The 54,190-nt window shown below is 63.4% G+C and carries 65 protein-coding genes (2 of these 65 running past the window's edge); 16 read left to right on the top strand and 49 right to left on the bottom strand.

The genetic code is table 11. The annotated features are described in order from the left end of the window. The 11 genes from KK137_RS03335 to KK137_RS03285 form a co-directional block, all read left to right on the top strand. Positions 1–344, top strand: the 3' portion of a protein-coding gene (locus tag KK137_RS03335) for a putative bifunctional diguanylate cyclase/phosphodiesterase (protein WP_338027957.1). It extends 1,552 nt beyond the left edge of the window; the window shows 344 of its 1,896 coding nt (coding positions 1,553–1,896); its start codon lies beyond the left edge, outside the window; it ends in the stop codon at positions 342–344. 395 nt (positions 345–739) lie between these two features. Next, a complete protein-coding gene (gene mdh, locus KK137_RS03330; RefSeq protein WP_214534618.1) occupies positions 740–1,702 on the top strand; it encodes a malate dehydrogenase in 963 nt (320 codons plus the stop codon). A 200-nt stretch (positions 1,703–1,902) separates the two neighbouring features. Next, entirely contained in the window at positions 1,903–2,793 is an 891-nt protein-coding gene (sucD, locus tag KK137_RS03325) for a succinate--CoA ligase subunit alpha (RefSeq protein WP_214534617.1), read from the top strand. A 32-nt stretch (positions 2,794–2,825) separates the two neighbouring features. Beyond that, entirely contained in the window at positions 2,826–5,615 is a 2,790-nt protein-coding gene (locus KK137_RS03320) for a 2-oxoglutarate dehydrogenase E1 component (RefSeq protein WP_214534616.1), read from the top strand. Between the two features lie 72 nt (positions 5,616–5,687). Then, complete coding sequence (gene odhB, locus KK137_RS03315; RefSeq protein ID WP_214534615.1) at positions 5,688–6,929, top strand: 2-oxoglutarate dehydrogenase complex dihydrolipoyllysine-residue succinyltransferase; 1,242 nt, start codon at positions 5,688–5,690, stop codon at positions 6,927–6,929. Between the two features lie 114 nt (positions 6,930–7,043). Continuing rightward, positions 7,044–8,444 carry a dihydrolipoyl dehydrogenase gene (gene lpdA / locus KK137_RS03310; RefSeq protein ID WP_214534614.1) on the top strand — a complete coding sequence of 467 codons (1,401 nt, stop codon included), beginning with the start codon at positions 7,044–7,046 and terminating at the stop codon, positions 8,442–8,444. Positions 8,445–8,460: 16 nt separating this feature from the next. Next, positions 8,461–9,822 (top strand): amidohydrolase, encoded by a 1,362-nt coding sequence (locus KK137_RS03305; protein ID WP_214534613.1) that lies wholly within the window; start codon positions 8,461–8,463, stop codon positions 9,820–9,822. After that, positions 9,819–10,238 carry a VOC family protein gene (locus KK137_RS03300; RefSeq protein ID WP_214534612.1) on the top strand — a complete coding sequence of 140 codons (420 nt, stop codon included), beginning with the start codon at positions 9,819–9,821 and terminating at the stop codon, positions 10,236–10,238. Before KK137_RS03305 ends, KK137_RS03300 begins: the two co-directional genes overlap by 4 nt. A 196-nt stretch (positions 10,239–10,434) precedes the next feature. Continuing rightward, a complete protein-coding gene (locus tag KK137_RS03295) occupies positions 10,435–10,914 on the top strand; it encodes a hypothetical protein (protein WP_214534611.1) in 480 nt (159 codons plus the stop codon). Positions 10,915–10,923: 9 nt separating this feature from the next. Further along, a complete protein-coding gene (locus KK137_RS03290) occupies positions 10,924–11,610 on the top strand; it encodes a PepSY-associated TM helix domain-containing protein (protein ID WP_214534610.1) in 687 nt (228 codons plus the stop codon). Further along, positions 11,607–12,224 carry a trimeric intracellular cation channel family protein gene (locus KK137_RS03285; RefSeq protein WP_214534609.1) on the top strand — a complete coding sequence of 206 codons (618 nt, stop codon included), beginning with the start codon at positions 11,607–11,609 and terminating at the stop codon, positions 12,222–12,224. The genes KK137_RS03290 and KK137_RS03285 overlap by 4 nt, the downstream gene beginning before the upstream one ends. Positions 12,225–12,294: 70 nt before the next feature. Here the strand turns inward: KK137_RS03285 and KK137_RS03280 are convergent, their stop codons facing one another. The 39 genes from KK137_RS03280 to KK137_RS03090 form a co-directional block, all read right to left on the bottom strand. After that, positions 12,295–12,885, bottom strand: a complete 591-nt coding sequence (locus KK137_RS03280; protein ID WP_214534608.1) for a hypothetical protein — start codon at positions 12,883–12,885, stop codon at positions 12,295–12,297. 130 nt (positions 12,886–13,015) lie between these two features. Further along, a complete protein-coding gene (locus KK137_RS03275; RefSeq protein ID WP_214534607.1) occupies positions 13,016–15,145 on the bottom strand; it encodes a prolyl oligopeptidase family serine peptidase in 2,130 nt (709 codons plus the stop codon). An 82-nt stretch (positions 15,146–15,227) separates the two neighbouring features. Then, positions 15,228–15,644 (bottom strand): 50S ribosomal protein L17, encoded by a 417-nt coding sequence (gene rplQ / locus KK137_RS03270; RefSeq protein WP_214534606.1) that lies wholly within the window; start codon positions 15,642–15,644, stop codon positions 15,228–15,230. A 115-nt stretch (positions 15,645–15,759) separates the two neighbouring features. Continuing rightward, positions 15,760–16,815, bottom strand: a complete 1,056-nt coding sequence (locus tag KK137_RS03265) for a DNA-directed RNA polymerase subunit alpha (protein WP_214534605.1) — start codon at positions 16,813–16,815, stop codon at positions 15,760–15,762. 104 nt (positions 16,816–16,919) lie between these two features. Next, positions 16,920–17,309 (bottom strand): 30S ribosomal protein S11, encoded by a 390-nt coding sequence (gene rpsK, locus KK137_RS03260; RefSeq protein WP_214534604.1) that lies wholly within the window; start codon positions 17,307–17,309, stop codon positions 16,920–16,922. 54 nt (positions 17,310–17,363) lie between these two features. Continuing rightward, entirely contained in the window at positions 17,364–17,732 is a 369-nt protein-coding gene (rpsM, locus tag KK137_RS03255; protein ID WP_214534603.1) for a 30S ribosomal protein S13, read from the bottom strand. Positions 17,733–18,026: 294 nt separating this feature from the next. After that, on the bottom strand, positions 18,027–18,569 hold the full coding sequence (locus KK137_RS03250; RefSeq protein ID WP_214534602.1) for an SRPBCC family protein: 543 nt from the start codon (positions 18,567–18,569) through the stop codon (positions 18,027–18,029). A 43-nt stretch (positions 18,570–18,612) separates the two neighbouring features. Then, positions 18,613–19,263, bottom strand: a complete 651-nt coding sequence (locus KK137_RS03245; protein WP_214534601.1) for an adenylate kinase — start codon at positions 19,261–19,263, stop codon at positions 18,613–18,615. Between the two features lie 52 nt (positions 19,264–19,315). Then, a complete protein-coding gene (gene secY, locus KK137_RS03240) occupies positions 19,316–20,680 on the bottom strand; it encodes a preprotein translocase subunit SecY (protein WP_214534600.1) in 1,365 nt (454 codons plus the stop codon). Between the two features lie 116 nt (positions 20,681–20,796). Then, positions 20,797–21,318, bottom strand: coding sequence for a 50S ribosomal protein L15 (gene rplO, locus KK137_RS03235; RefSeq protein WP_214534599.1), 522 nt, complete (start codon positions 21,316–21,318; stop codon positions 20,797–20,799). Between the two features lie 184 nt (positions 21,319–21,502). Beyond that, positions 21,503–21,679: a 50S ribosomal protein L30 gene (gene rpmD / locus KK137_RS03230; RefSeq protein WP_055918055.1), complete on the bottom strand. Its 177-nt coding sequence runs from the start codon at positions 21,677–21,679 to the stop codon at positions 21,503–21,505. Between the two features lie 5 nt (positions 21,680–21,684). Beyond that, positions 21,685–22,410, bottom strand: coding sequence for a 30S ribosomal protein S5 (gene rpsE / locus KK137_RS03225; RefSeq protein WP_250893561.1), 726 nt, complete (start codon positions 22,408–22,410; stop codon positions 21,685–21,687). Positions 22,411–22,412: 2 nt separating this feature from the next. Then, the gene (gene rplR, locus KK137_RS03220; protein WP_214534598.1) at positions 22,413–22,757 is read right to left on the bottom strand and encodes a 50S ribosomal protein L18; all 345 of its coding nucleotides are present in this window, start codon (positions 22,755–22,757) and stop codon (positions 22,413–22,415) included. Position 22,758: 1 nt separating this feature from the next. Further along, positions 22,759–23,292, bottom strand: coding sequence for a 50S ribosomal protein L6 (gene rplF / locus KK137_RS03215; RefSeq protein ID WP_214534597.1), 534 nt, complete (start codon positions 23,290–23,292; stop codon positions 22,759–22,761). Then, positions 23,292–23,687: a 30S ribosomal protein S8 gene (gene rpsH, locus KK137_RS03210; RefSeq protein WP_214534596.1), complete on the bottom strand. Its 396-nt coding sequence runs from the start codon at positions 23,685–23,687 to the stop codon at positions 23,292–23,294. The genes rplF and rpsH overlap by 1 nt, the downstream gene beginning before the upstream one ends. A 12-nt stretch (positions 23,688–23,699) precedes the next feature. After that, positions 23,700–24,005 carry a 30S ribosomal protein S14 gene (gene rpsN, locus KK137_RS03205; RefSeq protein ID WP_214534595.1) on the bottom strand — a complete coding sequence of 102 codons (306 nt, stop codon included), beginning with the start codon at positions 24,003–24,005 and terminating at the stop codon, positions 23,700–23,702. A gap of 24 nt (positions 24,006–24,029) precedes the next feature. Further along, a complete protein-coding gene (gene rplE / locus KK137_RS03200; RefSeq protein WP_214534594.1) occupies positions 24,030–24,611 on the bottom strand; it encodes a 50S ribosomal protein L5 in 582 nt (193 codons plus the stop codon). Continuing rightward, the gene (gene rplX / locus KK137_RS03195) at positions 24,604–24,924 is read right to left on the bottom strand and encodes a 50S ribosomal protein L24 (RefSeq protein WP_214534593.1); all 321 of its coding nucleotides are present in this window, start codon (positions 24,922–24,924) and stop codon (positions 24,604–24,606) included. Before rplX ends, rplE begins: the two co-directional genes overlap by 8 nt. Then, positions 24,924–25,292, bottom strand: a complete 369-nt coding sequence (gene rplN / locus KK137_RS03190) for a 50S ribosomal protein L14 (protein WP_214534592.1) — start codon at positions 25,290–25,292, stop codon at positions 24,924–24,926. Before rplN ends, rplX begins: the two co-directional genes overlap by 1 nt. Positions 25,293–25,371: 79 nt before the next feature. Beyond that, the gene (rpsQ, locus tag KK137_RS03185) at positions 25,372–25,662 is read right to left on the bottom strand and encodes a 30S ribosomal protein S17 (RefSeq protein WP_214534591.1); all 291 of its coding nucleotides are present in this window, start codon (positions 25,660–25,662) and stop codon (positions 25,372–25,374) included. An 11-nt stretch (positions 25,663–25,673) separates the two neighbouring features. Further along, the gene (gene rpmC / locus KK137_RS03180) at positions 25,674–25,886 is read right to left on the bottom strand and encodes a 50S ribosomal protein L29 (protein WP_420829310.1); all 213 of its coding nucleotides are present in this window, start codon (positions 25,884–25,886) and stop codon (positions 25,674–25,676) included. Next, positions 25,886–26,320 (bottom strand): 50S ribosomal protein L16, encoded by a 435-nt coding sequence (gene rplP / locus KK137_RS03175; RefSeq protein WP_214534589.1) that lies wholly within the window; start codon positions 26,318–26,320, stop codon positions 25,886–25,888. Before rplP ends, rpmC begins: the two co-directional genes overlap by 1 nt. Positions 26,321–26,335: 15 nt before the next feature. Next, on the bottom strand, positions 26,336–27,031 hold the full coding sequence (gene rpsC, locus KK137_RS03170; protein WP_214534588.1) for a 30S ribosomal protein S3: 696 nt from the start codon (positions 27,029–27,031) through the stop codon (positions 26,336–26,338). A 1-nt stretch (position 27,032) separates the two neighbouring features. After that, on the bottom strand, positions 27,033–27,413 hold the full coding sequence (gene rplV, locus KK137_RS03165; RefSeq protein WP_214534587.1) for a 50S ribosomal protein L22: 381 nt from the start codon (positions 27,411–27,413) through the stop codon (positions 27,033–27,035). Beyond that, complete coding sequence (rpsS, locus tag KK137_RS03160) at positions 27,413–27,688, bottom strand: 30S ribosomal protein S19 (RefSeq protein WP_055918013.1); 276 nt, start codon at positions 27,686–27,688, stop codon at positions 27,413–27,415. The genes rplV and rpsS overlap by 1 nt, the downstream gene beginning before the upstream one ends. 5 nt (positions 27,689–27,693) lie before the next feature. Further along, positions 27,694–28,530 carry a 50S ribosomal protein L2 gene (gene rplB, locus KK137_RS03155; RefSeq protein WP_214534586.1) on the bottom strand — a complete coding sequence of 279 codons (837 nt, stop codon included), beginning with the start codon at positions 28,528–28,530 and terminating at the stop codon, positions 27,694–27,696. A 12-nt stretch (positions 28,531–28,542) separates the two neighbouring features. Then, positions 28,543–28,854, bottom strand: a complete 312-nt coding sequence (locus KK137_RS03150) for a 50S ribosomal protein L23 (RefSeq protein WP_055918007.1) — start codon at positions 28,852–28,854, stop codon at positions 28,543–28,545. Continuing rightward, the gene (rplD, locus tag KK137_RS03145; RefSeq protein ID WP_214534585.1) at positions 28,847–29,470 is read right to left on the bottom strand and encodes a 50S ribosomal protein L4; all 624 of its coding nucleotides are present in this window, start codon (positions 29,468–29,470) and stop codon (positions 28,847–28,849) included. Before rplD ends, KK137_RS03150 begins: the two co-directional genes overlap by 8 nt. A gap of 3 nt (positions 29,471–29,473) precedes the next feature. Next, positions 29,474–30,364: a 50S ribosomal protein L3 gene (gene rplC / locus KK137_RS03140; RefSeq protein ID WP_214534584.1), complete on the bottom strand. Its 891-nt coding sequence runs from the start codon at positions 30,362–30,364 to the stop codon at positions 29,474–29,476. A gap of 216 nt (positions 30,365–30,580) precedes the next feature. Further along, positions 30,581–30,892, bottom strand: coding sequence for a 30S ribosomal protein S10 (rpsJ, locus tag KK137_RS03135; protein WP_017665146.1), 312 nt, complete (start codon positions 30,890–30,892; stop codon positions 30,581–30,583). Positions 30,893–31,057: 165 nt separating this feature from the next. Next, complete coding sequence (tuf, locus tag KK137_RS03130; RefSeq protein WP_214534583.1) at positions 31,058–32,233, bottom strand: elongation factor Tu; 1,176 nt, start codon at positions 32,231–32,233, stop codon at positions 31,058–31,060. A 95-nt stretch (positions 32,234–32,328) separates the two neighbouring features. Continuing rightward, positions 32,329–34,422, bottom strand: a complete 2,094-nt coding sequence (gene fusA / locus KK137_RS03125) for an elongation factor G (protein ID WP_214534582.1) — start codon at positions 34,420–34,422, stop codon at positions 32,329–32,331. 62 nt (positions 34,423–34,484) lie between these two features. Beyond that, positions 34,485–34,955, bottom strand: a complete 471-nt coding sequence (rpsG, locus tag KK137_RS03120) for a 30S ribosomal protein S7 (protein WP_214534581.1) — start codon at positions 34,953–34,955, stop codon at positions 34,485–34,487. A gap of 74 nt (positions 34,956–35,029) precedes the next feature. Beyond that, positions 35,030–35,401, bottom strand: a complete 372-nt coding sequence (gene rpsL, locus KK137_RS03115) for a 30S ribosomal protein S12 (protein WP_055917986.1) — start codon at positions 35,399–35,401, stop codon at positions 35,030–35,032. Positions 35,402–36,457: 1,056 nt separating this feature from the next. Then, positions 36,458–36,694: a hypothetical protein gene (locus KK137_RS03110; protein WP_214534580.1), complete on the bottom strand. Its 237-nt coding sequence runs from the start codon at positions 36,692–36,694 to the stop codon at positions 36,458–36,460. Between the two features lie 81 nt (positions 36,695–36,775). After that, the gene (locus KK137_RS03105; RefSeq protein ID WP_214534579.1) at positions 36,776–37,576 is read right to left on the bottom strand and encodes a class I SAM-dependent methyltransferase; all 801 of its coding nucleotides are present in this window, start codon (positions 37,574–37,576) and stop codon (positions 36,776–36,778) included. Between the two features lie 476 nt (positions 37,577–38,052). Then, complete coding sequence (locus tag KK137_RS03100) at positions 38,053–38,850, bottom strand: LysR substrate-binding domain-containing protein (protein ID WP_214534578.1); 798 nt, start codon at positions 38,848–38,850, stop codon at positions 38,053–38,055. A 39-nt stretch (positions 38,851–38,889) separates the two neighbouring features. Further along, positions 38,890–40,686, bottom strand: coding sequence for a hypothetical protein (locus KK137_RS03095; RefSeq protein ID WP_214534577.1), 1,797 nt, complete (start codon positions 40,684–40,686; stop codon positions 38,890–38,892). Between the two features lie 156 nt (positions 40,687–40,842). Beyond that, positions 40,843–41,331 carry a hypothetical protein gene (locus KK137_RS03090; protein ID WP_214534576.1) on the bottom strand — a complete coding sequence of 163 codons (489 nt, stop codon included), beginning with the start codon at positions 41,329–41,331 and terminating at the stop codon, positions 40,843–40,845. Positions 41,332–41,540: 209 nt separating this feature from the next. On the opposite strand from KK137_RS03090, the gene KK137_RS03085 reads away from it, so the two are divergent. Continuing rightward, positions 41,541–42,551: an AraC family transcriptional regulator gene (locus KK137_RS03085; protein WP_214534575.1), complete on the top strand. Its 1,011-nt coding sequence runs from the start codon at positions 41,541–41,543 to the stop codon at positions 42,549–42,551. Positions 42,552–42,571: 20 nt separating this feature from the next. On the opposite strand, the gene apaG is transcribed toward KK137_RS03085, so the two are convergent. Beyond that, the gene (apaG, locus tag KK137_RS03080) at positions 42,572–42,979 is read right to left on the bottom strand and encodes a Co2+/Mg2+ efflux protein ApaG (protein ID WP_214534574.1); all 408 of its coding nucleotides are present in this window, start codon (positions 42,977–42,979) and stop codon (positions 42,572–42,574) included. A 213-nt stretch (positions 42,980–43,192) separates the two neighbouring features. Here apaG and KK137_RS16805 point away from each other — a divergent pair, with 213 nt between their 5' ends. Beyond that, on the top strand, positions 43,193–43,618 hold the full coding sequence (locus KK137_RS16805) for a DUF6628 family protein (RefSeq protein WP_338027953.1): 426 nt from the start codon (positions 43,193–43,195) through the stop codon (positions 43,616–43,618). Here the strand turns inward: KK137_RS16805 and KK137_RS03070 are convergent. From KK137_RS03070 to KK137_RS03060, 3 genes are all read right to left on the bottom strand, one after another. After that, positions 43,615–44,823 carry a trans-sulfuration enzyme family protein gene (locus KK137_RS03070; RefSeq protein WP_214534572.1) on the bottom strand — a complete coding sequence of 403 codons (1,209 nt, stop codon included), beginning with the start codon at positions 44,821–44,823 and terminating at the stop codon, positions 43,615–43,617. The two genes, KK137_RS16805 and KK137_RS03070, sit on opposite strands and share 4 nt — an antisense overlap. A 199-nt stretch (positions 44,824–45,022) precedes the next feature. Next, positions 45,023–45,244 (bottom strand): hypothetical protein, encoded by a 222-nt coding sequence (locus tag KK137_RS03065; RefSeq protein ID WP_214534571.1) that lies wholly within the window; start codon positions 45,242–45,244, stop codon positions 45,023–45,025. A gap of 154 nt (positions 45,245–45,398) precedes the next feature. Next, on the bottom strand, positions 45,399–45,617 hold the full coding sequence (locus KK137_RS03060) for a hypothetical protein (protein WP_214534570.1): 219 nt from the start codon (positions 45,615–45,617) through the stop codon (positions 45,399–45,401). Between the two features lie 258 nt (positions 45,618–45,875). Between KK137_RS03060 and KK137_RS03055 the strand changes: the two genes are divergently transcribed. Beyond that, the gene (locus KK137_RS03055) at positions 45,876–47,162 is read left to right on the top strand and encodes a glycosyltransferase family 39 protein (RefSeq protein WP_214534569.1); all 1,287 of its coding nucleotides are present in this window, start codon (positions 45,876–45,878) and stop codon (positions 47,160–47,162) included. Between the two features lie 31 nt (positions 47,163–47,193). Here the strand turns inward: KK137_RS03055 and KK137_RS03050 are convergent, their stop codons facing one another. The 6 genes from KK137_RS03050 to KK137_RS03025 form a co-directional block, all read right to left on the bottom strand. Beyond that, positions 47,194–48,252: a glycosyltransferase gene (locus KK137_RS03050; protein WP_250893687.1), complete on the bottom strand. Its 1,059-nt coding sequence runs from the start codon at positions 48,250–48,252 to the stop codon at positions 47,194–47,196. 73 nt (positions 48,253–48,325) lie between these two features. Next, positions 48,326–49,384 carry a 3-isopropylmalate dehydrogenase gene (gene leuB, locus KK137_RS03045; protein ID WP_214534568.1) on the bottom strand — a complete coding sequence of 353 codons (1,059 nt, stop codon included), beginning with the start codon at positions 49,382–49,384 and terminating at the stop codon, positions 48,326–48,328. A gap of 3 nt (positions 49,385–49,387) precedes the next feature. Then, entirely contained in the window at positions 49,388–49,987 is a 600-nt protein-coding gene (recO, locus tag KK137_RS03040; protein ID WP_214534567.1) for a DNA repair protein RecO, read from the bottom strand. 39 nt (positions 49,988–50,026) lie between these two features. Then, a complete protein-coding gene (locus tag KK137_RS03035; RefSeq protein ID WP_214534566.1) occupies positions 50,027–50,275 on the bottom strand; it encodes an accessory factor UbiK family protein in 249 nt (82 codons plus the stop codon). 56 nt (positions 50,276–50,331) lie between these two features. After that, on the bottom strand, positions 50,332–50,886 hold the full coding sequence (locus KK137_RS03030; RefSeq protein WP_214534565.1) for a TspO/MBR family protein: 555 nt from the start codon (positions 50,884–50,886) through the stop codon (positions 50,332–50,334). 55 nt (positions 50,887–50,941) lie between these two features. Continuing rightward, entirely contained in the window at positions 50,942–51,679 is a 738-nt protein-coding gene (locus tag KK137_RS03025; RefSeq protein WP_214534564.1) for a TlyA family RNA methyltransferase, read from the bottom strand. Positions 51,680–51,930: 251 nt separating this feature from the next. Here KK137_RS03025 and KK137_RS03020 point away from each other — a divergent pair, with 251 nt between their 5' ends. After that, entirely contained in the window at positions 51,931–52,290 is a 360-nt protein-coding gene (locus tag KK137_RS03020) for a hypothetical protein (protein ID WP_250893560.1), read from the top strand. A gap of 889 nt (positions 52,291–53,179) precedes the next feature. Next, on the top strand, positions 53,180–54,190 hold the 5' portion of the coding sequence (locus tag KK137_RS03015) for a branched-chain amino acid aminotransferase (protein WP_214534563.1). Its footprint extends 93 nt past the window's final position; the window shows 1,011 of its 1,104 coding nt (coding positions 1–1,011); the start codon lies at positions 53,180–53,182; the stop codon falls past the right edge of the window.

Here is a 54,190-nt window from a genome sequence, read left to right as displayed (position 1 = left end):
TCGCGCTCGACGACTTCGGCACCGGCTATTCCTCGCTCGGCTACATCAACAAGTTCCCGTTCAAGAAGATCAAGGTCGACCGCAGCTTCGTTTCGGGACCCAACATCGGCAAGAAGAGCGACGCCATCATTCGCGCCGTGGCCGAAATGGGCGCCACGCTCGGCATGGACATCGTCGCCGAGGGGCTCGAGACGATCGAGCAAGTACAAGTCGTGCGTGACGCCGGTTGCACGCTCGGCCAGGGCTACTATTTCAGCCGCGCCGTGCCTGACTACCTGGCCGCGATGCTTTTGTCTCAGGAGCAGGACCGCGACAAGGACAGCGCCACCCGCCTGGCGGGATGACGTCTAAAAGCCGCTCCTCGCGGAAGGACTCCCCGTCATCCGGGCGCGAGCCGCGCCCAGCGTCGAACTGCGTCGCGAAGTGACAGTCTATTGAAGCGCTGGACACTCGCCTGCGCATGTTGGCGAAGTCGCCGGGAGCGGACCCTAAAACCTCGGATGAAGCCTTGATCCAATTACCAAATCTCTACCAAAGCATAACCATTCCCTGTATTATCGCTATTGCGAACTGATATCATAAAAACATGATGAATCAGGGTTTTTCGCAGTTGCAAACGCCGGCGAGCAGGCCTAGGTCGAGCGCCGAATATCGGGCGCCCTCCCCCTGCGGACGCGGGCTGGCGCCAGACCCGAAAGCCTGAAGCGCCCGCGCAGCTTGAAGGACAAGTCCAGAACCCATGGCTCGCAAGAAGATCGCGCTCGTCGGCGCCGGCATGATCGGCGGAACCCTTGCCCACCTCGCAGCGAAGAAGGAACTGGGCGACATCGTCCTGTTCGACATCGCCGAGGGCATCCCCCAGGGCAAGGCGCTCGACCTCAGCCAGTGCGGCCCGGTCGAAGGGTTCGACGCCAGGATCACTGGCACCAATGACTACGCGGACATCGCGGGCGCCGACGTGGTGATCGTCACCGCCGGCATCCCGCGCAAGCCGGGGATGAGCCGCGACGACTTGCTCGGCATCAACCTCAGCGTGATGAAGGCGGTCGGCGAAGGCATTAAGACCCACGCACCCGACGCGTTCGTGATCTGCATCACCAACCCGCTCGATGCGATGGTCTGGGCCCTGCGCGAATTCTCCGGCCTGCCGCACAACAAGGTCGTCGGCATGGCCGGTGTGCTCGACAGCGCGCGCTTCGCCACCTTCCTGGCCTGGGAGTTCGGCGTTTCGGTCAAGGACGTGAACGCCTTCGTGCTCGGCGGCCACGGCGACACCATGGTGCCGGTCACCAGCTACACCACCGTTTCGGGCATCCCGGTCGACGACCTCGTCAAGATGGGCAAGTCGAGCAAGGCGAGCATTGACGCCATCGTCCAGCGCACCCGCAGCGGCGGCGGCGAGATTGTCGGCCTGCTCAAGACCGGTAGCGCCTACTATGCTCCGGCCACCAGCGCGATCGCGATGGCCGAAGCCTACCTCGGCGACCAGAAGCGCATCTTGCCCTGTGCGGTCTACGTTGACGGCAAGTACGGCCTCGACGGGCTCTACGTCGGCGTCCCGGCCGTGATCGGCGCGAACGGCGTTGAAGAGGTGGTCGAGATCGCGCTCGATGCCGAAGCTAAGGTCAACCTTCAGACCTCGGTCGATGCGGTCAAGGAACTGCTGGTCGCGTGCAAGGGTATCGATAACTCGCTGGCCTGATCCTCCCGCCGTCGTCCCGGCGAAGGCCGGGACCCAGCGAAAGGGAAAGGGGCTGCGAAGCGACCTTATTGTTAAAGCGCGCCTGGAAACTGCGCGTGATCGAAGAAATGAACCCCGACTGGGACGAGCTGTTCGAGTCGATCTGTAGCTAAGCTGGATCTCGGCCTTCGCCGGGATGACGATGAACGGACGAAGACGCCATGAGTATCCTGGTCAACAAGAACACCAAGGTCATCACCCAGGGGATGACCGGTGACACCGGCACCTTCCACACCCAGCAGGCGCTCGACTACGGCACCCAGATGGTTGCCGGTGTCACGCCGGGCAAAGGCGGCCAGACCCACATCGGCCTGCCGGTGTTCAACTCGGTGGCGGAGGCCAAGCACGCCACCGGCGCCACCGCCAGCGTGATCTACGTGCCGCCGCCGTTCGCCGCGGACTCGATCCTCGAGGCGATCGATGCCGAGATCGAGCTGATCGTCGCCATCACCGAAGGCATTCCGGTGCTCGACATGGTCAGCGTGAAGCGCGCGCTGTCGGGTTCCAAGTCGCGCCTCATCGGCCCGAACTGCCCTGGTGTCCTGACCCCGGAAGAGTGCAAGATCGGCATCATGCCGGGCTCGATCTTCAAGAAGGGTTCGGTCGGGGTTGTTTCCCGCTCGGGCACCCTCACTTACGAAGCGGTGTTCCAGACCAGCCAGATCGGCCTTGGCCAGACGACCGCCGTCGGCATCGGCGGCGACCCGGTCAACGGCACCAACTTCATCGACGTGCTCGAGCTATTCCTGGCGGACGACGACACCAAGTCGATCATCATGATCGGCGAGATCGGCGGCACTGCCGAAGAAGAAGCCGCGCAGTTCCTCAAGGACGAGGCCAAGCGCGGACGCCGCAAGCCGATGGTCGGCTTCATTGCCGGCCGCACCGCCCCTCCGGGCCGCCGCATGGGCCATGCCGGGGCCATCGTTTCGGGAGGCCAGGGCGGCGCCGAAGACAAGATCGCGGCGATGGAAGAGGCGGGCGTGCGCGTCGCCGCCTCGCCCAGCGAACTCGGCACCACGCTCGACGCGCTGTTGAAGGAACTCGCCTGACCCTTTCGGATTAGGTTTCAAGGAACGCCCCAATGGGTAACGAAGCGCAGAATTTCCTCCCCGAGCTTGCCGCTCAGGATGGCCCCCAGCCCGGGCCGAGCTGGGCCAACAAGCGCTGGCCGCTCGATGATGGCGGCGACCTGATCCAGGCGATGGACCCGACCGCGATGAAGCTCGCGGTCAAGGAAGCCGCAGCCAAGGCAGGCAAGCCGGCGGACGATGGGGCGATCGAGCGCGCTGCGGACGATTCCATCCGGGCGATGATGCTCGTGCGCACTTACCGGGTGCGCGGCCACCTTGCTGCCGATCTCGATCCGCTTGGCCTGACCAAGCACGAACTGCCGGAAGACCTGACGCCGGAGTATCACGGCTTCAGTGGCGAGGCGCTCGACCGACCGGTCTATCTCGGCGGCACGCTAGGATTCCAGTGGGGCACGGTGCGCCAGCTGGTCGAGACCCTGCGCAAGAACTACTGCGGCCACGTCGGCCTCGAATACATGCACATCGCCGATGTCGACGAACGCCGCTTCCTGCAGGAGCGTATCGAAGGCAAGGACAAGGTCATCACCTTCACGCCCGAGGGCAAGAAGGCGATCCTGGGCGCGGTCATCCGCGGCGAGGAGTACGAAAAGTTCCTCGGCAAGAAATACGTCGGCACCAAGCGCTTCGGCCTCGACGGCGGCGAGTCCATGATCCCGGCGCTCGAAGCCGTCATCAAGTACGGCGGCCAGCTCGGCGTGCGCGAGATCATCTACGGCATGGCCCACCGCGGCCGGTTGAACGTGCTCGCCAACGTGATGGCCAAGCCTTATCGCGTGATCTTCCACGAGTTTTCGGGCGGTACGGCCAACCCCGAAGACGTCGGCGGATCGGGCGACGTGAAGTATCACCTCGGCACGAGCACGGACCGCGAGTTCGACGGCGTGAAGGTTCATATGAGCCTGGTCCCGAATCCGAGCCACCTCGAAACGGTCGATCCGGTCGTACTCGGCAAGACCCGCGCGCAGCAGGCGATCCGCGACGATCTGACTCAGCATGAGCAGGTCCTGCCGGTGCTCATCCATGGCGATGCCGCCTTCGCCGGCCAGGGCATCGTGTGGGAGTGCCTCGGTTTCTCGGGCGTGCGCGGCTACAATACCGGCGGCTGTCTGCACTTCGTGATCAACAACCAGATCGGTTTCACCACGAGCCCGCAGTTCGCGCGTTCCAGCCCCTACCCCTCGGATGTCGCCAAGGGCGTTCAGGCGCCGATCCTGCACGTCAACGGCGACGATCCCGAAGCGGTGACTTTCGCCTGCAAGCTCGCGATCGAATATCGGCAGACGTTCCGCCGCGACATCGTGATCGACATGTGGTGCTATCGCCGCTTCGGGCACAACGAGGGCGACGAGCCGAGCTTCACTCAGCCGCTGATGTACGACCGCATCCGCAAGCATCAGCGCGTCAGCGAAATCTACGCCGATCGCCTGATCGCCGAAGGTGTGATCGACGGCCAGACCGCGCCGCACATGCGCTACGAGTTCGAAGGCCTGCTCAACGGCGAATTCGACGCGGGCAAGAGCTACAAGCCGAACGAGGCCGACTGGTTCGGCGGACGCTGGAGCGGGCTGCACAAGCCCGCCGACCCGGAAACCGCGCGCCGCAACGTCGAAACCGCGATCGACCGCAAGCTGTTCGACAGCCTCGGCCGCACGCTGACCACGGTTCCGGACGACCTGCAGATCCACAAGACGCTGGGCCGGGTGATCGAAGCCAAGCGGCTGATGTTCGAGACGGGCGAAGGCTTTGATTGGTCCACGGCCGAAGCGCTCGCCTTCGGCAGCCTGGTGACCGAAGGCTTCGGCGTTCGTTTGTCCGGCCAGGATTCGGGGCGCGGCACCTTTAGCCAGCGTCATGCGATCTGGGTCGACCAGCAGACCGAACGCAAGTTCATCCCGCTGTGCCAGTTGCCGCACGGCAAGTTCGAGGTCTACGACAGCCCGTTGAGCGAATACGGCGTGCTCGGCTTCGAATATGGCTTCGCTTCCGCCGATCCGAAGACGCTGGTGCTGTGGGAGGCTCAATTCGGCGACTTCGCCAACGGCGCCCAGATCATCATCGATCAGTATATTGCCGCGAGCGAGGCCAAGTGGCTGCGCGCCAACGGCCTGGTGCTGCTGTTGCCGCATGGTTTCGAAGGCCAGGGACCGGAACACTCGTCGGCCCGGCTGGAGCGCTTCCTGCAGCTTTGCGCCAACGACAATATCCAGGTGTGCAACATCACCAGCCCGGCCAATTACTTCCACGTGCTACGCCGGCAGATGTTGCGCTCGTTCCGCAAGCCGCTGGTGATCATGACGCCGAAGTCGCTTCTGCGCCACCCGATGGCCAAGAGCAGCGCCGACGAGTTCGTCGCCATGAGCCACTTCAAGCGCATCCTGTCAGACCGCAAGGACATCGCCGACGACAAGGTGCGGCGTCTGGTGTTGTGCAGCGGCAAGGTCGCCTACGACCTGATGGAAACGCGCGAGAAGGAACAGCTCGAGGACGTCTCCATCGTCCGTCTTGAGCAGCTCTATCCGTTCCCGGGCGAGCCGCTCGCCGCGCGGCTGGGGCGCATGAAGAACCTCAAGGAAGTCGTCTGGTGCCAGGAAGAGCCGAAGAACAACGGCGCCTGGTTCTTTGTGGACGGCCAGATCGAAGACGCGCTGACCGAGGCGGGGCACAAGGGCATGCGCCCAAGCTACGCCGGCCGCGACGCCTCGGCCTCGCCCGCCACGGGCTTGGCCAGCCGGCACAAGGAACAGCAGGACGCGCTCGTCGCCGAGGCGTTGGGCCTGTGACTGGAGCTGTGATTGGGATCAATTCTCGTCCGTTCGTGTCGAACGGACATTCGGACTTTGGGATGGTGCACGATGGCCGTTGAAGTGAAGGTCCCCACGCTCGGGGAATCGGTGACCGAAGCGACGATCGGGGAGTGGCTCAAGAAGCCCGGCGACCCGGTGAAGCTGGACGAGCCGATCGCGAGCCTCGAAACCGACAAGGTCGCGGTCGAAGTGCCCGCGCCCGTCGCGGGCGTGATGGGCGCCTACAAGGTCGAAGTCGGCGCTACCGTCGAGGTCGGCGCGGTGATCGCCACCATCGAAGACGCCCAGTCCGCCGGTGAGACGGTCCAGGTCGCCGAACGCGAGCAGCCGCAACCCGCCGACCAGGTCCCGCCCGCCCCGGCGGTGGCCCCCGCTCCCGCTACCGACGATCACGCCGATGGCGGCACCACCCTGTCTCCTGCGGTCCGTCGCGCGGTGCTTGAGCACGGCGTCGATCCGAGCGCGATCAAGGGCACGGGCAAGGACGGCCGCCTGACCAAGGAAGACGTGCTCGCGGCCGCCAAGGCCAAGAAGGACGAGCCCGCGCCATCGGTTTCCCAGGCCGCGCCCGCTCCAACCGCTACGGGTGAGCGCCGCGAAGAGCGGGTCAAGATGACCCGTCTGCGCCAGACCATCGCCCGCCGCCTCAAGGGCGCGCAGGAAGAAGCGGCGCTGCTGACGACCTTCAACGACTGCGACATGACCGCGGTGATCGAGGCGCGCGAGGCCTACAAGGACCTGTTCGCCAAGAAGCACGGGATCAAGCTCGGCTTCATGAGCTTCTTTGCCAAGGCCTCGTGCCTGGCGCTGAAGGACGTGCCTGCGGTCAATGCCAAGATCGAAGGCGACGAGATCGTCTACCACGACTACGTCGACATCTCGGTTGCGGTCAGCGCCCCGAACGGCCTGGTCGTGCCGGTGGTGCGCAACGTCGATGCTTTGAGCTTCGCCGAAGTCGAGCAAGCGATCGCGAGCTACGGCCAGAAGGCCAAGGACGGCACCCTGACCATGGCCGACATGAGCGGCGGCACCTTCACCATCTCCAACGGCGGCGTGTTCGGCAGTCTCATGTCGACTCCGATCATCAACCCGCCGCAGAGCGCCGTGCTCGGCCTCCACCGTATCGAAGACCGCCCGGTCGCCCGCAATGGCCAGGTCGTCATCCGCCCGATGATGTACCTCGCGCTGAGCTACGACCACCGCATCATCGACGGCCGGGAGGCGGTGACAGCGCTCAAGATCATCAAGGAAGCGATCGAGGATCCGATGCGCTTGCTGATCGACCTCTAAGGTTGTGCGGCGTTCGTGGTTCGACAGGCTCACCACGAACGGCAAGTATTACGGCAAACCCCATGCCGTTCGTCCTGAGCCTGTTGAAGGGCGAACCCGCGCCACGGAGGCCTCATGGCTGAATACGACTACGACGTGCTTGTCATCGGTTCCGGACCCGGCGGGTATGTCGCCGCGATCCGCGCGGCGCAGCTCGGGCTGAAGACCGCCTGCGCCGAAAGCCGCGAAACGCTTGGCGGCACTTGCCTCAACGTCGGGTGCATCCCGTCGAAGGCCATGCTCCACGCCTCGGAATACTTCGAGGCGGCAGCGGGCGGCGCGATGGCCAAGCTGGGTGTCGAAGTTACGCCCAAGCTCAATCTCGGCGCCATGCACGGCCAGCGGCTCGATGCGGTCAAGCAACTGACGGGCGGCATCGAGTACTTGTTCAAGAAGAACAAGGTCACCTGGGTGAAAGGCCTGGCGAAGTTCCAGAACGCCCACACGGTGGACGTCGGCGGACAGACTGTCACCGCGAAGAACGTGGTCATCGCCACCGGATCTTCGGTGACCCCGCTTCCGGGCGTGGAAGTTGACAATTCGAAAGGCGTGGTGGTGGATTCCACCGGGGCGCTCGAATTGGCTTCGGTCCCCAAGAAAATGGTGGTCATCGGCGGCGGCGTGATCGGTCTCGAGCTCGGCAGCGTGTGGCGCCGGCTTGGCTCAGAAGTTACCGTTGTCGAATTTTTGGACCAGCTTCTTCCCGGCATGGACGGCGAAGTCCGCAAGGAAGCGGCCAAGCTTTTCAAGAAGCAGGGCATGGACCTGCGGCTCTCGACCAAGGTCACCGGCGTGACCGTAAAGGGCAAGAAGGCTACTCTCACGCTCGAGCCCTCGGCAGGTGGCGCCAGCGAAACGCTCGAAGCCGACTGCGTGCTCGTCTCGATCGGCCGCCGGCCCAACACCGAAGGCCTGGGTCTCGAAGCCATCGGCCTCGAACTCAACAAACGCGGCCAGATCGAAACCGACCCTGACTTCCGCACCAAGGTGGACGGCGTCTGGGCCATCGGCGACGTAATCCCCGGCCCCATGCTCGCCCACAAGGCCGAGGACGAAGGCATCGCCGTGGCGGAGAACATCGCCGGGCAGACCGGCATCGTGAATCACGCGGTCATCCCGAGCGTGGTCTACACCATGCCTGAGATCGCCGGCGTGGGCCTGACCGAAGAGCAGGCCAAGGAAGCCGGGCACGAGGTCAAGATCGGCAAGTTCCCGATGCTCGCCAACAGCCGCGCGAAGACCAACCACGAGCCTGACGGCTTCGTTAAGGTCGTCGCCGATGCGAAGACCGACCGGGTTCTTGGTGTGTGGATCATCGCTTCGGTCGCCGGCACCATGATCGCACAGGCGGCGCAGGCGATGGAGTTTGGCGCCACCAGCGAAGATATTGCTTACACCTGCCACGCCCACCCGACGCATTCGGAAGCACTGAAGGAAGCGGCGATGGCGGTACAGGGCAAACCAATCCATATTTGAGGGACCGGCACGCGCAATGAGAAAGGCCGGCCTCTGGATTATACTTGGCATGGCGAGCGCGCTGACCGCCGCTCCCTCTGCGCAGGCCCAGCCGGCCGACCTTGCGGCTGCTCGGGTCCAGCTCGACGCGCTGCTCGACCGTTCCTATCTTGAGCTCGAGGCGCTCTACCAGGATATCCACGCGCATCCCGAACTGGCGATGCACGAAACCCGCACCGCGGCACTGCTCGCCAACCAGTTACGGTCTGCGGGCTTCGAAGTGACCGAAGGGGTCGGTGGCACCGGCGTCGTCGGTGTGTTCCGCAACGGCGAAGGCCCGACAATTCTGGTCCGCACCGAGTTGGACGGTCTGCCAATGGAGGAAAAGACCGGCCTCCCCTACGCCAGCCGCACGAAGCAGAGCTTCGAAGGTGTCGAAACCTTTACCGCTCATAGTTGCGGGCATGACATCCACATGGCCTGGTGGGTCGGCGCCGCGAAGGCGCTGGTGGCGATGAAGGACAGTTGGAGGGGAACCCTGCTGTTCATCGGCCAACCCGCCGAGGAGAGCCTGGGCGGCGCTCGCGCCATGCTTGCCGATGGGTTGTTCGAACGATTTCCTAAACCGAACTTCGCCTTCGCTGCCCATGTCAGCAATGAGCCCGCCGGAACGATCTACTTGCGCTCCGGACCGGCGGGTGCCGCCTCGGACAGCTACGAAATCACCTTCCACGGCCGCGGCGGCCATGGCTCGATGCCGAGCGCGACAATCGATCCGATCACGATGGGCGCGCACTTCGTGAACGATGTGCAGACCGTCATCAGCCGCGAAAAGGATGCCGCTGCTTTCGGCGTGCTGACGATCGGCGCGTTCCAGTCGGGTACGGTTGCCAACATCATCCCGGACGATGCAGTGCTCAAGGTCAACATGCGTTCGCACTCGCCCGAAGTGCGTTCATTGCTGACCGAGGGAATGACGCGCACCGCCAAGGCCGTGGCAACAATGGCCCGGGCCGAAGAGCCGACCATCAATTATCTCGGCGGGACCGCAGCGCTGATCAACGATGCCGGCATGGTGCGACAGGCAGAGGCGGTGCTGAAACCGCTTTACGGCGACCAGGTGCAACTTGTGTCCCCGACCGCTCCCCCTGTCTCCGCTAGCGAGGACTTTTCGGAGTTCGTCTCCGCAGGCGTGCCGTCGCTGTTCTTTGGCATAGGCGGCTATGACCCGGAACTGATCGCGCAGGCTCGTGCCGACGGCAAGCCCCTGCCGGTCAACCACTCGCCCTTCTTTGCGCCGCGTCCCGATCCCACCATTCGCTCGGGTGTTAGCGCCATCGTCATGGCTATCGTCGGCGGCGTGGGCCGCGAGACTGCTGTCCCTGGAAACACTCAATGACCCTGCGCCCGTTCCACCTCGCGTTCCCGGTCCACGATCTGGAAGCCGCCCGCGCCTTCTGGGGCGGGGTGATCGGGTGTCCCGAGGGACGAAGCAGCAACGAGTGGATCGACTTCGACTTCTACGGCCACCAGATCGTCGCGCATTTGTCCGGAGTCACGGGCGACGCTGCCTCCAATCCCGTCGATGGCCACGATGTGCCCGTACCGCACTTCGGCATCGTGTTGACGCTGGACGATTGGCAGGCGCTCGCCGACCGCCTCACCGCCGCCGGTACGGAGTTTGTGATCGCACCGCACATCCGCTTCAAAGGTCAGCCGGGCGAGCAGGCGACGATGTTCTTCCGCGATCCTAGCGGCAACGCGATCGAGATGAAGGCTTTCGCCGATCTGGGACAGCTTTTCGCCAAGGATTGACCCACAGCCCGGGCTTGCTAAGCCCCTGGCGTGAGCAAGCTCATCTTCTGCACTCAAGCCGCGGGCCGCCAACAGGCGGTATCGCGGGTGTGCGTGCGGACGGTCCGCGGGTAAAATCCCGCCCCTCCCAGCCTCACCCGGCCCCACCTGGCCGGACAGCAAACCGGTCGGACCTTCCCGAACAGGAACGACCCCAATGACTTCCCTATACTCCGAATCCGATATCGAGCGCATCGCCGCAGGCGTGCTCGATCGGACGCACCCTTATGCCGAGTGGACCCACGCCGCGCATTTCGCCGCCGCCCTCTGGCTGCTGCGCCATCCCGACGTGCTTCTGAAGCATGGCGGCATGGGTCCGATTATCCGCGGCTATAACGAGGCCGTAGGCGTGTCCAACACGCAGACGCGCGGCTATCACGCGACGATCACCATCGCCTCACTGCGCGCGACGGCGAATTACCTGGCCGAAGCGGGCTCCGATGCCGCGCTGGCGCCTATCCTCGAGCGCCTGCTCGCCAGTCCGCTGGGAGAATCCCGGTGGCTCGTCCCCTATTGGAGCGAGGCGAGGTTGATGAGCCGTCTCGCCCGACGCGAATGGGTCGAGCCCGATCGGCTGCCGCTGCCCTTTCCGCCGATCGCGCCCGAGTTGCTGGCGGATCGCGCCATCCCGGAGTAACTCCTCGCAATGGCACGGCAACGCATCATGCAGCGCTTCGCACGCTGGCACATCTGGCTCGGCTGGCTCGTCGGCATTCCGATCCTGATGTGGACCGTGACCGGGCTCTACATGGCCGCCCGGCCGATCGAGGACGTCCGCGGGGATCAGCTGCGCGCCGAGCAGGCCTCGATTAACCCGGCGACGGTCAGCTTTCCTTCGAAGCTGGGCGAACCGATCCGCGCAGCGCGCCTCGTCTCTCTGCCGAGTGGGCCCGCCTGGGTCATCACGTCCGCCGAAGGAAGCGTTTGGCGGTATTCAGCAGACGGGAGCGCGGCCCTGTCCCCGGTGGTCAAGGACGAAGCCGGCAGGATCGCCGATACGGCCTACGCCGGGAAAGCGGCTCGGCAGGCCGTAACCTATTTCCCGCCAGGCGAGGCCCCGAACGATGCGCGTTCCAAGGCGGCGGTGTGGCAAGCGACTTATGCCGACGGAACGCGTGTCTATATCGACGATACCACCGGCGAGGTGCTTGCGCTGCGCACGCCGCAATGGCGTCTCTATGACGTGATGTGGGGCCTGCACATCATGGACCTTCAGACCCGCGAGAATGCGCATCATCCGATCCTGATTGTGTTCGCCGCGCTTTCCGTCATGGGAGCGGCGCTCGGCTGCACACTATTGTTCCGGCGACGCAAGGCCCGGGTCAAGGCATGACACCGCCCCCTGCCCTGCCCCCGCTGCTCGATCTCACCGGCATAGCGGTCTTCGCCCTCAGCGGCGCTTTGCTTGCCGCCAAGATGCGGCAGACGATTGTCTCGGTGGTGTTCTTCGCGCTGGTGACAGGTGTTGGCGGGGGCTCGGTGCGCGACCTCCTGATCGACGCGCCGGTGTTCTGGGTGCGCGATCCGTGGGTGGCGCCGGTTATCCTGATGATCGCGTTCATCACCTGGTTCACACCGAGCCGCTGGTGGGAGGGCAAGATGCTCGACTGGGCCGATGCGGTCGGCCTGGCGGTCTATTCGGTTTTGGGGACGGCCAAGGCTCTGGCCTATGGCGTGGCGCCGGTGCCGGCGATCCTGATGGGCGTAATTACCGGTTGTGTCGGCGGCATCATTCGCGACGTACTGGCGGGCCGGCCCTCGATCCTCATGCGGCCCGAACTCTACGTCACCGCCGCGGCGCTATCGGCCACGATGTGCGCCTTGGGTACTCTCGCCGGGCTGCCATTGTTCACCGTGTGGGCCATTGCCGCCGTGGCCGGCTTCTGCCTGCGTGGCGCGGCTCTGATCTGGAATATCGAACTACCCGCCTACTCGCGCGATCCCTAGGCGTGTCCCACAACGCAAACGGCCCGGGCTCATCGCCCGGGCCGCCTGTCGCGGTCCTTTGGGGAGGGGATTACCCGAGGCCGCGGATGCCGTTGTAGTCGAGGTCGACGACTTGGCCGTAGCGTACCTTGCAGGTGAAGCTGCCGGCGTCATAACCGCGGTAGTTGTTGTTCCACCCGCGGTAATCACCGTTCCAGCCGCGACCGTAGACCGCATCGCCGCGGCGCCAGTCACGTCCCGCGGTGTTCACCGCAATGCGACCCTTGACCGTGTAGCCGTCCCGCTTGCGATCGATATTGCGGATATCGGTCACCTGCGAGTTGCCACGATAAGAGCGGTTGGCGCCACGCTCCGCGGCATTGACGCACTGCTCGACGGCCTGGCGCGGATTTCCGGCGCGGGCGTAGCGGTTGTCGTAACCACGATCGTAGCGGCCATAGTCGCCGCCGTCGTAGCGATTGTAGCGATCGTTGTCGCGACCCACCGCACTCGCCACCGCGGCAATGCCGCCAATGATCAGCGCACCAGCGATGATATCTCCGGCATCGATGCCGTCATTATCGCGATGGTTGCGCGACTGCGCTTGTGCAGGAACAGTCGCGGTCACCGCCATCGCGCCAGCCGCGATAGTTCCGACCAAGGCTTTGGAAATGGACGTCATGGTCTGCTCCTCTCAACTCTCGAAGGGACTCGATGTCCCTTGCCGAGTCAGGAGCTATCACTGGCGCGATATGCGATGCCTGAATGTCGCTGACAGATATTGTTCAGCTTTCAACTTTGTTTTCTGAACATCACTGCGGAGCTGTAAGCCCGGCCCACTTGCCGAGGAACGCCAGAATGTCGGAAGCTTCCTCGATCGCCTTGTCCGTCGGCTTGCCCGAACCGTGGCCCGCGCGGGTTTCGATCCGGATGAGGTGCGGCTTGTCGCCGAGATCGGCAGCCTGGAGCGCAGCGGTGTACTTGAAGCTATGCCCCGGCACCACACGGTCGTCGGTGTCGGCCGTCGTGACGATGACCGCCGGGTATTCCGTGCCCGAACGGATGTTGTGGTAGGGCGAATAGGTGCGCAGGACTTTGAAGTCCGCTTCCCGGTCCGGGTAGCCATAGTCGTCTACCCAGTAGCGTCCGGCAGTCCAGCGGTCGAAACGCAGCATGTCCATCACCCCGACCTGCGCATTTCCTGCCGCGAATAGGTCCGGCCGCTGATTGACCACTGCGCCCACCAGGAGACCGCCGTTAGAACCGCCCTGCACGGCGACCTGGCTGGCCACGTTCTCAGCCTTGAGGAATTCGGCCGCGGCGATGAAGTCGTCGAACACGTTCTGCTTGTTGTTCAGACGGCCGCCGTCATGCCAGGCCTTGCCGTATTCACCACCGCCCCGAATGTTGGCGAGCGCGAACACCCCGCCCGCCTCGATCCAGGCAAGGCGCGAAGGTGCAAAGGATGGTGTCAGCGAGACATCGAACCCGCCGTAGCCGTAGAGCAACGTGGGCGCCGGGCCAGTCACGTCCTTGCGGCGGACTATGAACACCGGCACGCGAGTGCCGTCCCTAGAGGCGTAGAACCGCTGTTCGACCACAATGCTCTCGGGATCGAACTTGAGTTCCGGCTGCGCGAAGACCGAGCTTTCGCCAGTTGCGACGTTGAGACGGTAGATCGTCGCCGGTCGGTTGAAGCTGGAAAAGCTGTAGAAGGTCTCCGGATCCCCTGGCTTGCCGGTAAACCCTGAAACCGAACCGAGCCCCGTCAGCTCAACCGGAGCCAGTTCCTTGCCGCTGAGGTCGAAGGTGCGTGCAAGAGCTGTCGCGTCCTTGAGGTAAGACAGCACCAGGCGGTCGCCGACGATCGACGCACCATCAATCGGCTGCTCCTTCTCGGGGACGATCTCGGCCCAGTCGCTTGCCGGATTGTCGAGGTCGACCGAAACGACGCGATAACGCGGCGCGCCTTTGTTCGTGGAGAACCACAGTCGCCCGCCGACGCCGTCGACAAGGTTCCAGGCGTTGTCGAAGCCGGTCACCAGCTCGCGCGCAGCCCAGCCCTGGGTATCGCGCGCCGCGAGATCGATAGCGCGCACCTCGTAGCGGGCGTCCGTGCCGACCGAGGTCGTGATGATGGCCCAGCGCCCATCGCTCGTAACGGTGGCGCTGTGGTTGTAGTCGCGGTTGGCCGGCGTCGAGTACACCAGTTGGTCCTCGCTCTGCGGCGTGCCGAGGCGGTGGAAGTAGACCGCCTGGTCATAGTTCAGCGCCTGAAAGTCCTGCCCTTGCTCGGGCTCCGGAAAGCGCGAGTATAGGAAACCTTCTTCGCCGACCCAGGCCAGGTCGGTGAACTTGGCCCAGCGGACCTCTTCGTTCAGCTGCTGGCCGGTGGCCACGTCGAGCACCCGGATGATACGCCAGTCGCTGCCGCCGTCCTGCACGCTGTAGAGAACCTTCGAACCATTCGGCGAGGCGCGCCAGGCGTCGAGAGCGGTCGCGCCGTCGTTCGCCCAGGTGTTGGGATCGATCAGCAGCCGCGGCTCCGCCTCCAATCCTTCCCGCACATACAGCGGGGACTGGTTCTGCAGACCCGAATTGCGGGTGTAAAAGTAGCGGTTACCGCGCTTCACCGGCGTCGAGAAACGCTCAAAGTCATAGAGCTGACCGATCCGCTGCTTGAACCAATCGCGCATCGGCAGCTTGGCCAGATAAGTGCCGGTTAGCGCATTCTGTCGCTCCACCCAGTCGGCTACCTCGGCATCATTGCGCACATCGTTTTCGAGCCAGCGGTAGGGGTCAGCGATCTGTTCGCCGAAGAGGGTCTCCACCACGTCATCGCGGCGGGTTTCAGGGTATTGTGGAGCGGTCATGTCCTGGGCCTGCAAGGGAACGGAAAGAACAACGGCGGCGAATGCCGTGACGACAACAGGAAGACGCATCAAGGGGCTCCAGAAATGCAAAAGGCGGCTGCGATCGTAACAATCGCAACCGCCTTTGCAAATTACGGGATGAACCGGAGCCTTACGCTTCTTCCAGTTCCTCGTTCAACACCGGACCGCTGTCCTGGCCCTTGGCGTCGACGTCGCGGTCAACGAGCTCGATGATCGCGATCGGGGCGGCGTCGCTGGCGCGGATGCCCGCCTTGATGATGCGGGTGTAGCCGCCTTCACGGTCGGCGTAGCGAGCCGCGAGAACCTCGAACAGCTTCTTCTCTTGCGCTTCGTCGAGAATGCGCGCGTGCGCCAGACGACGGTTCGAAAGGCCGCCATGCTTGGCCAGCGTGATCAGCTTCTCGACGTAGGGACGCAGTTCCTTCGCCTTCGGCGTGGTGGTCTGGATCTGCTCGTGCTTGATAAGGGCCGCTGCCATGTTGCGCAGAAGGGCGGCGCGATGGCCGGACTTGCGCTGCAGCTTGCGGCCGCCGTGACCGTGACGCATTTCTTGTACTCCGTTCGTAGGGGGCCCGTGTCAGGTAGCCCGATCCAGGCGGCAGTCAGGGTCGCCGCCCAATAACCCGTAAACCCTCCCCGAGCGAACCCGGGGAGGTCCATTCTTAACCCAGCAGCTCTTGTTCGAGCTTCTTGGCCATCTCTTCGATGTTCTCAGGCGGCCAGCCCGGGATGTCCATGCCGAGGCGCAGGCCCATGCTGGACAGCACTTCCTTGATCTCGTTGAGCGACTTGCGGCCGAAGTTCGGCGTGCGCAGCATCTCGGCTTCGGTCTTCTGGACCAGGTCGCCGATGTAGATGATGTTGTCGTTCTTGAGGCAGTTGGCCGAACGGACCGACAGCTCGAGTTCGTCGACCTTCTTGAGAAGGTAACGGTTGAGCTGATTGGCGTCGCTCTCTTCCGGCTGCGCGGCCACACCGATCATCGGGCTGGACGGCTGCGGAATGCCTTCTTCGAAGTGGACGAACAGCGTCAGCTGGTCCTGGAGTATGCGCGCGGCATAGGCCACGGCGTCTTCCGGGGTGACGGTGCCGTCGGTCTCGACCGTGATCGACAGCTTGTCATAGTCGAGTTCCTGCCCGACGCGGGCGTTGTCGACCTTGTAGCTGACCTGGCGGATCGGCGAGTAGAGCGAGTCGATCGGGATCAGGCCGATCGGCGCGTCGACCGGACGGTTCGACACAGCGGGGACATAACCCTTACCGGTGTCGGCGGTCAGCTCCATGTTGAGCGTCGCGCCTTCGTCGAGGTGGCAAATCACGAGGTCCTTGTTGAGGACTTCGATGTCGCCCGAAACGGCGATGTCACCGGCAGTGACTTCGGCCGGGCCGGTGGCGGAAAGCTGAAGCCGCTTCGGGCCTTCGCCTTCCATCCTGAGGGCGATCTGCTTCACGTTGAGGACGATGTCGGTCACGTCCTCGCGCACGCCGGCGAGCGACGAGAACTCGTGCAGCACGTTCTCGATGCGGATCGAGGTGATTGCCGCGCCCTGAAGGCTCGACAAGAGCACGCGCCGCAGCGCGTTACCGAGCGTCAAGCCAAAACCGCGCTCGAGCGGCTCGGCCACGAAAGTCGCCTTGCGCTTCGCGTCGCCGCCGCTCTTGATGTCGAGGCTGTTGGGTTTCTTGAGTTCCTGCCAGTTCTTGGTGTTGACGGACATGGACTTCCCCTAAAGGTGTTTCGGGTGGAACGGCCTTGGAGCGCTGGGAGCTCCGCGGCCGATCCGAATTCAAATGACGGCCCTAAGGCCGCCAGCAGGTTCGATCAGACGCGGCGACGCTTGGACGGCCGGACCCCGTTGTGCGGGATCGGGGTCACATCGCGGATGGATGTGATGGTGAAGCCGACTGCCTGCAAGGCCCGGAGCGCGCTTTCGCGACCCGAACCCGGCCCCTTGATCTCCACTTCCAGCGTACGGACGCCGTGCTCGGCGGCCTTCTTGCCGGCATCGTCCGCGGCGACCTGGGCGGCATAGGGAGTCGACTTGCGGCTGCCCTTGAAGCCCATCATGCCGGCGCTGGACCAGCTGATCGCATTGCCCTGCGCGTCGGTGATGGTGATCATGGTGTTATTGAAGCTGGCGTTCACGTGAGCGACGCCGCTGGTGATATTCTTGCGCTCCCGCCTTTTGATGCGCTGGGGTTCGCGTGCCATGGTTCGTGTCCTGTCCTAATCCTGAGAGAGTAAGCTGCTGCCTTAAGGGCGCGCTTACTTCTTCTTGCCGGCGATCGGCTTGGCCTTGCCCTTGCGGGTACGGGCGTTGGTATGCGTGCGCTGTCCGCGAACGGGCAGGCCCTTGCGATGACGCAGGCCGCGGTAGCAGGCCAGGTCCATCAGGCGCTTGATGTTCATCGCGGTGTCGCGACGCAGGTCGCCTTCCACGGTGTAGTCAGCGTCGATGGTTTCGCGGATCTGCAGCACTTCGGCATCCGAAAGATCCTGGACGCGGCGGCTATGATCGATGCCCAGCTTGTCGGCGATCTTCTTCGCCGTGGTCGGGCCAATACCATGGATGTAGGTCAGCGCGACGATCACGCGCTTGTTGGTGGGGAGGTTTACCCCGGCAATACGAGCCACTTAATTCTCCATGCTCCACAGAGGGCCGGAGCCCCCTATCTCATCGCTTTTGCTCATCTACACTGGCTGGGTATTGCTCCAATGGCAATAAGTCCGGTTGGACAAGCACCTGGCCCGCCTGCCGAACTGCCCCTGCAAGTGTCGAATGAGCGGCGCGCTTACGGCGAATCGCTCTCGCCGTCAACAGCGAAACGCGCGCAGGACCGGATCGGCCGCATAACGCAGGCCTCCAGCCCGATTTCACGCTCTCGCCTACAACAAAACGGCGGTCCCGTCAAAAATTAGCCGTTCGCGTCAGCCGGTTTTTCCGAGGCGCTCGCCGAGCCGCTGGAGCTGTTCGCCGACCACCCCGTCGGCCACCGGCGCCATCTCGGTCATTGAGGGACGCATATAGCCCCCCACGGCATAGTCGAATGCAATCCGCGTTCCCTGTCCCTCGGGCTTGAGAGTGACCGTCAGCACGCCGGACACGGCCTCTGACTGTAGCGGGCCAAGCCCCCCGCTCAGGCGCAAGGCAGAATAGGGGGAAATATACACGACCCGCATGTGCTCGATCTCGCCATCGGGTGCGCCCTTTCCCGGCACTCGCTCGCAAAAGCACCCGCCGGCCGCAGCGTTCATCGTCATGTTCGCGGCGTCGCCGGAATAAGTGTGCGAGCTGTTCCACCATTGCGAAGGACGGATCAGCACCGCCCAAGCCTGTTCCGGCGAGACCGGGACCAGCACTTCGTTGTGCGAAACGAAGCCGGCTTCACTCGACGCGGCCACCTCCGCCACAACCGACCCGGGGGTCGCCAGGCTCAACGACGCCGGCAAGAGAAATAGGAAAAGGCGCATGGGTCACCTCCTTGCCGGAGGATGACCCAGACAGTGCCGCGGTTCAATCCGCGTCGAGAATAGCCCCAATAGCGCCGGAAACTTCGTCGATCGGAGCCATCCCGTTGACGCGCGTCACAAGGCCGCGGGCTTCGTAATAGGGCAGGATCGGTGCGGTCTTGGCGCGGTACTCGCCCATGCGGGTGCGGACGGTCTCTTCGTTGTCGTCGGCGCGGCGCTTGAACTCATGCCCGCCGCACTTATCGCAAGTACCTTCGACTTTCGGACGCTCGAACCTGTCGTGATAGCCCTTGCCGCAGGTGGCGCAGGTGTAGCGGCCGACGATGCGTTCGACCAAGGCGTCCTCATCCACTCCCAACTCGATCACGCGGTCGAGCTTTCGACCGCGACCGGCGAGAATGGCATCGAGCGTTTCGGCCTGAGCCGCGGTGCGAGGATAGCCGTCAAAGATGACTCCGGTCGCTGGATCGAGGCTAGCGAGCTTCTCGTCGATCATCGCCGTTACGATCTCATCGGAAACAAGCGCCCCCGAATCCATGACCTCTGCGACCTGACGGCCGAGCGGTGTGTCCGCCTTGCGGGTTTCGCGAAGCATGTCGCCAGTCGAAAGCTGAACCATGCCGCGGCCTTCGACCAGGCGCTGGGCTTGTGTACCCTTGCCTGCCCCCGGCGGGCCAAGAAGAATGATGTTCACTACGCTCCCCCGTTTGCACCGTCCTGGCCAGGACGGAAGCTCCGCGCCCCTTTTAGCGCAAGCGGCCCTTCAGCTTGGCCTTCTTGATAAGGTCACCGTACTGGTGCGCAAGCAGGTGCGACTGGATCTGGCTGATCGTGTCGACCGTGACGTTGACCACGATCAGCAGGCTGGTGCCGCCGAGGAACAGCGGAATGCCCGTCTGCGCGATCATGTACTCCGGCAGCACACAGACCACCGTCAGGTAGATCGCACCGATCACGGTGATGCGCGTCAGCACATAATCGAGATATTCCGCGGTACGCTTGCCGGGACGGATGCCGGGGATGAACCCGCCATTCTTCTTGAGGTTCTCGGCCGTCTCTTCCGGATTGAAGACGACTGCCGTGTAGAAGAAACAGAAGAAGATGATGCCCGTGGCGTAGAGCGCCAGATACAGGGGCTGCCCGTGTTGCAGGTACTGGTTCAGAGTCTGGATCACGCCGTAGAACGCGCTGCTGGTGCTGACCGAGTTTCCGGCGAACTGGCTGATGGTCAGCGGCAGCAACAACAGCGAGCTGGCAAAGATCGGCGGAATGACGCCAGCGGTGTTGAGTTTGAGCGGCAGATGGCTGCGATCGGCCTGCATCATCCCGCGCGCGCTCGCTCGCTTCGGATACTGCACCAATAATCGCCGCTGCGCCCGCTCCATAAAGCAGATCCCCAGCACCAGAGCGATGATCATCACGAACAGGGCCACGATCACGAACACGTTGATCGAACCCGTACGCCCACCTTCGAACAGGTTGGCGATGAATGTCGGGAACTGGGCGACGATGCCCGCCATGATGATCAGCGAAACGCCATTGCCGATGCCGCGGCTGGTGATTTGCTCACCGAGCCAGAGCAGGAACATGGTCCCGCCGACGAGGTTGATGACAGCAACGACGCGGAACATCAGGCCAGGATTGACCACAGCCTGCAGGCCGCTCTGCGCACCGTAGGCCTCGAGCCCCGCGGCCAGGAACCAGCCCTGGATCGCGCAGAGGAACACCGCGCCATAGCGGGTGTACTGGTTGAGCTTCTTGCGCCCTGCCTCGCCCTCTTTCTTGAGGGCGACCAGCGAGGGATGCAGGGCTGCCGCCAGCTGCACCACGATGGACGCGGTAATGTAAGGCATGACGCCGAGCGCGATGAGACTCATGCGCTCCAGGCTGCCGCCCGAGAATGTGTTGAACAGATCGAGGATGCCGCCGCGAGTCTGGTCGTAGAGCGACTCCAGGATCAGCGGGTTCACACCCGGAAGCGGGACGAAGCTCAGGAACCGGAACACGATCAGCGCGCCGATCGTAAACCAGATTCGCTGCTTGAGCTCGGTCGCCTTGGAGAAATTGGCGAGACTGAGATTGCTCGCGATATTGTCCGCGCGTGATGCCATGAGTCGTAAAATGCCTTGCCTGGCTGGGCGAAAGTTGCCCGGGCCCCCTCTTCAGGTCAGCCCATATAGGTGCCGGATGGGGATGCAAGAACCCCCACCCGGCAATTCCTACTGGATTATTTGGCGGACGCCTTCTTCGCGGTGCCCTTCTTGGCCGCCGCGAGGGCTGCCGGGTCCTTGGCGACGATCACTTCGACCGAGCCGCCGGCCTTCTCGACCGCGGCCAGAGCGCCCTTCGACGCGCCGTTGACCTTGAACTGGACCTTGGTGCTGAGCTCACCCTTACCGAGCAGACGCACACCGTCCTTACCGCCGCGGGCGACACCGGCCGCCTTCAGCGCTTCGTGGTCGACGAGTTTCTTGGCATCGAGCTTGCCTTCTTCGATCAGCTTCTGGACCTGGCCGATGTTGACCTCAGCATAGTCCTTGCCGAACGGGTTGTTGAAGCCGCGCTTCGGCAAGCGCATGTGCAGCGGCATCTGGCCGCCTTCGAAGCCCTTGATCGAGACGCCCGAACGGCTCTTCTGGCCCTTCTGGCCACGGCCGCCGGTCTTGCCCTTGCCCGAGCCGATGCCACGACCGACGCGGATGCGCTCCTTGCGGGCACCGGGATTGTCGCGGATGTCGTTAAGTTTCATGTCGTTTGCACTCGCTTTCGCTTGATTCGCGCTGATGGGAAGCGGCGCCCGTAGCCGAGGCCACCCGGTTTGTCACCCCTCTGAGGTCATCCGCATACGACGCGAGCAACCCGAAGTGATCCTTTCATACAAAAAGGCCCCGGCATTGATGCCAGGGCCTTCATGTTGTTAGTTGGCGACCGGCTTAGCCGATCACTTCGACCATGTGCGGCAGCTTCGCGATCGCGCCGCGGACCTCGGGGGTATCCTCGAGCTCCACCACGCGGTGCATCTTGCCCAGACCCAGACCGATAAGGGTCTGCTTCTGCGACTCCGGCCGACGGATCGGCGAACCGATCTGCTTGATCTTGATCTTCGCCATCGTTCTTACTCCGCGATCGCTGCGGCTTCGGCTTCCGCCTCAGCCTCGCTCGCGCCGCCGCGACCCAGCAGGTCGGCGACCTTCTTGCCACGACGCTGGGCAACCGACTTCGGCGAAGTCTGGGTGGCCAGCGCGTCGAAGGTGGCGCGGATCATGTTGTAGGGGTTGGAAGTGCCGATCGACTTGGTGACGACGTCGGCGACGCCCAGGCTCTCGAAGACGGCGCGCATCGGGCCGCCAGCGATGATGCCGGTACCGGCCGGAGCCGAACGCACGTTCACGTGACCGGCGCCGAACTTGCCCAGGCCGTCGTGATGCAGCGTGCGGCCTTCCTTGAGCGGAACGCGGATCATCTTCTTCTTGGCAGCAGCCGTCGCCTTGGTGATAGCCTCGGGAACTTCACGAGCCTTGCCGTGACCGAAGCCCACGCGGCCCTTGCCGTCGCCGACCACGACCAGCGCGGCGAAACCGAAGCGCTTGCCGCCCTTCACGGTCTTCGACACGCGGTTGATGTGGACCAGCTTCTCGATCAGCTCGTCGCCTTCCTCCTCGCGACGGTCATCACGACGGCCACGACCGCGGCCGCGGCCGCCATCACGGTCACCGCCCCGATCACGACCGCCGCGGCCGCCACGGCCCCGACCTTCGCGCTGCTCGGGAGCACTGGTGGTGGCCTCTACGGCCTCGACGGTTTCCACCGCCGTGTTTTCCTGGTTGGTCTCGTCAGCCATCATCAGAACTCCAGCCCGCCTTCGCGGGCGGCATCGGCCAGCGCCTTGACGCGGCCATGGAACAGGTAGCCGCCGCGATCGAACACGACAGCGGTCACGCCCGCCTTCTTGGCAGCGGCGGCGATGTCCTTGCCAACCTGAACAGCGGCATCGACATTGGCCCCGGCGGTCTTCGCGCCCAGCGTCGAGGCGGCAGCCACGGTGCGGCCCTCCGCATCGTCGATGATCTGCGCGTAGATGTGCCGGCCGGTACGGTGGACCGAGAGCCGCGGACGGAGGCCCGAGCGCTTACGAAGCGCAGTACGGACCCGGCGACGGCGGCGTGCGAACAGGGATAGCTTTGCCATCTTACTTCTTCTTCCCTTCCTTGCGGAAGATGTACTCGCCGCGATACTTGATGCCCTTGCCCTTGTACGGCTCGGGCTTCCGCCAGCGGCGGATCTCGGCGGCGAACTGGCCAACGGCCTGCTTGTCGATGCCGCTGATCTCTACGGTCGTCTGGTCCGGGGTCTTCACCTCCAGACCTTCCGGCACGTCCAGCTCAACGTCGTGGCTATAGCCGAGCTGGAGCTTGAGCTTGTTGCCCTGCGCCGCAGCACGGTAGCCGACACCGGTGATTTCGAGCACCTTCGAAAAACCTCCGGTGACGCCCTCGACCAGGTTCGACACGAGCGTGCGCTGCATGCCCCAGTGGCTGCGAGCAGCCTTGCTGTCGTTGGCCGGATGGACCGAAATCGAACCGTCCTCGAGCTTGTAGCTGACGAGGTCAGACAGTCCCAGGGTCAGGGTTCCCTTCGGACCCTTAACGCTGAGCGCGCCATTCTCGATAGCGGCAGTGACCCCGCTCGGGATCGCTACCGGCTTTTTGCCGATGCGGCTCATCAGAACACCTCCGCCAGCACTTCGCCACCGACGTTCTGGGCGCGAGCCTCGGCATCCGAGAGCACGCCGCGCGGCGTCGAGACGATGGTGATGCCAAGGCCATTGCGCACCGTGGGGAGCTCCTTGCTGCCCGAATAGATGCGGCGGCCCGGCTTCGAAACGCGAGCGACGTGCTTGATCGCCGGTTCGCCTTCGAAGTACTTCAGTTCAATCCGCAGCGCCGGGTGCTTGCCGGTGGTGTCCTCGGAGTAGCCGCGGATGTAACCTTCGCGCTGGAGCACTTCCAGAACGTTGGCACGCAGCTTGGACGCCGGCGAAAGGACGGTGTCCTTCTTCGCCTGCTGGCCGTTACGGATACGGGTGAGCATATCACCCAGGGGATCGGTCAATGCCATCTCGTCAGATCCTCACCAGCTCGACTTGGTCAGACCGGGAATCAGGCCCTTGTTGCCCAGATTCCGGATCTCGATCCTGTTGAGGCCGAACTTGCGATAAACGCCGCGGGGGCGGCCAGTGGTGGCGCAGCGGTTGCGCACACGGGTCGGGTTGCCGTTACGCGGAATCTCCGCGAGCTTGAGGCGTGCGATCAGACGTTCGCCGTCATCCAGCGCCTCGTCGTCGGCAATAGCCTTCAGCTTCGCGTACTTGGCCGCGTACTTCTTGACGAGCTTCTTACGACGCTCGTTCTTGTTGATCGAACTCAGTTTCGCCATGGACTTAAGCTCTCCTGAGGCGGCTTATGCCGCCTCCTTCTCTTCAGCCTGCTCGGCCGGGAACGGGAAACCGAAAAGACGAAGCAGCTCGCGCGCTTCCTCATCGGTCTTAGCGGTGGTGGTGACGATGATGTCCATGCCACGCACCTTCTCAATCTTGTCGTAGCTGATCTCGGGGAACACGATCTGTTCCTTGAGACCCATCGCATAGTTGCCACGACCATCGAACGACTTCGGGTTCAGACCACGGAAGTCGCGGATGCGGGGCATGGCGATGGTCACGAGCCGGTCGACGAATTCGAACATGCGATCGCTGCGCAGGGTCACCTTGCAACCGATCGGCATGCCTTCACGCAGCTTGAACTGCGCGATCGACTTCTTCGCCTTCGTGATGACCGGCTTCTGACCGGCAATCAGCTCCATTTCTTCGGCCGCAACCTGGACCTTCTTCTTGTCCTGGCTGGCTTCGCCAACGCCCATGTTGAGCGTGACCTTCTCCAGCTTCGGAACCTGAAGCGGGTTGGTGTAGCCGAACTTCTCAGTCATCGCCTTGGCGATGCGCTCGTCATAGGCCTTCTTGAGGCGCGGGACGTACTTGTCAGCCATCGATCTTTTCCCCGGATTTGACGGCCACGCGCACCTTCTTGCCGTCACGCTCTTCAAAGCGGACGCGGGTGGGCTTGCCGTCCTTGGGATCGGCAATGGCGACCTTGCTGATCGCCATCGGAGCGGGCGAGCGGTCGATGCCGCCCTGCGGATTCGCCTGGCTCGGCTTGCGGTGACGGACGGCGACATTCACGCCATCGACCACGACCTTGCCGTCCTTCGGCAGAACCTGGCTAACGGTACCGGTACGGCCCTTGTCCTTGCCGGACAGGACCACGACCTGGTCACCCTTCTTGATCTTCGCGGCGGCCATTACAGCACCTCCGGAGCAAGCGAGATGATCTTCATGAAGCCCTTCGAGCGCAGCTCGCGCACGACCGGGCCGAAGATACGGGTGCCGATCGGCTCCTCGTTCTTGTTCACGAGAACCGCGGCGTTGGTGTCGAAGCGGATCACGCTGCCGTCGGGGCGGCGCACATCCTTGCGGGTACGAACGATCACCGCACGGTGAACGTCACCCTTCTTCACGCGAGCGCGCGGCTGCGCCTCCTTGACGGAGACGACGATCACGTCGCCGACGCCCGCGGTACGACGCTTCGACCCGCCCAGCACCTTAATGCACTGAACGCGCTTAGCGCCGCTGTTGTCCGCGACGTCGAGATTGGACTGCATCTGGATCATCGATCCGGTTCCTTCTCACTGGCTTGCCGGAACGAGTCCGGCAGTTCCAAATCCTGTCCCCGCCGAAACGGGGCCCAACTCAGTTGCCCGCTGCTTCGACCTCGAGGTCAGCCTCGATCGCCACGCCCTTGCCGGCCTGGACACGATCGAGAACGCGCCACGTCTTGGTCTTGGAGATCGGACGCGTCTCCTCGATCCGGACGGTGTCGCCGGGCTTGTACTCATTCGCTTCGTCGTGAGCGTGATACTTCTTCGAGCGGCGGATGATCTTCCCGTAAAGCGGGTGCTTTTCCTTGCGCTCGACCTTCACGGTCACGGTCTTGTCGGTCTTGTCGGAGACGACGGTCCCGACCAGGATGCGTTTCGGCATCGTCTAGCTCCTTACGCCTTCACAGCCGAGCTAGAACGCTCGGTCTGCAAGGTCTTGATCTGCGCGATCGCACGGCGGACTTCCTTGATCCGCGCGGGACGCTCGAGCTGGTTGGTCGCGGCCTGGAAACGCAGGTTGAACTGCTCGCGCTTCAGTTCGACGAGCTGGTCGGCCAGCTGATCGTCGGTCTTGGTGCGCAGGTCCTCGAACTTATTCTGGGCCATCATTCGCCTCCCAGGTGCGAGCTGTCGCCGAGACGGGCGACAACCTTGGTCTTGATCGGCAGCTTCATAGCCGCGCGCTCAAAGGCTTCAGCCGCGAGCGGACCGGGCACGCCGTCGAGCTCGAACAGGATGCGGCCCGGCTTAACGCGAGCTGCCCAGTATTCGATGGCGCCCTTGCCCTTACCCTGACGGACTTCGGCCGGCTTCTTCGACACCGGAACGTCAGGGAACACGCGGATCCACAGACGGCCCTGGCGCTTGATGTGGCGAGTGATCGCGCGGCGAGCCGCTTCGATCTGGCGCGCGGTGATCCGCTCCGGTTCCATGGCCTTGAGGCCATAGGACCCGAAGTTGAGCGCCGTGCCGCCCTTCGCGTCACCGCTGATGCGGCCCTTGAAGGCCTTGCGGAACTTGGTCTTTTTCGGTTGCAACATGGTCTGTTACTCAGCTCAGCGGGCCGGGCGGACGCCGGAGGTTTGAGCCTCCATCATCAGCCGGTCCTGCGCCATCGGATCGTGGCCGAGGATCTCGCCCTTGAAGATCCAGCACTTGATGCCGATGATCCCGTAGGCGGTGAGCGCCTCGGCTTCGGCATAATCGACGTTCGCACGCAGCGTGTGCAGCGGCACGCGGCCTTCGCGATACCACTCGACACGGGCGATTTCGGCACCGCCGAGACGTCCTGCGCAAGTGATACGAATGCCTTCCGCGCCGAGACGCAAAGCGGACTGCACGGCGCGCTTCATCGCGCGGCGGAAAGCCACGCGGCGAACCAGCTGGTCAGCCACACCCTGAGCGACAAGCTTGGCGTCGATCTCCGGCTTGCGGATCTCGACGATGTTCAGCTTTACTTCGCTGTCGGTCATCGTGGCCAGCTTCGAACGAAGCTTCTCGATGTCCGCGCCCTTCTTGCCGATGATGACACCGGGACGCGCAGCGTAGATCGAAATGCGGCACAGCTTGGCCGGACGCTCGATCACCACCTTCGAGATCGCTGCCTGCGGCAGGGTCGCGATGATGTACTTGCGCAGCTCAATGTCTTCCTTGAGCAGCTGGCTGTAGTTGCGCCCTTCGGCGTACCACCGGCTGTCCCAGGTACGGTTGATCTGCAGGCGCAGGCCGATCGGATTGCTCTTCTGACCCATCTTAAGCCTCTTCTTCCTGCTCGCGCACGACGATCCGCAGCCGGCTGAACGGCTTGAGGATGCGCGTGGACTTGCCACGGCCGCGCGTTGCGAAACGCTTCATGGTGATCGACTTGCCAACGCTCGCCTCGGCAACGACGAGAGCGTCGACGTCGAGGTTGTGGTTGTTCTCGGCATTGGCGATCGCGCTGGCGAGCACCTTGCGGGCGTCGACGGCCATGGCCTTGGTCGAGAAGCTGAGAATGTTCAGCGCCTCTTCCGCCTTGCGGCCACGGATCAGCGCAGCGACGAGGTTGAGCTTCTGGGCGGAACCACGAATGGTGGTGCCGACCGCCAGCGCCTCGTTATCGGCTACGCGGCGGGGAGCTTTCTGCTTGCTCATCAGCGCTTACCCTTCTTGTCGCCAGCGTGACCCGGGAAGTTGCGCGTGGGCGAAAACTCACCGAGCTTGTGACCAACCATGTCCTCGTTGACGGACACCGGAATGAACTTCTGGCCATTGTAGACGTTGAAGGTCAGGCCGACGAACTGCGGCAGGATCGTGCTGCGGCGCGACCAGGTCTTGATCGGCGCGCGGGCACCCTTGTCCTGAGCCTCTTCTGCCTTCTTCAGCAGCTGCAGTTCGACGAACGGACCTTTCCAGACGGAACGAGCCATGTCGCTTACCTCTTCTTCTTAGCGTGGCGCGAACGGATGATCATCTTGTCCGTCTGCTTGTTATGACGAGTGCGCGCACCCTTCGTCGGCTTGCCCCACGGGGTCACCGGATGGCGACCGCCCGAGGTCCGGCCTTCACCACCGCCGTGCGGGTGGTCGACCGGGTTCTTCGCGACACCGCGCGTCAGCGGCCTCACGCCCATCCAGCGCTTGCGGCCAGCCTTGGCGAAGTTCTGGTTGGAGTTGTCGGGGTTCGAAACCGCGCCAACCGTGCCCATGCAGTCTGCACGCAGGTAACGCTGCTCGCCCGAGTTCAGACGGACGATCACCATGCCGCGGTCGCGGCCGACGAGCTGGACGTAAGTCCCGGCCGAACGGGCGATCTGGCCACCCTTGCCCGGCTTCATCTCGACGTTGTGGCAGATCGTGCCCACCGGCATCTGGCCGAGAAGCATCGCGTTGCCGACTTTGGTGTCCACTCGCTCACCCGCGATAACCTGGTCGCCGGGGGCGAGGCGGTTCGGGGCGAGGATGTAGGCCAGCTCGCCGTCCTCATACTTGATGAGGGCGATGAACGCAGTCCGGTTGGGATCGTACTCGATCCGCTCGACCGTAGCAGCCATGTCCCACTTGCGACGCTTGAAGTCGATGTAGCGGTACTTCTGCTTGTGGCCGCCGGCGATCCCGCGCGAGGTCACGTGACCCTTGTTGTTACGGCCACCGGTCTTGCGCTTGCCTTCGGTAAGCGCCTTGACCGGCTTGCCCTTATAGAGCGCCGAGCGGTCGACCAGGATCAGTCCGCGGCGTGCGGGGCTGGTCGGATTGTAGTTCTTGAGTGCCATCTTGTTCTAGCCTCAGATACCGCTGGTGATGTCGATCGGCTCCTGGCCTTCAGCCAGGGTCACGATCGCCTTCTTCACATCGGTGCGCTTGTAGGGTTGGCCCTTCCAGCGCTTGGTCTTGCCCTTCTGGACAATGATGTTCACGCCTGCGACCTTGCGATCGTAAAGCGCCTCGACAGCCTCCTTGACCTGCGGCTTGCTCGCGGTCTTGGCGACCTTGAAGACGATCGCGTTATGCTCGGAGAGCAGCGTCGACTTCTCGGTGATGTGGGGGCTGAGGATGACGTCGTAGTGACGCGCATCCACTTCCTGCTTCTTAGCCATTGAACCGCGCCTCCAGCTTTTCGACAGCCGCGCGGGTCAGCACCAGCGTGTCATGCTTCAGGATGTCATAGACGTTGGCGCCGACGGCCGGGAGCACGTTCACGCCCGGGAGGTTGCCAGCGGCGCGACGGAAACCGTCATTCACCGCATCGCCGTCGATCACCAGGACCTTGCCGTTCCAGCCGGCCTTGTCGAAAGTCCCCTTGAGCGCCTTGGTCTTGGCATCCTTGAGATCAAGGCTGTCGACGACAACGAGGCCGTCCTTCGCCTTGGCCGAAAGAGCCATCTTCAGGCCGAGCGCGCGAACCTTCTTGTTGAGCGACTGCTCGAACTCACGCAGCTTCGCACCGTGAGCCTTGCCACCGCCGATGAACACCGGGGCCCGGCGATCGCCATGGCGAGCCGTGCCGCCGCCCTTCTGGCGACCCCACTTCTTGCCGGTGCGAGCGACGTCCGAACGTTCGCGGGTCGGGCGGGCAGTGCCGCGACGATTCTCGAGCTGCCAGGTGACGACGCGGTGCAGAATGTCTGCACGCGGCTCCACACCGAAGACGGCATCGTTCAATTCGATGTCGCCAGCGGCCTTGCCGTCGAGTTGCTGAACCTTAACCTTCACGGATCAGCCCTCCTTGCCTTCGTCGGCCTTGGGCGCATTGCCCTCGGCTTCATTGTTCTGTTCCGTGGCCTGTTCGGCGTCGGTAGCTGCACCCGCGTGCTGCTCAGCAAGCAGAGCGGCGGCTTCCTCGGCGGTCGGGCCGGTATCGATTTCGTGCTCGGCAGCCGCTTCGACCATACCGGCCGGCGCTTCTGCATGCTCAGGGAGCGAGCTCTTCTTTTCCAGGATGGCACCCGGGAACGGGGCCCCTTCCGGAACCGGAAGCTTGACCGCGTCGCGGATCAGCAGCCAGCCGTTCTTCGCGCCAGGCACGGAGCCCTTGACGAAGATCAGGCCGCGCGCTGCATCGGTGCGGACCACTTCGAGGTTCTGCTGGGTGCGCTGCTTGTCACCCATATGGCCGGCCATCTTCTTGTTCTTGAAGACCTTGCCCGGATCCTGGCGCTGACCTGTCGAACCGAGTGCACGGTGTGAGATCGAGACGCCATGGGTGGCGCGCATACCGCCGAAACCCCAGCGCTTCATGCCTCCCTGGAAGCCCTTGCCCTGGGTGTGCCCAGAGACGTCCACCATCTGGCCGGCGACGAAATGCTCAGCGCTGATCGTCGCGCCGACCGGGAGGAGCGCGTCCTCGCTGTCGAGGCGGAATTCAGCGACCTTCTTCTTGAGCGGAACCTGCGCCTTGGCGAAATGTTCGCGCTGCGGCTTGGCTACGTTCTTCTGCTTGGCCTCACCCGAACCGACCTGAAGCGCGACGTATCCGTCACGCTCCGACGTACGATGGGAAACGACCTGACAATCCTCCAGCGCCAGGACGGTGACGGGCACGTGGCGGCCGTCCTCCTGGAACAGGCGGGTCATCCCGACTTTCTTTGCGATCACGCCAGTGCGCATGATCAAGCTCCTTCAACAGAGGCCTGCCGGACCATCCGACAGGCTTGTCAGCCCAATTTGTCGTGCGTCGCCCCGTCCGGGCTGAATGCTTCCCTAGGGAAGCGAGACGGGGGACGCGGCCCGGCAGATTGCCGGCGGTATCCCTATGTCCGGATCGGCTATCTTTCGAAGGGCCGATCAAGACCCCCGCCGAAACGGGGGCATAGGAGAACTGGCTTAGGCCAGCTTGATCTCAACGTTTACGCCAGCAGCCAGGTCGAGCTTCATCAGCGCGTCAACCGTCTGGGCGTTGGGCTGCACGATGTCGAGCAGCCGCTTGTAAGTCCGGACCTCGAACTGCTCGCGCGACTTCTTGTCGACGTGCGGACCGCGGTTCACGGTGAACTTCTCGATGCGCGTCGGCAGGGGAATGGGGCCCCGGATGAGCGCGCCGGTGCGGCGGGCGGTATCTGCAATCTCTCCGGTCGCCTGATCGAGCACGCGGTGATCAAAGGCCTTGAGACGAATGCGGATATTCTGAGCTTCCATGTCCTACTACCGATGCGAAAGAGCCAAGGCGATCCCGGGGACCACCCAAAAAACAAGAGACCGCCCCGCCTCACCAGCCTTGCGATGCAAGTGCCTGGGAAGGGGCGGCCCCCATGAATACCGACCGGGCGAATCCCTTAGGACCCGCCCGGAGCGGCGCCTATATTACTTCGTGATCTTGCTGACAACCCCCGAACCGACGGTGCGGCCGCCTTCGCGAATAGCGAAGCGCAGACCCTCGTCCATCGCGATCGGAGCGATCAGCTTGACGCCGATCGTGACGTTGTCGCCCGGCATGACCATCTCGGTGCCCTCGGGGAGGATCACTTCACCGGTCACGTCGGTGGTGCGGAAGTAGAACTGCGGGCGGTAGTTGGCGAAGAACGGCGTGTGACGGCCACCTTCGTCCTTCGACAGCACGTAGACTTCAGCGCTGAACTCGGTGTGCGGAGTGACCGAACCCGGCTTGGCCAGAACCTGGCCACGCTCGACGTCGTCACGGCCCGTACCACGGAGCAGAGCACCGACGTTGTCGCCGGCCTCACCGCTGTCGAGCAGCTTGCGGAACATTTCCACGCCGGTCACGATGGTCTTCTGCGTGTCGCGGATACCAACGATTTCGACTTCGTCGCCAACCTTGACGATACCGGTCTCGATACGGCCGGTCACCACGGTGCCGCGGCCCGAGATCGAGAACACGTCTTCGATCGGCATCAGGAACGGCTTGTCGGTCGGACGCGGCGGCTGCGGGATGTACTCGTCAACGGCCTTCATCAGCTCGAGAATCGAGTTCTTGCCGATTTCGTCATCACGACCTTCGAGAGCGGCCAGAGCCGAACCCTTGATGATCGGAATGTTGTCGCCGTCGAAGTTGTAGCTCGAGAGGAGCTCACGAACTTCCAGCTCGACGAGCTCGAGGATCTCGGCGTCGTCAACCTGATCGACCTTGTTCATGTACACGACCAGAGCCGGCACACCGACCTGACGAGCGAGCAGGATGTGCTCGCGGGTCTGCGGCATCGGGCCGTCGGCAGCGTTCACCACCAGAATGGCGCCGTCCATCTGCGCCGCACCGGTGATCATGTTCTTCACGTAGTCGGCGTGACCCGGGCAGTCGACGTGCGCATAGTGGCGAGCGTCGGTCTCGTACTCGACGTGAGCGGTCGAGATGGTGATGCCGCGCTCACGCTCTTCCGGCGCCTTGTCGATGTTCGAGAAATCAACCGGCGCGCCCTGCACCTTGGTGATCGCCGCGGTCAGCGTGGTCTTGCCATGGTCGACGTGACCGATGGTACCGATGTTGCAGTGCGGCTTGTTCCGCTGGAACTTTTCCTTGGCCATTTCCTATAACCTTCTGTTCTTCGAATCTGGGATTCTGACGGAGAACGGAGCGGGCGCCCCTGAATCAGGCGCCGCCCCTAAACGGTGCGCTCGCCTTAGGCAAGCTTCTCCTTGACCTCCGCCGCAACGTTCGCCGGCACCTCGTCATAATGCGAGAACTGCATCGTGTACTGAGCGCGTCCCTGCGTGAACGAACGGAGCTCGTTCACGTAGCCGAACATGTTGGCGAGCGGCACCATGGCTTCGACAGCCTGGGCGTTGCCGCGCGAGTCCGTGCCCTGAATCTGGCCACGGCGGGAGTTAAGGTCACCGATGACGTCGCCCATGTATTCCTCAGGGGTGACGACCTCGACCTTCATGATCGGTTCGAGCAGCTTGATGCCCGACTTCTGCGCACCTTCGCGCATCGCACCGCGACCGGCGATTTCGAACGCCAGGGCGGACGAGTCAACGTCGTGGTACTTACCGTCGATCAGCTCGATGTCGAAGTCGATGATCGGGAAGCCGATGAGCGAACCGGTCTCGGCCGTCTCGCGCATGCCCTTCTCAACCGACGGGATGTATTCGCGCGGGATGTTGCCGCCCTTGATCGAGTCGATGAAGTTGATGCCCTGACCGCGCTCACCCGGGGTGAGCTTGATCTTGACCTCACCGAACTGACCCGAACCACCCGACTGCTTCTTGTGGGTGTAGGTAAGCTCGACCGGCTTGGCCAGGCTCTCGCGGTAAGCCACCTGCGGCGCACCGACGTTGGCTTCGACCTTGAACTCGCGCTTCATGCGATCGACGAGAATGTCGAGGTGAAGCTCGCCCATGCCCTTGATGATCGTCTGACCCGATTCGTGGTCGGTCGAAACGCGGAACGAGGGATCCTCGGCAGCCAGGCGCGAGAGTGCGAGGCCCATCTTTTCCTGGTCGGCCTTGGTCTTCGGTTCCACCGAGAGCTCGATAACCGGCTCGGGGAATTCCATCCGCTCAAGGATGATCGGGTTCGAAGCGTCGCACAGCGTGTCGCCGGTGGTGGTTTCCTTCAGACCGGCAAGCGCCACGATGTCGCCCGCAAAGGCCTCATCGATGTCTTCACGGTTGTTGGAGTGCATCAGCAACATGCGGCCGATCTTCTCTTTCTTGTCCTTGACCGAGTTCAGGTACGAACCCTTGGACAGGCGGCCCGAGTAGATGCGGGTGAAGGTCAGCGAGCCGACGAACGGGTCGTTCATGATCTTGAACGCCAGCGAGGAGAACGGCGCGTCGTCGCTCGACGGACGGCTGTCTTCCTCGTCGCTATCGGGCTTCACGCCCTTGATCGCCGGAACGTCGACCGGGCTCGGCAGGTAGTCGACAACCGCGTCGAGCAGAGCCTGCACGCCCTTGTTCTTGAACGACGAACCGCACAGCACCGGCACGAAAGCCTGCGCCAGCGTGCCCTTGCGGATCAGCTTCTTCAGCGTCGCCACATCGGGTTCGTTGCCTTCGAGGTAGGCTTCCATCGCCTCGTCGTCCTGTTCGACGGCGAGCTCGACCAGCTTTTCGCGGTACTCGGCAGCCTTGTCGACCAGGTCGGCCGGGATTTCGACGTAGTCGAACTTCGCGCCCAGGCTTTCGTCGTGCCAGATGATCGCGCGGTTGTTCACCAGGTCGACCAGGCCCTTGAAGTCGGATTCGGCACCGATCGGCAGATAGAGCGGCGCAGGCACCGCGCCGAGACGATCGATGATCGTCTGCACGCAGTAATAGAAGTTCGCGCCGGTGCGATCGAGCTTGTTGATGTAGCACATCCGCGGCACGCCGTACTTTTCAGCCTGGCGCCACACGGTCTCGGACTGCGGCTCAACGCCGGCAACGCCGTCGAACGCGGCAACCGCACCGTCGAGGACGCGCAGCGAGCGCTCCACTTCGATGGTGAAGTCCACGTGTCCCGGGGTGTCGATGATGTTCAGACGATGCTCGGGGCCCTGGCCGTCTTCGGCCTGCCAGAAGCAGGTCGTCGCGGCGGACGTGATGGTGATACCACGCTCCTGCTCCTGCTCCATCCAGTCCATCGTAGCGGCGCCGTCATGGACTTCGCCGATCTTGTAGGACTTGCCGGTGTAATAAAGGATGCGCTCGGTCGTCGTGGTCTTGCCGGCGTCGATATGCGCCATGATGCCGAAGTTACGGTAGCGCTCGATAGGATGGCTGCGGGCCATTTTGCTTACTCCAGGGTGCTCCCGCCCGCCCCTCTACAGGGCACGGGCGGAGCGGATTTCGATTACCAGCGGTAGTGCGAGAACGCGCGGTTCGCGTCGGCCATGCGGTGGGCGTCTTCACGCTTCTTCACAGCATTGCCGCGGTTGTTGGCCGCATCCATCAACTCGCCCGAGAGACGGGCAGCCATGGTGGTTTCCGCACGGCCACGGGCCGCGTTGATCAGCCAGCGGATGGCAAGCGCCTGGGCACGCTCCGGACGGACTTCGACCGGAACCTGATAGGTCGCACCACCGACACGGCGCGAACGCACTTCCACCTGCGGCGAGACATTCGCCAGCGCATCGTGGAACAGCGCGACCGGATCGGCCTTCGCACGGCTCTCGACGGTTTCGAGCGCGCCATAGACGATACGCTCGGCAACCGACTTCTTACCGTCGAGCATGAGGTTGTTCATGAACTTCGACAGGACGAGATCACCGAACTTGGGATCCGGCAGAATTTCCCGCTTCTCGGGACGACGACGACGTGACATCGGACTAATTCCTTATTCTGGGCCGCACCAGCCAACCAGGGGCGCGCGGCCGAAACCAGCTAAAGCGCGAGCGCTTACTTCGGACGCTTGGCGCCGTACTTCGAACGGCTCTGGCGGCGATCCTTGACGCCCTGCGTGTCGAGCACGCCGCGCAGCACGTGGTAGCGCACGCCCGGAAGGTCGCGCACACGGCCGCCGCGGATCAGCACAACCGAGTGCTCCTGCAGGTTATGGCCTTCGCCCGGGATGTAGGCGATGACTTCGCGCTGGTTGGTCAGACGGATCTTCGCGACCTTGCGGAGCGCCGAGTTCGGCTTCTTCGGGGTGGTCGTGTAGACGCGAGTGCAAACGCCGCGCTTCTGCGGGTTCTGCTCCATCGCGGGAACCTTGCTCTTGGCCTTCTGCAAGACCCGGCCCTTGCGGACCAGCTGGTTAATAGTCGGCATGTAATCTCTTCACCGTTCTATCGGGGCTACCGGGACGAGGTGAAGATGTGAGGTTCGCCTGTTCCGCTGCGTCATCCCGGCGAAGGCCGGGACTGAGCGAAACATAGGGAGCCGCAACGCGACTTCCAATGCGAGCCTGAAACACTCCACCCAGGCCATGAGCACCGGGTTACTTTGACGGCTGCCCCAAGAGCGTCCATCACGGACCGCTCCAACAGAGAAAGGCCTTTCGCGAATCCGCAAAGGCCCCCGGGACATCACCGGCAATGTTCAGCTCTATCTACCCGCGCGAGGACAAGTGCCCCGCTTCGGATGGGCGGCCCCTTAGGGCGAATCGCGGAAGGGGTCAAGGATCGGAGGTGGGCTTGGTGCAAATGCATGATGACAGACACGCGCTGGCTGTCGCATCTCCGGAACGACGCAAAGAAGACGAGGTCCGCAATGGGTGGAAATCGGACGGAAGCTAAGGTTCGTGCGAGACCAGGCTTGGATCAAACTGAGAGACTACGGAAATTGACCCACACGAGCCCGGCGCATCCACGATTTCCCGTCGGGGAAAGCCGTGACGGACAAGCAGTGTGGAGTTGCTGGCCCATTTTAAGCGGACCTGGTTTGTGCCGTACCCCTCGAACGCCCGACAACTTAGGAGCGGTGTATCGGGGAGCAGCCACGCGTCCTTAATGAAGACGACCTTCGCCCAGCCGCATGGCGCACCACAATCATCGAATTGTACGCGTGCCTCGAGCGATTGGTCTGGTGAGCGCTCACGTGAGTATATAGTCCTTTCGGAGGCAGCAAAGAGCATCAGCCCAAAAATTAGCCCCGGACCGATCACGACGGCTAAGGCTGCTAGACCAAAACAACCAAGTACGCAGCCGGTTTTGGCCACGACACGTCCCCAACTTTGTCCCAATTTCACTCCTCCCTGCGCACTCTCCCCATTTGGCGCGCAAGAGATCAAGCGGCATGAGCAAGTTATGAGATTTGGCTGAAATCCGATTTATCGCGCTTCAGCGGCACGCGTCTGCAATGGGTCGTTTGCAGACGGGCCGCAGATCAGAAGTTAGGTCCTACTTCCGGTAGACCGGCACCGCGACCAAGATCGATCATATCTGCTTGGCAGTTGTGACGCTTCTCAAGTTCCTCAATCGAAGCCTGCACCGAGTGAACAGCCTGCCAAAGAGGGGTGGCCAGATACTCAGGCAGAGGATCCTCGTCGGTCAGGCAAAAGAGAGCAAGTGCACGAAACTCATACAGACCCTTCGCAAGGTAGTCGGCTGCGTCCTTATCCATTTCGACAGTAGTATAGCCTGCGCCAATGACCGCAATGGGTCGAAAGTCGCCATGGGATCCTATCGATAACATTGGCGAGACCTAGGCCCTCGCGGAGAACACGTGAGCGGACATCGTCGCTTCGACCGGGCCCGATCCAAATCTCTCCAACAGAGCATCGGCGGCAATCTGCGTCGCCAGTGGAAGGTCCCCGCGCGCTTCGATCTCGTTTCTTAGAGGCGTTCCCTGGCAGAGGCCGATCGCTGCCGCCATGGGGGACTCAGCCCGGCCGATCGTTCGGACGGTCTGCCATGTGATGTCCTGGAACCCCGCGGCGGCCAGGTCTTCCTTGACGCGATGGGCGTCGTGGTAGCCGAAGGGAATTCGGTGAAAGAAGCGCGGCGGATCGCTGCGGAATAGCCCGCAGACCGCATCGGCCGCGACCTGTGTTGCGGGATTTGCCTCGATCCTGTCCCAGACATTGAAGACGAAATGCCCATCCGGCGTAAGCACCCGCCGCGCTTCGCGATAGGCCGCGACACGATCGGGGAAGAACATCGCGCCGAACTGGCAAACCACCGCCTCGAAGGAACCTTCCTCAAAAGGCAGCGACTGTGCATCGGCTTGCACGAACTGCACCTGCGGCCCTTCGATCTTCGCTGCGGCCAGCGCCAGCATCGGTTCGTTCAGATCGGTGACCATGAGTTGCGCTTTGGGAAGACGTTCGCTGAGAACCTCCGTCACCAGCCCCGTACCCGCTGCCGTCTCCAGGATGGTCCTGGGGTCCAGCGCTGCGATTCTCTCAGCGATGTCTGCCGCGTAGGGACCGAACAACAGGGGTTTCAGATAGCGATCGTAAATTGTCGGGATCGAACCTGCGAAAGTCCTGTCGGGTGAAGGCATTTGCACCTCCGAGCAGAGGTTTTGATTCCGCGGGGCCCTCCCTCTTAGGATGGCACTCGAACTGTAGGGCAATTAGCCGATCTTGAGTATCCGCAATGGGCCGAAAGTCGCCATTTCAAAAACAACTTTCCTACATGCCCTCCCCAGTTCAAGACAGCGCCGGCTCATTGATATTGTTGGATTCTCCGCTCGCACGAGCTCCGGGCGCAAAGTGTCAACTTGCGGATGCAGCGTGGGATCGAAAGGTGACGCTCGCCACCGCAAGGTGACACAATTTTTGGCGGTTTTCTGCGAAAAATCAGCAAGGTGACACTTTTCCGCACAAGCCGTGCCACAGTGTCACCCCGTCACCCCCAGGGTATCACCTTAGCGGCAAAGTCCTTCGACAAGCTCAGGACGAATGGGACCATGGAATAAGTTAGCGGCCCCCTCACCCCTTCGTGGTGAGCTTGTCGAACCCCGTCATTGCGACGCCCTCACTCCCTAGTGAGATGCTCGACCAGCGCCTTGACTTTCTTCTGCCGCCATTGCGGACGCGGGGCCACGAGCCAATAGGCTCGGCGGCCCTCTTCCGGACCCTCGAGCGCGACAAGGCGCCCGTCGGTCAGCGCTTCCTGCACCAGAGGCAGCGGCATCATCGCCTTGCCGAGTCCCGCGAGCGCGCTCGACAACGCCTGCCCTGCGTTGCCCACCTGGAGCACAACGCCGGCCGCTTCTTCTTCGGGCAAGGCATAGCCGGGCCAGGCGATCCAGCCCTCCGCTCCGCCCGGCGCAGCAACGAGGACGCGGCTGGCGGGAGCGAGCTGCACGCCCTCAAGTTCGTCGGGCCCCTCGATCAGGCGAATGGCGAGGTCGAGGTTGGCTTCGGTGAAATCGGCGTCCTCGTCGGCGACGAGCTGGTAGCGGACCTCCGGGTTCTCGACGCGGAAGGCGGCGAGGCGCGGCGCGAGCCACTGGGCAAAGAATTCGCGCGGGACAGCGATGGTGTAGTTGTGGCTCGACTGCCCGGCCTGCATCGCCTGGACGCTCTCTTCGAACCGCAGGAACCCTTCGCGCAACGGATCGAGACCGGCCTCGGCCTCGTCGGTCAGCTCCAGCCCCTTCGAGGTGCGGCGGAACAGGACCACGCCGAGGACGTCCTCGAGCGCGCGAATCTGCTGCCCGACCGCTGCCGGGGTAACCGCGAGCTCATCGGCCGCGCGGGTGAACGAGAGGTGCCGTGCGGCGGCGTCGAACACGCGCATGGCGTTGAGGGGCAAGTGAGTCCGCTTCATTCCGCGCCCGCGTTTAATCGGCGCGGGGCCTCGCGGCAACTAGGTTGGACTAAGGCGCGGTCCGTTCTGCTCCAGCCGCGCCAGGCGCTCCTCGACAGAGCCCATCTGCATACTGATGCTCTCCGCCTGCTGCGCGCGTTTGAGTGAGGCGCGCAGGGTTTCAGCGAGCGGCTCGGTCATGGCGTTGAGCCCGTCGAGCTGGGCAGCGTTGTAACGGTTGAAATCGCTGCGCGGGCCAATCAGTAACTGGCCGATCGGTCCGTCCTCATCCTCAAGCGGCAAGGTCAGCGGAAACCGGGGGTCGGCGACCGGGTCGTAGCTTGGCCGGCCCAGTTCGTCGGCCTGCTCGACATCGCGTGCCGCCAGAAGCTGTGGGCCACGCGGACCGTCGACCAGCAGCGCGGCGCCGTTGCAATGGACCGCCGCGGACAAGGCGGAGAGCGTACGGACTCCGATTTCCTCGGGCATTTCGGTGGTGCGCCAGACATGCAGCCGCCCGACCAGCTTCTGGATGCGGCTCTCGTCACCGGCGATCCGCTTCTTCGCCCAGCGCATGGCCAGCGCCTGGGTCGGGGCGAAGATCCCTGCCGCCAGTATGGCGCCGGCCAGCGTGGCGGCGGTCTCGCTTTCGCGACCGAGGACCCATTCGGCACCGAGCTTGAGGAAGTCCATGCTCAGCGTCCAAACGATGCCGACCGCGAGTGTGACCACCGCCGAAATCGCCGACCGGCTGATTACCCGGTCGGCTTCCCACAGTCTGAACCGCAGGAGCGAGATAAGCAGTCCAATGGCCATCGCCAGGAAGCCGGCGTTGAACAGGGTAAGAATAATCAGGCCGTTGAGCGGCTCTGGGCCGAGCACCTCGACGAGGAAGAACGCGAGCGTCAACAGCAGCAACCCGCTACCGAAGCCGAAGGCAGCCCATTTGACCTGCTGCCGCTCGATGCCCGGCGGAAAGCGCCGGTACTTGATGACGTGGCATATCAGCAGAAACAGCGGGAGGATGAAGGCAATGGCGACCGATATCCACACTGGGACTTCGTCGATGGCCAGCGGGATCATCATCAGTGGAGCGACGACGAGGATCCATCGCACCACCCGCGGGGTGAACCGCCCATCCGGGAACGCCGCTATCCCGATGACGAGCAACGCCCAGGCCAGCGTGGTGTAGACGTCGAACGCGTTACCCATTCCGGTGGCGAGCCACAGGTTCAGCGGGGGATCGATCGCGCCTGCGAACAGCAGGAAGCTGAAAGAGAACAGCAAGGCCACCGGGTCTTGCGGTCGTCTCAGGAACAGCAGGACGGCACATCCGATAAGCGTCATGCAGGTCAGCAGCGAAATGATCATCCTCGCCGCCATCCGTCCGTCCCGACCTAGCGGGGGCGAGAGGTCCCGTCCTTCGGTGTAGCGTGGCGAGACCTCTATCCGCTGGGTCGCGCTCCGCCCGTCCGGTAACACGAGGGTGAGCGCGATCACCTGGCCGTCCTTGCCCTTCAGGCGCGCAGCGAGGTCCCAGACCGGGGTGTCCTGAGCGACAGGCTTTCCGTCGATCGCGGTGATGCGGGAAAGGGCGGGAACCGCGGGCACGCCAGCGACATCCGGAATACTCTCGACCGTGACCGACCCGTCGTTCTCGATTTGCGAAGTCAGCGACAGGCGGTGGAATTGGGGATCGTTGCGGTAGACGTCGCGCATCACGAACACCGTGCCGGCAATGTCGAGCACCACGGCAAGCGCTAGCGCTATGAACCACAGTCCGCGAATCCAGGTAAGCTGGGTATTGGTGGGCGGCGGCAACCGGCTCGGCAAGAAGCGGTGGACGCGTATCGCCATGTCAGACCTTACTGGCGCCCACGACGAACGGCCGGCCGTGCAACGGCCAGCCCTTTCGCCCCTTTGACGACCTCAAGGCCGATCCACCCCTTCATAGCGATACATTATCGCTACTTCGTCGCTGCTCTGCAACCGGAGGTTATTCGGGACCGATCTTCACAGCGGAAGGCCGCAGCCGCGCGGGCGGAGAAACTCCGCTGTCTGCAGCAACATGTCGAACATCGCGTCGCGCGCTTGCTGTGAAAGGTGGAGCCAGACGTTCCGGCCATCGCACTTCTCAGGCGTGGCAACGACCAGACCCAAGTCTGTCAGCGTCTGCACGCTGTCTGCCACACAAACCCGGTCTATCTGCGTGAGAGCCGCCAGGCCCTCGAGCGAGAGACGGCGAGCCTTTTTCTCATGCACGACAATCTCGAGCATGACCCGCAGCGTAGGGTCACCGAAATTGAGCTTGCCGTACTGGAGATCGAAGCCCCGGCGAATCGTCCGGATGGCGTCGGCCAAGCCTCGCGCGAGGTCCGAGCGTTCCTCATCGAGCAAATGCGTACCCGGCACCTGCGCAGGCGCGAGCTCCTCCGACCAGGCCAGCAGCTGGCGCGCAAGCACCTCTGCTTCGCATGACTTCGGTGCATCCTGGTCGAACATCAATTCCTCCGGCATTCCTGAGAGGGCCGGATAGAGACCTGAAACCGCGGTTGCTTAACCGATCGCGCCGTTCACGCAGCAATCGACCCGCAAAATGACGACCGTTGGTCAATCGGGTCCAACCGCGTCCCGTATCGGGAAAAGGCCTGACAGACAGGGGGATTTTCCTGCGCCACAGTACCGCGAACGGAACTCTCTGGAACTTGCCCATGCATCAAGTCCGTGCCGTAATTCTGACCGGTTATCTCGAAGTCGCAAAGCACGTCTGCCTGGATGGTCCGCGCATGTTGCGGGAGATGGACATTTCTCTGCAGTCGCTTTCTCACCCGGAAAGCCCGCTTCCGGCGGCGACGGTCAACAAGCTCCTCGAACGGTCCGCGGCGGAATCAGGATGTGACAACTTCGGCTTGTTCATGGCTGAATGCCGATCCTTCGCCAGCCTCGGCCCCCTGAGCCTGCTGTTCGAGCACCTGCCCAATGTGCGGGAAGTGGCGAAGGCAAGCATCGCCTACCGGCGTTACATGAACGACGTCATTCACATCTCGATGGAAGAGGACGCGGATACCTGCGTGCTGCGGGTCGAAGTCCTGCCGATCGCCATGGGGGTGCAGATGCTGGACCTGGTCGTGGGCTCAGGATATCGCATCCTTTCGGGCGTCTCGGCGGACCGCTGGCGGCCTTCGAGTGTCCACCTGGTTCGGCCCGAACCCAAGGACCTCGCGCCCTGGCGCCGCTTCTATCCGTGCCGCATAGAGTTCGAGAGCAATTTCAACGGTTACGTCGCTCCCAGCAGCTCGATGCGCCTACCGACCTTGTTGCCCGACGCGACGATGGCCAAACACGCGGAGCATCTGCTGCACCTGGTGCCCCTGCCCAATCCGGACAAGGTCGGTGACAGCGTGAGGCGAGCGATCACCCTGCTCCTGCCGAGCGGCAAGGCGACGGTGCAGCAAGTCGCTTCCCACCTCGGCATGAGCCCCCGCACGCTTCAACGCAGGCTAGAGCAGGAGGGCGTGGTGTTTGGCGAACTGTTGAACGAGATCCGCCGGGGCCTCGCCACGCACTATCTTACCGGCTCGACCCGGCCGATCATCGTGATCGGCGGCTTGCTGGGGTTTGCCTCCCCCGGTTCTTTCACACGCTGGTTCGTCGGCGAATTCGGCGTGCCCCCCCGAACCTGGCGGGCCGAACAGGAGGAAGGCGAGCTCGAAACGGCCTAGGCCGGCCGGCTCAACTCCGGTCAGACCGCCGCCGGAGCCGCGAGCGGGAAGAACGGGATCGCCACATCGAACGAGGCGCCGTCCTCTCCGGCAAAAGAGTAGTGTCCTTCCATCGAGCCGATGTTGGTCATCAGTTCGCATCCGGACACATAGTCATGAGTCGCGCCGGGAGCGAGAACGGGCGTTTCGCCGACAACCCCCTCGCCATCGACCAGACTTACCATCCCGTGGGCGTCGGTGATCCGCCAATGGCGAGTACGCAACTGGATCACATCGTCGCGACCGTTTTCGATTCGTATATGGTAGACCCAGAACCATCGCTTTGCTTCGGTTCGCGACTGATCGGGCATGAAGTTGACCGCAACGCGCACGGTGACCCCGGCGGTTTTCGCCGCGTGCTGGAACAGGCTGGCGAGCACATCTTGCATACTTGGTCCCGTAACCCCTTTACCTACCCGGAGCAAAGGGCTTGCGGCCAGTTGCACCCAGCGAAGATCGCCGAGTTCAGCCATTTCCGGGACGAGTTCCCTCGCTCAGCAGGATTTTCTGTATGCGCGGCGGATTGGACGACAGATGTCGGAATTATTTGCGACCGCCTCTCAATAGCGATAAGGCTTCCGCTTTCGCAGTGGAGGTAAGCGATGAACAAATCCGGCGGCGTCCCCTGTCTGCCCGCGCCCATGCCGCACGATCGGACGACCCGGACAATTCTGTTTGCCCTCCGGCGCATGGCTATTCACGGGGTGCGCGATGCCAGCGCGTGCTGGCTTATGCTCGACCTATTCAGCACCGGATTTCGCCGTCCCCTGGTCCTATTGCGAGCCTTCATGCTCGAACTTTCGCACGCTTCGCGCGGACCGATCCGATTGGCCCCCTGCTGCACTCCGAGAATGACCGAAGACGAAAGCCTGATCATGCGCATCCTGTTCGGCGCGACAAACGACCTCGGCGCCGCCGAAGACCTGTTGGTCGAGCTTACACGTAATCCAGGGGTCTCCGAACCGCTTTCCGCCGCCGCGGCCTTCGGTCGTAGCTTGTCGTCGGCCGCGATTCCGAAAACGGCTTAGAGACCCGCTTTGGTGAAGGCCTGGTCGAGATCTTCGATCAGGTCAGCTGGATCCTCGAGCCCGACGTTGATCCGCAGCATTCCCTGCTCGATCCCCATCTCCAACCGCGCTTCTTCGCCCATGTTGGCATGAGTGGTGCTGGCCGGGTGGCATAGCAGCGACTTCGAATCCCCGATGTTGTTGGAGATGTCGATCAGTTGCAGCGCATCGAGCACAGCGTGCGCCTGCGCGCGGCCGCCATCGAGAACGAAGCTGAAGATCGGGCCGACGGCGTCCATCTGTTTCATCGCCAGATTGTGCTGCGGATGGCTCGGCAGACCGGGATGGAGCATTTGCGGCACCCGGCTTTCGACGAACCGCCCGACTTCGAGCGCATTCCGGCTTTGCGCATGCGCGCGCAACGACAGCGTCTCCAACCCCTTCAACACCACCCAGGCATTAAATGGAGAGCAGTTGGGACCGGTGTTGCGCTGAAACGGCAGCAGGACCTCGTCGATCCACTGCCTCGTTCCGCAAACCGCCCCGGCAAGGACCCTTCCCTGCCCGTCCATCAACTTGGTGGCCGAGTAGGCGACCACATCCGCACCGAATTCGAGCGGACGTTGCAGGGCGGCGGTGGCGAAGGCGTTGTCTACCACGCTGGTGATGCCGCGAGATTTCGCGAGGCCGCACACGAACTCGAGATCGACAACGTCCATCGTCGGATTGGCCGGAGTCTCGAAGAAGAACACCTTGGTGTTCGGCCGGATCGCGGCTTCCCAGGCCGCATTGTCCCGTGCGTCGATGACGGTCGCTTCGATCCCGAACTTGGGAAGAAGAGTGTCCACCAACCATCGGCACGAGCCAAAGGCAGCGCGGCCCGCCACGACATGGTCGCCAGTCTTCAGTTGGCAGAGAAGCGCGGTCGTCATTGCGGCCATGCCGGTTGCCTGGACTCGGCACGCTTCCGAGCCTTCCATCGCGGCAATACGTTCCTCAAGCATGGCAACTGTCGGATTTTGCAGGCGGGAGTAAGTCATCCCTTCCGCCTCGCCGGCAAACCTGGCCGCCACAGTCGCGGCGTCATCGTAGGTATATCCAGAGGTCAGGAACAAGGCTTCGCTGGTTTCGCCTTGTTCCGAGCGCCATGTCCCTGCGCGCACTGCGCGCGTGGCCGGGCGCCACTGGGAGGTGATCGAACGGTCCGTGCCGGTAGTCTTCTTCATCGCAGCGCGTCTAGGCGCTGCGTCTGGCGTGGGCAATGGGGTGGTTAGCGCCGAACGGCGTTACGGACTTATCGGAAAGTCGCTGTCATCGTCGCCGTCGATCAGAATGATCAGCGCAGCCAACACCTGCCCACTTTGGGCCAAAAAAAACGGGGCCCGTTGAGACCCCGCTTCCTTTGATAACTCAGATTCAGCCTAATTACGGGCTGGTCGGAGCATCATCACCGTCGTCGAGCAGCAGGATAAGGCCCAGCGCCACAGCCGCGAAAGCGGCCACGAGCCAAACCGAAACACCAGCCACGTTCTCGGCATTCTCAACCCCCGAAGGTGCACGCACCGGGGCAGCCTGAACGGAAGCCGCCTGGGCCGATCCGGCGACAAGTGTCAAAGCCGCGCCGGCGGCAAGAAGCGATTTACGCACCATAACTCCTCCACTGATTCTCTAAATGCGGTCGTAGCCGCAGGCCCGTCTATTATAAGAAGGATTAAGATGCACTAAAAAGTTCCTGCCCCGACAGGGCCTTACCGCAATCGCAACACAACTCGTCCGATGTCCCCGCACCGACCCGCCATTGTCACGGGCTGACGGGGATCAAATCCTCTTCGCTTTCGCTGAGGAGAAGGATCAGGAGGAATAGTCCCACAACCGAGGCAGCAATGATCCACATCGACGTGGAGTCGAGCTTGTCGGTCGCTTCACTGACCGCCGCAGGCATCCGTTGCGGCCGTGCGTCGGCTGTACCCGAAACGATCAGTGCCGAGACGAGTGCCGCAATTAGGGTTCGGCGGAGCATCCAAATTGGTCCTGGGAGAGCCCTTGGCGGCTTGAGCCGCGCCAAGAATCCAAAAGGGCAGATGTCCGACCGCTGTCCCGATGGGGGGCAGGACAGCGGCCGGCTCTCACTGCCCACAGGTCTTATGACGGAAAGCGAAGCCGCGTTATATTGGGGAATACCCCCAGTCCCTGTGAAAAGATTCCCGATTCAAATTTGCCATAATCGCCGGGATCGACAGCTTGCCACGCTCCCGTCGGCGCATTATCCGCTACGCCGATGAGCGCCGGCTCCGCTACCCCTCCCCTTCACCCCCGCGATCCCCTCGGCTGGACGGTCGCGATCACGCTTGGCTTCTTCGCGCTGATCATGGTGCGGCTGACGATACCCTCGAAGCCGTTCTTTGACGAGGTCCACTACCTTCCGGCTGCGCGCACCATCCTGGAGCTGTCGCATCTCGTGAATTCCGAGCACCCACCGATGGGCAAGGTCCTCATCGCGTTCGGGATGCGCGTGTTCGGCGACAACCCGCTCGGCTGGCGGATCATGTCGGCACTGTTCGGGACGCTGGGCTTGTGGTCGGCTATGCGCGCCATGTGGTTCGCATCAGGTGCCCGCTTCGCCACTATCGCCAACGGAATCCTGCTGGCCACCGCCTTTCCGCTCTTCATCCACTCACGAATCGCCATGCTCGACATCTTCATGGCGAGCTTCGTGCTGCTGGCGCTGTGGATGTGCGCCGGAGCCGTGCGCGAAAGCGAAACCGCCCGTTGGCGACTGGCGATAGCCGGTGCGGCGATGGGTTTTGCCATGGCCTGCAAATGGAACGCCATTCCTCTCGCCATGATGCCGGGCCTGACCTTCCTGGTGGTTCGAATGCATTCGGCGGGTTGGCGTTTCCTGACCTGCCGCCGAGGGCCCCCGGTTCCAGGCATGACCTTGCTGGAAGCCGCCTTCTGGCTCGGCCTGGTGCCGGTCGTGGCCTACGCTCTGTCCTATGCCCCGCTGGCCTTTCTCCATCAGGGCGCGGTCGATCCGATGCATCTCGCCGAGCTGCAGAAGAAGATGTACGACCTGCAACAGACGGTTGTCCGTCCGCACACCTACATGAGCGTGTGGTATCAATGGGTCGTCAACTGGCGCGCCATCTGGTACCTCTACGAGGTCGTCGACGGAGCGCAGCGAGGCGTGCTGTTGATCGGCAACCCGCTTACCATGTTGATCGGCTTGCCTGCCCTGGCCTGGTGCCTTTGGGTCGGGATCAAGCGCCGGCGGTGGGACGCTCTGGCCGTCTTCACCCTTTACGCGGTGAGCCTGGGATTCTGGATCGTCGCCAAGAAGCCGGTCCAGTTTTACTACCACTACTTCCTGCCGAGCACCTTCCTGATCGCCGCGCTTGCCCTGGTGCTGGACGACTTCTGGCGGCGCGGACACCGCAGGATAGCGCTGGCCACGATCGCGGCCTCATGCGCGGTGTTCGCCTTCTTCTACCCCATCCTGTCCGCGGCCCCGCTCAAGGGCCACGATTCCTACGTCACCTGGATGTGGCTTCACAGCTGGCGTTAGGCATGCCCGCCCCCTTGATGGGGTAAAGGTTTTAGCCGAACCGCCCCCAGACGAAGCGGCTCGACAGGGCGTAGTTCCAAACCGAACCGATTAGAATCCCGGTCAGGGCCGCCGGATAAGTGTGAAAGCCCATGCGCACCAACACCGCCGCCGCGCCGACGTTGGTCAGCAGGCCGACTGAACAGGTCAAGCCAAACTTGAGCCAGCCTTTGGCCAGAGGCCACGCCCCGCGCAGCCGCTGGTCGGCATAAGTCAGCGCGTTGTTGAGCACGAAGTTGAAGGTCATCGCCACCAGTGCCGCGATCGTCTGTCCGACCTCGAAGGTCGAGACCAGATGATCCTCGAACCGCCCGCCGAACAGCGTCAGGAAGGCGCTGAGCACCGCCATGTGTACGATCACACCCGCAGCGCCGATCGTGCCGAACAAGGCGTAACGCGTTGGGATGATGCGCCCGAGCCACTTGTCGTAGAGGCCAACGAGGAATTCGAACACGACCGTCCGGTCGAGCTTGCTTTCACCTTCGGCGCGCGCTGCAAATTTCAAAGGGAATTCCTTTACCTTGAGCGGCGTGTCGATAGTCGCCAGGATGTCGAGCAGGATCTTGAAGCCGATCCCCGATAGCCGGTGGGCATCACGGCGGAGTAGCTCGGTCCGGAGCATGAAATAGCCGCTCATGGGATCGGTCAGGTCGACGCCCGTCACCTTGCGCGCGAGCTGGTTGGCGACTGCCGAGACCTTCTCGCGGTCCGGGCGGTTCCACCCTTCCATGCTCGCGCCTTCGGCAAAGCGCGATCCGACCGCAACGTCGCATTCCCCGGAATGAATGGCCGCGAGCATCCGCGGCAGAAGGGCTGGATCGTGCTGGTGGTCGGCATCCATCACCGCGACGATGGGCGCCGCGGTGGCGCACATGCCCTCTATCGCCGCGCTCGCCAGCCCGCGACGGCCGATGCGCTGGATTACCCTAATGCGCGGATCGCCGAGCGAGATCTCGCGGGCGGCATCGGCCGTGCCGTCACTGCTGTTGTCGTCGACGAAGATTGCTTCCCAGCCCGTCGGTCCGAGCGCAGCTTCCAGCCGGTCGACCATCGGCCCGATGTTGGGCCGCTCATTGAAGGTCGGCAGGACGACCGCCAGCTCCAGCGAGCCGGTGGCCGTAGCGTCAGAGCCGGGCAACGACGGCGTCGCCAATTTCCACCGTTCCCGCGCTTCCGCCAAGGTCCGCGCCCTTCACTCCGTCCGCCAGGGTCTTTGACACGGCCCCCTCGATCTGCGCCGCCTTGGCCTCGAGGCCGAAGCTGTGGCGCAGCATCATCGCCAAGCTGAGGATCATCGCCAGCGGATTGGCCTTGCCCTGACCGGCAATGTCGGGCGCGCTGCCGTGGATCGGCTCGTACAGGCCCTTGGTACCAAACTCCGTCTGGTGCTCGCCCAAAGAGGCGCTCGCGAGGAGGCCAATCGAACCTACGCACATGCTGGCCTGGTCGGACAGGATATCGCCGAACAGGTTTCCGGTGACGACGACGTCGAACTGCCCCGGATTGCGCACCAGCTGCATCGCCGCGTTGTCGACGTACATGTGGCTGAGTTCAACGTCTGGATATTCGGCCGATACCTCGATCACGACGTCGCGCCAGAGCTGGCTGGTTTCGAGGACGTTGGCCTTGTCCACGCTGCAGAGGCGCTTGCCCCGCCCTTGCGCAGCGCGGAAGCCGACGTGGGCGATGCGGCGCACTTCGTCTTCGGCGTAGGACATCAAGTCGAAGCCCTGCCGGCGGCCGTCATCGAGGCGGCGGATCGCCTTTTCGCCGAAATAGACGTCGCCGTTGAGTTCGCGCACGATCAGCAGATCGATGGCGCGAGCCACTTCAGGACGCAACGCAGAGAGATCCTCCAGCCCGGGAAACATGGTCGCGGGCCGCAAATTGGCGAACAGGCCGAGTGCCTGGCGCAAGCCGAGGATCGCCTGCTCAGGACGCAGATGCCGTTCAAGATTGTCGCATCCCGGGTCGCCGACAGCGCCGAACAGTACCGCGTCCGCGGCCTTGGCCATTTCCAGCGTTTCCGGTGGGAGCGGATGCCCGTGCCGTCGATAACCGATGCCCCCGACGTCGCCCTCCCAGATCGTCAGGCCCGGCAGGTCCAGCTTATCCAGCACACGGCGTGCTTCGGCCATGATCTCAGGGCCAATTCCATCTCCGGCAAGGCAAGCGATCTTCATAGGTCAGGCAATTCGTCCAAGCAGTTCACGCAATCGAGCGCGCGCGGCCATAACATCACCGCGGCGGTCGGCAAGGAGGTAGTGATCGAGAGACGCCGACAGCTTGTCCATCGCCCCCAGGATATCCTCGAGTTCGCCCTGCGGCCTCTCGCCGTCGCCGCCGTAGCCGAGCTCGCGCAGCAGCAGAGTCTCGTAACCTACAAGAGCTCCGGTCCATCCGCGCGCCGAAGGGGACAGGCAGATCGCCGAAAGCAAACCGGCGAGCGCATCGTAAAGCGGGGGATAGGCTTGCCGCTCTGGCAAGGCGGAGGCGGTCAGGGCGCAAACCCACCCAATCGCCGCCGCGGGCAAAGGCTCTGTCAGCCATGGCCCGCGGCTTTCGAGCAACTCGAGCTTGGCGAAGGGGAGCTGGCTGTCCGACCTGGCCGTAAGCTGCGCTTCCACCAGGTTTCCGGGAATCGTCACCGGCCGCAACTGTCGCCCACGGCCGCCAGCTACATAGGCGGCCACGACCCCGTACTCGGCCGTCAGCAGCCGCGCCACCACGGCGGTCTCGCCGTGCGGGCGTGCGGCAAGCAGGATGGCGGGGGCGCGGAGATGCATGGGGCGAGGCTTAGATCATCCTCCCCCGGCACGGGAGAGTTACTTGGAAAGCTTCGCCTCGAGCTCGGCCACGCGCGCCTCAAGCTTTGCGGCGTCCTCGCGAGCGCGGCTGGCCATTTCCTTGACCGCTTCGAACTCTTCACGCGAAACGAAGTCGAGACCGCCGAACGTCTCTTTCATCCGCGCACGCGCGCCTTCGCGCGCTTCGCGCGTCATGCCCGCAAACGTGCCGGCGGCGGCATTCGCCAGTTTCACGAAGTCGGCGATCAGGGGGTTTTCGCTCTGCATGGGGGCTATGTGGCCGCACCGCGTCAATTCGGCAAGCGCTAGGTAGGGGCCTGCCCCTAAAGTTCGAACCGCTGCACGGCGGCGGATACCTCTACCCCGTCGGCATCAGGATTGAGACGCAGGAACTGCCAGTTGAGCACCGTCGCGAACAGGAGCCAGGCGAGATAGGGCAGCATGAGCAAAGCTGCCGAGCGCCGCACTTTCCAGAACAACACGATGGTGACGATTACAGCCACGTTCAGGACGCCAATCACGATCAGCGCCAGGGTGATCTCGTGTGCGGCGAAGAATATCGGGTTCCAGGCGAGGTTTATCGCCAGCTGGACGATAAAGGCCACGATCGCCGCACTCCGATAGCGCGATCCCCAGGCCGAGCAAACGATCGCCATGGCAAAGCCCATCATGGTATAGAGGATGGGCCAGACGATGCCGAAAGCGGCCGGTGGCGGGAAGATCGATGGTTTGTCGAGCACCATGAACCAGGGGTCGCTCGACGTATCGCCGCCCGCCAGTCCGGACAGTCGGCCCAGAAGCAGAACCGCGGGCACAAGGAATAGGGACCAGCGCACGAAACTGGCACGCAACTGTGCGGGAGAAGCGAGACGGTTCATCGAAGCCCCTGAACGAATCGTGTCAAGGTATCGCGGAACCGCTGCCTGTGCGCAATCAGCCGCGATGGGCAGCCACTAGGAATTCCACGTTTCCTTCAGTTCCGGTGATCGGGCTCTCGATAATACCATCGATCCGCCATCCATCACCCTCGAGCCATGAACGCACTTCGTCACAAACCCTGGCATGAAGCACGGGGTCACGCACGATGCCCCCCTTGCCTACCTCTTCGCGGCCAACTTCGAACTGCGGTTTTATCAGCGCCACGAGGCGGCAGCGGGTCGCCGCGAGGCGCAGCGGCACCTCAAGGACCTTGGCCAGGCCGATGAACGAGGCATCGCACACCACCCAGTCGCAGGCCTGGTCGATCTGTTGCGGCGTCAGCGCCCGGGCGTTGGTTTGCTCGAGTACCGTGACGCGGGGGTCCTGGCGCAGCTTCCAGGCGAGCTGGTTGGTGCCGACGTCGACCGCGAACACGTGTGCCGCGCCGTTTTCGAGCAAGACCTCGGTAAAACCGCCGGTCGAGCTGCCTATGTCCATCGCCACCGCACCTTTGGCATCAAGCCCGAAGTGTTCGATGGCATGGGCCAGCTTCACTCCGCCCCGTCCGACCCACGGGTGGTCGCGCCCCCGGACTTCGATCGGTACGTCCTCGCGGACCTGCTGGCCGGGCTTGTCGATCCGGGTTTCGCCTGCAAAGACCAATCCGGCCATGACCAGCGCCTGGGCGCGGGCCCGGCTTTCGGCCTGCCCTCGCTCCACGAGTAACTGGTCGATGCGTCGCTTGCCTGCCATGATGGCGGCGATAGGGCGATGACAGCGGCCAGGCCAGAGGTTGTTGCCGGGCAGGGGAATACTGCCCACAGCGAGGAGCAGATTTGATGCGGTTCAAGCGGGTTCAACTAGGCATGGCGTTTTGTTGTCTTGCTATCGCCGGATGTGTTCCCGCCCCTCCACCGCCCCCCGCGCCGACTCCAGCGCCAGCCCCCCGTCCGGCGCCGCCGCCCGTTCCGGCCCCCGCTCCGGTTGCAAGCTACGATCACTGGATGGACGCTCCGGCAACGCCCGGGGACTGGACCTATCGCAATGGCACGGCGCTGTTCTCCGACCCCGCCGGCGGGGCGTTGCTGGCGCTGCGCTGCGATCGCGCGGCGGGCGCGGTCGAGCTCGTCCGGGCGGGTCAAGTCACCGCGACGGAGATAATCGTACGGGCGGAAACCCTGGAACGCGGGCTCAGCGCCAGGACCGCCGCCGCGGGCGTTGCGGCGCAGATCCCGTCGCGCGACCCGCTGCTCGACGCGATGGCCTTTTCAAAAGGCAGGTTCGCCGTCGAAGTGATTGGTCTGCCGACGCTTTATGCGCCCGCCTACCCAGAAGTAACCCGAGTTATCGAGGATTGCCGTTAGTTTAACTCCTCCCCTCCTCGAGAAGGAGGAGTGCCGCCAGAGGCGTGGGTGACGGTCCGCGACGCGTCCCTTGATCACCCCCGCCCGACGCTCTCCCAAGGAGAGGGGGCTGTCTCGGCTAGGGCAATTTTTCCGGGAGGTCCGCGGCTTGGCGCGAAGGCATGATTCTGACGGGGAAAAACATTTTTACAAGTCTTGTGTTCAAGCGCGAGGTGACTCAAATTCCACTTCAGGCCAGCGGTCCACGCAGGCTTGGCCCCACGGTGAAACGGGGGGCATGGCTTCCAAGCGCGAAAGGAGGTGATCCGATGTCTCATGGTTCAGCAGGGAGGTCGGTGACGGCCCGCGCGAAGCATTATCGGTAATCGCAACTTTCGCCGATAAAGGCTTCGTGGGCGGCTCATCCGGCCGCTGACCATGCGAAAGGTCGCTTCGGTTAAGGCCGAAGCGGCCTTTCTCATATCTGGGCCCGACAAAAACCTCTTTCCTACAAGGTGACTGGCAGGGCATGGGACTGTCATGCGTTGCGCGAGGCATCACTTTCAAAGGCAATTCCCGGCAGGGCCAAACCGGGATCTGGAAGGTTACACCCGCTTTTCGAAAAAGCCCGGATTTTCAACAAGAAGCCCGAATATCTCGATCCACCGGCAACCCTCAAATGTGTGATCGCAAAGGTAACAGACCGCGCTCTGCGCTGGATGGCCGCCAGACAGGTCGGAGAGCCCTGCCCCACCAAGCCATGCGCGCTGCGAGCCCCTTCTCAACCGGCTTCCAGCCAGCTAGGGCTACCCGGAAGCGGTTTCATCCCTTACCATTAATTACAAATTTACTTGTCATATTGTAATTTTCGTACAGAGATTGCCTCCGACAGAGGCAAGGACCAGGAATCATGGCGACGTTGGCCGACCCGAACACCCAGTTTACCCAGCTTCCCCACCCCTCGCCCGTGGCAGACGCCGATCGCGAGCGGCTGATTGCGGACCCCGGATTCGGTAAGGTTTTCACCGACCACATGGTGGTGATCGAATGGACCGAAGGACAAGGCTGGCACTCCCATACGCTCGGGCCACGTGAGCCGCTGAGCCTCGATCCAGCGGCCGCTGTCCTTCACTATGCGCAGGAAATTTTCGAAGGGCTCAAGGCCTACCGGCTCGATGACGGAACGATGGCCTTGTTCCGGCCGGAGGAGAACGCGCGCCGTTTCAACGCGTCGGCCCGACGCCTGGCGATGCCGGAGTTGCCGGAAGACGTCTTCGTCGAGGCCGTACGCCAACTCGCCCTGGCGGACCGCGATTGGTTTCCGAAAGTGCCCGGCGGCTCGCTTTACCTGCGGCCCTTCATGTTCGCCGACGAACCGTTCCTCGGCGTGCGCCCGGCCAAGCACTACAAGTTCCTCGTCATCTGCAGCCCGGCGGGCAACTATTTCAAGTCGGGCTCCCCGGCGGTCTCGATCTGGGTTTCCGGCGCCTACACCCGGGCGGCCCCCGGCGGCACCGGCGCAGCCAAGTGCGGCGGCAACTACGCCGCGAGCCTTGTCCCGCAAGCGGAAGCCATCGCGCGCGGCCACGACCAGGTCGTGTTTCTCGATGCCGCTGAGCACAAATGGGTCGAAGAACTCGGTGGCATGAACGTCTTTTTCGCCTTCGATGATGGCCGCGTCGTGACCCCGCCGCTGACCGGTACGATCCTTCCCGGCGTCACCCGCGACAGCCTGCTGAAGCTGGCGCGCGAAGACGGCCTCGACGTGCGCGAAGAGCGCTACAGCCTCGACCAATGGCGCGCCGATGCGGAGAGCGGCAAGCTCGTCGAATGCTTCGCCTGCGGCACCGCTGCCGTCGTCACCCCGATCGGTCGAGTGGCCGGTGAGGATGGCGAATTCACTATCGGCAGCGGCGGTCCC

This window comes from Croceibacterium selenioxidans (assembly GCF_018599195.1).
GTDB lineage: Bacteria > Pseudomonadota > Alphaproteobacteria > Sphingomonadales > Sphingomonadaceae > Croceibacterium_A > Croceibacterium_A selenioxidans.
This window is presented reverse-complemented; position numbering and strand designations above follow the sequence as displayed.

Bases quoted from the DNA above. Each gene is read 5' to 3' on its own strand.
- rplR (WP_214534598.1), bottom strand. From the start codon at position 22,757: ATGGCAAAGCTATCCCTGTTCGCACGCCGCCGTCGCCGGGTCCGTACT.
- KK137_RS16805 (WP_338027953.1), top strand. From the start codon at position 43,193: ATGAACAAATCCGGCGGCGTCCCCTGTCTGCCCGCGCCCATGCCGCAC.
- KK137_RS03060 (WP_214534570.1), bottom strand. From the start codon at position 45,617: ATGCTCCGCCGAACCCTAATTGCGGCACTCGTCTCGGCACTGATCGTT.
- rpsG (WP_214534581.1), bottom strand. From the start codon at position 34,955: ATGTCACGTCGTCGTCGTCCCGAGAAGCGGGAAATTCTGCCGGATCCC.
- KK137_RS03285 (WP_214534609.1), top strand. From the start codon at position 11,607: ATGACACCGCCCCCTGCCCTGCCCCCGCTGCTCGATCTCACCGGCATA.
- KK137_RS03085 (WP_214534575.1), top strand. From the start codon at position 41,541: ATGCATCAAGTCCGTGCCGTAATTCTGACCGGTTATCTCGAAGTCGCA.
- fusA (WP_214534582.1), bottom strand. From the start codon at position 34,422: ATGGCCCGCAGCCATCCTATCGAGCGCTACCGTAACTTCGGCATCATG.
- rpsC (WP_214534588.1), bottom strand. From the start codon at position 27,031: ATGGGTCAGAAGAGCAATCCGATCGGCCTGCGCCTGCAGATCAACCGT.
- rplC (WP_214534584.1), bottom strand. From the start codon at position 30,364: ATGCGCACTGGCGTGATCGCAAAGAAAGTCGGGATGACCCGCCTGTTC.
- KK137_RS03070 (WP_214534572.1), bottom strand. From the start codon at position 44,823: ATGAAGAAGACTACCGGCACGGACCGTTCGATCACCTCCCAGTGGCGC.
- KK137_RS03290 (WP_214534610.1), top strand. From the start codon at position 10,924: ATGGCACGGCAACGCATCATGCAGCGCTTCGCACGCTGGCACATCTGG.
- rpsE (WP_250893561.1), bottom strand. From the start codon at position 22,410: ATGGCTGACGAGACCAACCAGGAAAACACGGCGGTGGAAACCGTCGAG.
- rpsK (WP_214534604.1), bottom strand. From the start codon at position 17,309: ATGGCACGCGAACCCCAGCGCATCAAAAGGCGGGAGCGCAAGAATATC.
- KK137_RS03055 (WP_214534569.1), top strand. From the start codon at position 45,876: ATGAGCGCCGGCTCCGCTACCCCTCCCCTTCACCCCCGCGATCCCCTC.
- KK137_RS03295 (WP_214534611.1), top strand. From the start codon at position 10,435: ATGACTTCCCTATACTCCGAATCCGATATCGAGCGCATCGCCGCAGGC.
- rpsH (WP_214534596.1), bottom strand. From the start codon at position 23,687: ATGGCATTGACCGATCCCCTGGGTGATATGCTCACCCGTATCCGTAAC.
- rpsN (WP_214534595.1), bottom strand. From the start codon at position 24,005: ATGGCGAAACTGAGTTCGATCAACAAGAACGAGCGTCGTAAGAAGCTC.
- KK137_RS03300 (WP_214534612.1), top strand. From the start codon at position 9,819: ATGACCCTGCGCCCGTTCCACCTCGCGTTCCCGGTCCACGATCTGGAA.
- KK137_RS03150 (WP_055918007.1), bottom strand. From the start codon at position 28,854: ATGGCTAAGAAGCAGGAAGTGGATGCGCGTCACTACGACGTCATCCTC.
- rplQ (WP_214534606.1), bottom strand. From the start codon at position 15,644: ATGCGTCACGGTCACGGCGGCCGCAAGCTGCAGCGCAAGTCCGGCCAT.
- mdh (WP_214534618.1), top strand. From the start codon at position 740: ATGGCTCGCAAGAAGATCGCGCTCGTCGGCGCCGGCATGATCGGCGGA.
- KK137_RS03095 (WP_214534577.1), bottom strand. From the start codon at position 40,686: ATGGCGATACGCGTCCACCGCTTCTTGCCGAGCCGGTTGCCGCCGCCC.
- rplF (WP_214534597.1), bottom strand. From the start codon at position 23,292: ATGAGCCGCATCGGCAAAAAGCCGGTAGCGATCCCGAGCGGGGTCACT.
- rplO (WP_214534599.1), bottom strand. From the start codon at position 21,318: ATGAAACTTAACGACATCCGCGACAATCCCGGTGCCCGCAAGGAGCGC.
- KK137_RS03030 (WP_214534565.1), bottom strand. From the start codon at position 50,886: ATGAACCGTCTCGCTTCTCCCGCACAGTTGCGTGCCAGTTTCGTGCGC.
- rplP (WP_214534589.1), bottom strand. From the start codon at position 26,320: ATGTTGCAACCGAAAAAGACCAAGTTCCGCAAGGCCTTCAAGGGCCGC.
- recO (WP_214534567.1), bottom strand. From the start codon at position 49,987: ATGCATCTCCGCGCCCCCGCCATCCTGCTTGCCGCACGCCCGCACGGC.
- KK137_RS03035 (WP_214534566.1), bottom strand. From the start codon at position 50,275: ATGCAGAGCGAAAACCCCCTGATCGCCGACTTCGTGAAACTGGCGAAT.
- apaG (WP_214534574.1), bottom strand. From the start codon at position 42,979: ATGCAAGATGTGCTCGCCAGCCTGTTCCAGCACGCGGCGAAAACCGCC.
- rpsL (WP_055917986.1), bottom strand. From the start codon at position 35,401: ATGCCGACTATTAACCAGCTGGTCCGCAAGGGCCGGGTCTTGCAGAAG.
- KK137_RS03280 (WP_214534608.1), bottom strand. From the start codon at position 12,885: ATGACGTCCATTTCCAAAGCCTTGGTCGGAACTATCGCGGCTGGCGCG.
- KK137_RS03265 (WP_214534605.1), bottom strand. From the start codon at position 16,815: ATGTCCGTCAACACCAAGAACTGGCAGGAACTCAAGAAACCCAACAGC.
- KK137_RS03025 (WP_214534564.1), bottom strand. From the start codon at position 51,679: ATGGCAGGCAAGCGACGCATCGACCAGTTACTCGTGGAGCGAGGGCAG.
- tuf (WP_214534583.1), bottom strand. From the start codon at position 32,233: ATGGCCAAGGAAAAGTTCCAGCGGAACAAGCCGCACTGCAACATCGGT.
- rplE (WP_214534594.1), bottom strand. From the start codon at position 24,611: ATGGCTGACAAGTACGTCCCGCGCCTCAAGAAGGCCTATGACGAGCGC.
- rpmD (WP_055918055.1), bottom strand. From the start codon at position 21,679: ATGGCGAAGATCAAGATCAAGCAGATCGGTTCGCCGATCCGTCGGCCG.
- rplN (WP_214534592.1), bottom strand. From the start codon at position 25,292: ATGATCCAGATGCAGTCCAATCTCGACGTCGCGGACAACAGCGGCGCT.
- leuB (WP_214534568.1), bottom strand. From the start codon at position 49,384: ATGAAGATCGCTTGCCTTGCCGGAGATGGAATTGGCCCTGAGATCATG.
- KK137_RS03100 (WP_214534578.1), bottom strand. From the start codon at position 38,850: ATGAAGCGGACTCACTTGCCCCTCAACGCCATGCGCGTGTTCGACGCC.
- KK137_RS03020 (WP_250893560.1), top strand. From the start codon at position 51,931: ATGGACGCTCCGGCAACGCCCGGGGACTGGACCTATCGCAATGGCACG.
- rplV (WP_214534587.1), bottom strand. From the start codon at position 27,413: ATGAGCAAGCAGAAAGCTCCCCGCCGCGTAGCCGATAACGAGGCGCTG.
- KK137_RS03090 (WP_214534576.1), bottom strand. From the start codon at position 41,331: ATGTTCGACCAGGATGCACCGAAGTCATGCGAAGCAGAGGTGCTTGCG.
- KK137_RS03110 (WP_214534580.1), bottom strand. From the start codon at position 36,694: ATGGATAAGGACGCAGCCGACTACCTTGCGAAGGGTCTGTATGAGTTT.
- KK137_RS03250 (WP_214534602.1), bottom strand. From the start codon at position 18,569: ATGCGCCTTTTCCTATTTCTCTTGCCGGCGTCGTTGAGCCTGGCGACC.
- rplX (WP_214534593.1), bottom strand. From the start codon at position 24,924: ATGGCCGCCGCGAAGATCAAGAAGGGTGACCAGGTCGTGGTCCTGTCC.
- rpsS (WP_055918013.1), bottom strand. From the start codon at position 27,688: ATGGCTCGTTCCGTCTGGAAAGGTCCGTTCGTCGAACTGCAGCTGCTG.
- KK137_RS03105 (WP_214534579.1), bottom strand. From the start codon at position 37,576: ATGCCTTCACCCGACAGGACTTTCGCAGGTTCGATCCCGACAATTTAC.
- lpdA (WP_214534614.1), top strand. From the start codon at position 7,044: ATGGCTGAATACGACTACGACGTGCTTGTCATCGGTTCCGGACCCGGC.
- secY (WP_214534600.1), bottom strand. From the start codon at position 20,680: ATGGCATCACGCGCGGACAATATCGCGAGCAATCTCAGTCTCGCCAAT.
- rplB (WP_214534586.1), bottom strand. From the start codon at position 28,530: ATGGCACTCAAGAACTACAATCCGACCAGCCCCGCACGCCGCGGACTG.
- sucD (WP_214534617.1), top strand. From the start codon at position 1,903: ATGAGTATCCTGGTCAACAAGAACACCAAGGTCATCACCCAGGGGATG.
- KK137_RS03305 (WP_214534613.1), top strand. From the start codon at position 8,461: ATGAGAAAGGCCGGCCTCTGGATTATACTTGGCATGGCGAGCGCGCTG.
- odhB (WP_214534615.1), top strand. From the start codon at position 5,688: ATGGCCGTTGAAGTGAAGGTCCCCACGCTCGGGGAATCGGTGACCGAA.
- rpsQ (WP_214534591.1), bottom strand. From the start codon at position 25,662: ATGCCGAAACGCATCCTGGTCGGGACCGTCGTCTCCGACAAGACCGAC.
- rpmC (WP_420829310.1), bottom strand. From the start codon at position 25,886: ATGGCCCAGAATAAGTTCGAGGACCTGCGCACCAAGACCGACGATCAG.
- KK137_RS03050 (WP_250893687.1), bottom strand. From the start codon at position 48,252: ATGGTCGACCGGCTGGAAGCTGCGCTCGGACCGACGGGCTGGGAAGCA.
- KK137_RS03320 (WP_214534616.1), top strand. From the start codon at position 2,826: ATGGGTAACGAAGCGCAGAATTTCCTCCCCGAGCTTGCCGCTCAGGAT.
- KK137_RS03275 (WP_214534607.1), bottom strand. From the start codon at position 15,145: ATGCGTCTTCCTGTTGTCGTCACGGCATTCGCCGCCGTTGTTCTTTCC.
- rpsJ (WP_017665146.1), bottom strand. From the start codon at position 30,892: ATGGAAGCTCAGAATATCCGCATTCGTCTCAAGGCCTTTGATCACCGC.